This is a genomic window from Puniceicoccaceae bacterium (assembly GCA_040224245.1).
In the GTDB taxonomy this organism is placed as follows: Bacteria; Verrucomicrobiota; Verrucomicrobiia; order Opitutales; family JAFGAQ01; genus JAKSBQ01.
This window is the reverse complement of the sequence record JBEGIR010000023.1, coordinates 1-53717: the sequence shown is the minus strand read 5'-3', so window position 1 is coordinate 53717 and position 53717 is coordinate 1. Positions and strand designations below refer to the sequence as shown.

General features: G+C 56.9%; 65 protein-coding genes and 1 tRNA gene (1 of these 66 running past the window's edge). 10 read left to right on the top strand and 56 right to left on the bottom strand.

What is annotated here, in order from left to right; all coding sequences use genetic code 11:
- Positions 1–660: the 5' portion of a YggS family pyridoxal phosphate-dependent enzyme gene (locus ABQ298_03895; GenBank protein ID MEQ9823505.1), read on the bottom strand. The gene continues 42 nt to the left of window position 1, outside the view; 660 of the gene's 702 nt are visible here — the first part of the coding sequence; it begins with the start codon at positions 658–660; its stop codon lies off the left edge, out of view.
- Between the two features lie 84 nt (positions 661–744).
- Between ABQ298_03895 and ABQ298_03890 the strand changes: the two genes are divergently transcribed.
- Positions 745–1653 (top strand): LysR family transcriptional regulator, encoded by a 909-nt coding sequence (locus ABQ298_03890; protein ID MEQ9823504.1) that lies wholly within the window; start codon positions 745–747, stop codon positions 1651–1653.
- Positions 1654–1669: 16 nt separating this feature from the next.
- Entirely contained in the window at positions 1670–2374 is a 705-nt protein-coding gene (locus tag ABQ298_03885) for a hypothetical protein (GenBank protein MEQ9823503.1), read from the top strand.
- 71 nt (positions 2375–2445) lie between these two features.
- Here the strand turns inward: ABQ298_03885 and purU are convergent, their stop codons facing one another.
- Entirely contained in the window at positions 2446–3300 is an 855-nt protein-coding gene (gene purU, locus ABQ298_03880) for a formyltetrahydrofolate deformylase (GenBank protein MEQ9823502.1), read from the bottom strand.
- 163 nt (positions 3301–3463) lie between these two features.
- Between purU and ABQ298_03875 the strand changes: the two genes are divergently transcribed.
- Together ABQ298_03875 and ABQ298_03870 are read left to right on the top strand one after the other, a co-directional pair.
- A complete protein-coding gene (locus tag ABQ298_03875) occupies positions 3464–4945 on the top strand; it encodes a Do family serine endopeptidase (GenBank protein MEQ9823501.1) in 1482 nt (493 codons plus the stop codon).
- Between the two features lie 300 nt (positions 4946–5245).
- Entirely contained in the window at positions 5246–6127 is an 882-nt protein-coding gene (locus tag ABQ298_03870) for an HAD family hydrolase (GenBank protein ID MEQ9823500.1), read from the top strand.
- 20 nt (positions 6128–6147) lie between these two features.
- Here the strand turns inward: ABQ298_03870 and ABQ298_03865 are convergent, their stop codons facing one another.
- The 3 genes from ABQ298_03865 to ABQ298_03855 form a co-directional block, all read right to left on the bottom strand.
- Entirely contained in the window at positions 6148–6627 is a 480-nt protein-coding gene (locus ABQ298_03865; GenBank protein MEQ9823499.1) for a hypothetical protein, read from the bottom strand.
- Positions 6628–6886: 259 nt separating this feature from the next.
- Positions 6887–9361, bottom strand: coding sequence for a S8 family serine peptidase (locus ABQ298_03860; protein ID MEQ9823498.1), 2475 nt, complete (start codon positions 9359–9361; stop codon positions 6887–6889).
- Positions 9362–9516: 155 nt separating this feature from the next.
- The gene (locus tag ABQ298_03855; GenBank protein ID MEQ9823497.1) at positions 9517–10362 is read right to left on the bottom strand and encodes a prephenate dehydrogenase/arogenate dehydrogenase family protein; all 846 of its coding nucleotides are present in this window, start codon (positions 10360–10362) and stop codon (positions 9517–9519) included.
- Between the two features lie 273 nt (positions 10363–10635).
- Here ABQ298_03855 and ABQ298_03850 point away from each other — a divergent pair.
- Positions 10636–10712: transfer RNA gene (locus ABQ298_03850), tRNA-Pro, on the top strand.
- A 109-nt stretch (positions 10713–10821) separates the two neighbouring features.
- Positions 10822–12057, top strand: a complete 1236-nt coding sequence (locus tag ABQ298_03845; GenBank protein ID MEQ9823496.1) for a hypothetical protein — start codon at positions 10822–10824, stop codon at positions 12055–12057.
- Between the two features lie 2 nt (positions 12058–12059).
- Here the strand turns inward: ABQ298_03845 and ABQ298_03840 are convergent, their stop codons facing one another.
- The 26 genes from ABQ298_03840 to ABQ298_03715 form a co-directional block, all read right to left on the bottom strand.
- The gene (locus ABQ298_03840) at positions 12060–15500 is read right to left on the bottom strand and encodes a hypothetical protein (protein MEQ9823495.1); all 3441 of its coding nucleotides are present in this window, start codon (positions 15498–15500) and stop codon (positions 12060–12062) included.
- Entirely contained in the window at positions 15497–15928 is a 432-nt protein-coding gene (locus ABQ298_03835; GenBank protein MEQ9823494.1) for a hypothetical protein, read from the bottom strand. The genes ABQ298_03840 and ABQ298_03835 overlap by 4 nt, the downstream gene beginning before the upstream one ends.
- Positions 15929–15981: 53 nt before the next feature.
- A complete protein-coding gene (locus ABQ298_03830; protein MEQ9823493.1) occupies positions 15982–17772 on the bottom strand; it encodes a phage BR0599 family protein in 1791 nt (596 codons plus the stop codon).
- A 7-nt stretch (positions 17773–17779) separates the two neighbouring features.
- A complete protein-coding gene (locus ABQ298_03825) occupies positions 17780–18313 on the bottom strand; it encodes a hypothetical protein (protein MEQ9823492.1) in 534 nt (177 codons plus the stop codon).
- 26 nt (positions 18314–18339) lie between these two features.
- Positions 18340–20103 (bottom strand): hypothetical protein, encoded by a 1764-nt coding sequence (locus ABQ298_03820; protein MEQ9823491.1) that lies wholly within the window; start codon positions 20101–20103, stop codon positions 18340–18342.
- Between the two features lie 27 nt (positions 20104–20130).
- Positions 20131–20940, bottom strand: coding sequence for a hypothetical protein (locus ABQ298_03815; GenBank protein MEQ9823490.1), 810 nt, complete (start codon positions 20938–20940; stop codon positions 20131–20133).
- A 33-nt stretch (positions 20941–20973) separates the two neighbouring features.
- Complete coding sequence (locus ABQ298_03810; GenBank protein MEQ9823489.1) at positions 20974–21378, bottom strand: hypothetical protein; 405 nt, start codon at positions 21376–21378, stop codon at positions 20974–20976.
- A gap of 45 nt (positions 21379–21423) precedes the next feature.
- Positions 21424–22020: a hypothetical protein gene (locus ABQ298_03805; GenBank protein MEQ9823488.1), complete on the bottom strand. Its 597-nt coding sequence runs from the start codon at positions 22018–22020 to the stop codon at positions 21424–21426.
- Positions 22021–22022: 2 nt separating this feature from the next.
- On the bottom strand, positions 22023–24038 hold the full coding sequence (locus tag ABQ298_03800; protein MEQ9823487.1) for a hypothetical protein: 2016 nt from the start codon (positions 24036–24038) through the stop codon (positions 22023–22025).
- Between the two features lie 4 nt (positions 24039–24042).
- The gene (locus tag ABQ298_03795; GenBank protein ID MEQ9823486.1) at positions 24043–24231 is read right to left on the bottom strand and encodes a hypothetical protein; all 189 of its coding nucleotides are present in this window, start codon (positions 24229–24231) and stop codon (positions 24043–24045) included.
- On the bottom strand, positions 24228–24452 hold the full coding sequence (locus ABQ298_03790) for a hypothetical protein (protein MEQ9823485.1): 225 nt from the start codon (positions 24450–24452) through the stop codon (positions 24228–24230). The genes ABQ298_03795 and ABQ298_03790 overlap by 4 nt, the downstream gene beginning before the upstream one ends.
- Positions 24453–24499: 47 nt before the next feature.
- Positions 24500–25000, bottom strand: coding sequence for a hypothetical protein (locus ABQ298_03785; protein ID MEQ9823484.1), 501 nt, complete (start codon positions 24998–25000; stop codon positions 24500–24502).
- An 86-nt stretch (positions 25001–25086) separates the two neighbouring features.
- A complete protein-coding gene (locus ABQ298_03780; protein MEQ9823483.1) occupies positions 25087–25593 on the bottom strand; it encodes a hypothetical protein in 507 nt (168 codons plus the stop codon).
- A gap of 57 nt (positions 25594–25650) precedes the next feature.
- A complete protein-coding gene (locus ABQ298_03775; GenBank protein MEQ9823482.1) occupies positions 25651–25896 on the bottom strand; it encodes a hypothetical protein in 246 nt (81 codons plus the stop codon).
- Positions 25893–26405, bottom strand: coding sequence for a DUF1353 domain-containing protein (locus ABQ298_03770; GenBank protein ID MEQ9823481.1), 513 nt, complete (start codon positions 26403–26405; stop codon positions 25893–25895). The genes ABQ298_03775 and ABQ298_03770 overlap by 4 nt, the downstream gene beginning before the upstream one ends.
- Positions 26402–27631, bottom strand: a complete 1230-nt coding sequence (locus ABQ298_03765) for a hypothetical protein (protein MEQ9823480.1) — start codon at positions 27629–27631, stop codon at positions 26402–26404. The genes ABQ298_03770 and ABQ298_03765 overlap by 4 nt, the downstream gene beginning before the upstream one ends.
- Positions 27628–27951, bottom strand: a complete 324-nt coding sequence (locus ABQ298_03760; protein MEQ9823479.1) for a hypothetical protein — start codon at positions 27949–27951, stop codon at positions 27628–27630. The genes ABQ298_03765 and ABQ298_03760 overlap by 4 nt, the downstream gene beginning before the upstream one ends.
- On the bottom strand, positions 27948–28394 hold the full coding sequence (locus ABQ298_03755) for a hypothetical protein (GenBank protein MEQ9823478.1): 447 nt from the start codon (positions 28392–28394) through the stop codon (positions 27948–27950). The genes ABQ298_03760 and ABQ298_03755 overlap by 4 nt, the downstream gene beginning before the upstream one ends.
- A gap of 2 nt (positions 28395–28396) precedes the next feature.
- Positions 28397–29191, bottom strand: a complete 795-nt coding sequence (locus ABQ298_03750) for a hypothetical protein (protein MEQ9823477.1) — start codon at positions 29189–29191, stop codon at positions 28397–28399.
- Complete coding sequence (locus ABQ298_03745) at positions 29188–29625, bottom strand: hypothetical protein (GenBank protein MEQ9823476.1); 438 nt, start codon at positions 29623–29625, stop codon at positions 29188–29190. Before ABQ298_03745 ends, ABQ298_03750 begins: the two co-directional genes overlap by 4 nt.
- A gap of 81 nt (positions 29626–29706) precedes the next feature.
- Positions 29707–30132 carry a hypothetical protein gene (locus ABQ298_03740; protein ID MEQ9823475.1) on the bottom strand — a complete coding sequence of 142 codons (426 nt, stop codon included), beginning with the start codon at positions 30130–30132 and terminating at the stop codon, positions 29707–29709.
- A 37-nt stretch (positions 30133–30169) separates the two neighbouring features.
- The gene (locus ABQ298_03735; GenBank protein ID MEQ9823474.1) at positions 30170–31069 is read right to left on the bottom strand and encodes a major capsid protein; all 900 of its coding nucleotides are present in this window, start codon (positions 31067–31069) and stop codon (positions 30170–30172) included.
- Between the two features lie 49 nt (positions 31070–31118).
- A complete protein-coding gene (locus ABQ298_03730; GenBank protein ID MEQ9823473.1) occupies positions 31119–31610 on the bottom strand; it encodes a hypothetical protein in 492 nt (163 codons plus the stop codon).
- Positions 31611–31628: 18 nt separating this feature from the next.
- On the bottom strand, positions 31629–32465 hold the full coding sequence (locus ABQ298_03725; protein ID MEQ9823472.1) for a S49 family peptidase: 837 nt from the start codon (positions 32463–32465) through the stop codon (positions 31629–31631).
- Complete coding sequence (locus ABQ298_03720; GenBank protein ID MEQ9823471.1) at positions 32452–33978, bottom strand: phage portal protein; 1527 nt, start codon at positions 33976–33978, stop codon at positions 32452–32454. The genes ABQ298_03725 and ABQ298_03720 overlap by 14 nt, the downstream gene beginning before the upstream one ends.
- 4 nt (positions 33979–33982) lie before the next feature.
- A complete protein-coding gene (locus ABQ298_03715; GenBank protein ID MEQ9823470.1) occupies positions 33983–34261 on the bottom strand; it encodes a hypothetical protein in 279 nt (92 codons plus the stop codon).
- A gap of 160 nt (positions 34262–34421) precedes the next feature.
- Between ABQ298_03715 and ABQ298_03710 the strand changes: the two genes are divergently transcribed.
- Positions 34422–35840 carry a hypothetical protein gene (locus ABQ298_03710; protein MEQ9823469.1) on the top strand — a complete coding sequence of 473 codons (1419 nt, stop codon included), beginning with the start codon at positions 34422–34424 and terminating at the stop codon, positions 35838–35840.
- Between the two features lie 10 nt (positions 35841–35850).
- Positions 35851–36345, top strand: coding sequence for a hypothetical protein (locus ABQ298_03705; GenBank protein MEQ9823468.1), 495 nt, complete (start codon positions 35851–35853; stop codon positions 36343–36345).
- A gap of 141 nt (positions 36346–36486) precedes the next feature.
- Here ABQ298_03705 and ABQ298_03700 read toward each other — a convergent pair whose 3' ends face one another.
- The 24 genes from ABQ298_03700 to ABQ298_03585 form a co-directional block, all read right to left on the bottom strand.
- Entirely contained in the window at positions 36487–36786 is a 300-nt protein-coding gene (locus ABQ298_03700) for a hypothetical protein (protein ID MEQ9823467.1), read from the bottom strand.
- Positions 36787–36816: 30 nt separating this feature from the next.
- Entirely contained in the window at positions 36817–37215 is a 399-nt protein-coding gene (locus ABQ298_03695) for a hypothetical protein (protein MEQ9823466.1), read from the bottom strand.
- A 657-nt stretch (positions 37216–37872) separates the two neighbouring features.
- Positions 37873–38136: a hypothetical protein gene (locus ABQ298_03690; protein MEQ9823465.1), complete on the bottom strand. Its 264-nt coding sequence runs from the start codon at positions 38134–38136 to the stop codon at positions 37873–37875.
- Between the two features lie 954 nt (positions 38137–39090).
- On the bottom strand, positions 39091–39321 hold the full coding sequence (locus ABQ298_03685) for a hypothetical protein (GenBank protein MEQ9823464.1): 231 nt from the start codon (positions 39319–39321) through the stop codon (positions 39091–39093).
- The gene (locus ABQ298_03680; GenBank protein ID MEQ9823463.1) at positions 39318–40145 is read right to left on the bottom strand and encodes a DNA adenine methylase; all 828 of its coding nucleotides are present in this window, start codon (positions 40143–40145) and stop codon (positions 39318–39320) included. The genes ABQ298_03685 and ABQ298_03680 overlap by 4 nt, the downstream gene beginning before the upstream one ends.
- Positions 40142–40597: a hypothetical protein gene (locus ABQ298_03675; protein ID MEQ9823462.1), complete on the bottom strand. Its 456-nt coding sequence runs from the start codon at positions 40595–40597 to the stop codon at positions 40142–40144. Before ABQ298_03675 ends, ABQ298_03680 begins: the two co-directional genes overlap by 4 nt.
- Positions 40594–40920, bottom strand: a complete 327-nt coding sequence (locus ABQ298_03670; GenBank protein ID MEQ9823461.1) for a helix-turn-helix domain-containing protein — start codon at positions 40918–40920, stop codon at positions 40594–40596. The genes ABQ298_03675 and ABQ298_03670 overlap by 4 nt, the downstream gene beginning before the upstream one ends.
- The gene (locus ABQ298_03665; protein ID MEQ9823460.1) at positions 40917–41135 is read right to left on the bottom strand and encodes a hypothetical protein; all 219 of its coding nucleotides are present in this window, start codon (positions 41133–41135) and stop codon (positions 40917–40919) included. Before ABQ298_03665 ends, ABQ298_03670 begins: the two co-directional genes overlap by 4 nt.
- Complete coding sequence (locus ABQ298_03660; GenBank protein MEQ9823459.1) at positions 41132–41671, bottom strand: hypothetical protein; 540 nt, start codon at positions 41669–41671, stop codon at positions 41132–41134. The genes ABQ298_03665 and ABQ298_03660 overlap by 4 nt, the downstream gene beginning before the upstream one ends.
- Positions 41668–43587 (bottom strand): phage terminase large subunit family protein, encoded by a 1920-nt coding sequence (locus tag ABQ298_03655; GenBank protein ID MEQ9823458.1) that lies wholly within the window; start codon positions 43585–43587, stop codon positions 41668–41670. The genes ABQ298_03660 and ABQ298_03655 overlap by 4 nt, the downstream gene beginning before the upstream one ends.
- Positions 43547–44056, bottom strand: a complete 510-nt coding sequence (locus ABQ298_03650) for a hypothetical protein (protein MEQ9823457.1) — start codon at positions 44054–44056, stop codon at positions 43547–43549. Before ABQ298_03650 ends, ABQ298_03655 begins: the two co-directional genes overlap by 41 nt.
- A gap of 233 nt (positions 44057–44289) precedes the next feature.
- Entirely contained in the window at positions 44290–45252 is a 963-nt protein-coding gene (locus ABQ298_03645) for a phage Gp37/Gp68 family protein (GenBank protein ID MEQ9823456.1), read from the bottom strand.
- Between the two features lie 53 nt (positions 45253–45305).
- Positions 45306–46262, bottom strand: coding sequence for a hypothetical protein (locus ABQ298_03640; GenBank protein MEQ9823455.1), 957 nt, complete (start codon positions 46260–46262; stop codon positions 45306–45308).
- A gap of 267 nt (positions 46263–46529) precedes the next feature.
- Positions 46530–47579: a hypothetical protein gene (locus ABQ298_03635; GenBank protein ID MEQ9823454.1), complete on the bottom strand. Its 1050-nt coding sequence runs from the start codon at positions 47577–47579 to the stop codon at positions 46530–46532.
- Positions 47579–48037, bottom strand: a complete 459-nt coding sequence (locus ABQ298_03630; protein MEQ9823453.1) for a hypothetical protein — start codon at positions 48035–48037, stop codon at positions 47579–47581. Before ABQ298_03630 ends, ABQ298_03635 begins: the two co-directional genes overlap by 1 nt.
- 26 nt (positions 48038–48063) lie before the next feature.
- Complete coding sequence (locus ABQ298_03625; protein MEQ9823452.1) at positions 48064–49137, bottom strand: PD-(D/E)XK nuclease-like domain-containing protein; 1074 nt, start codon at positions 49135–49137, stop codon at positions 48064–48066.
- Positions 49137–49745 carry a hypothetical protein gene (locus ABQ298_03620; GenBank protein ID MEQ9823451.1) on the bottom strand — a complete coding sequence of 203 codons (609 nt, stop codon included), beginning with the start codon at positions 49743–49745 and terminating at the stop codon, positions 49137–49139. Before ABQ298_03620 ends, ABQ298_03625 begins: the two co-directional genes overlap by 1 nt.
- A gap of 7 nt (positions 49746–49752) precedes the next feature.
- Entirely contained in the window at positions 49753–50091 is a 339-nt protein-coding gene (locus ABQ298_03615; GenBank protein ID MEQ9823450.1) for a hypothetical protein, read from the bottom strand.
- A 206-nt stretch (positions 50092–50297) separates the two neighbouring features.
- Positions 50298–50804, bottom strand: coding sequence for a hypothetical protein (locus ABQ298_03610; GenBank protein ID MEQ9823449.1), 507 nt, complete (start codon positions 50802–50804; stop codon positions 50298–50300).
- A gap of 85 nt (positions 50805–50889) precedes the next feature.
- Positions 50890–51225, bottom strand: a complete 336-nt coding sequence (locus ABQ298_03605) for a hypothetical protein (protein MEQ9823448.1) — start codon at positions 51223–51225, stop codon at positions 50890–50892.
- Positions 51222–51362 carry a hypothetical protein gene (locus tag ABQ298_03600; GenBank protein ID MEQ9823447.1) on the bottom strand — a complete coding sequence of 47 codons (141 nt, stop codon included), beginning with the start codon at positions 51360–51362 and terminating at the stop codon, positions 51222–51224. The genes ABQ298_03605 and ABQ298_03600 overlap by 4 nt, the downstream gene beginning before the upstream one ends.
- A gap of 41 nt (positions 51363–51403) precedes the next feature.
- Positions 51404–51685 (bottom strand): hypothetical protein, encoded by a 282-nt coding sequence (locus tag ABQ298_03595; protein ID MEQ9823446.1) that lies wholly within the window; start codon positions 51683–51685, stop codon positions 51404–51406.
- The gene (locus tag ABQ298_03590) at positions 51682–51939 is read right to left on the bottom strand and encodes a helix-turn-helix domain-containing protein (GenBank protein MEQ9823445.1); all 258 of its coding nucleotides are present in this window, start codon (positions 51937–51939) and stop codon (positions 51682–51684) included. Before ABQ298_03590 ends, ABQ298_03595 begins: the two co-directional genes overlap by 4 nt.
- Positions 51939–52307 carry a hypothetical protein gene (locus ABQ298_03585; GenBank protein ID MEQ9823444.1) on the bottom strand — a complete coding sequence of 123 codons (369 nt, stop codon included), beginning with the start codon at positions 52305–52307 and terminating at the stop codon, positions 51939–51941. Before ABQ298_03585 ends, ABQ298_03590 begins: the two co-directional genes overlap by 1 nt.
- A gap of 177 nt (positions 52308–52484) precedes the next feature.
- Between ABQ298_03585 and ABQ298_03580 the strand changes: the two genes are divergently transcribed.
- A complete protein-coding gene (locus ABQ298_03580; protein MEQ9823443.1) occupies positions 52485–52763 on the top strand; it encodes a ribbon-helix-helix domain-containing protein in 279 nt (92 codons plus the stop codon).
- Here the strand turns inward: ABQ298_03580 and ABQ298_03575 are convergent.
- On the bottom strand, positions 52726–53007 hold the full coding sequence (locus tag ABQ298_03575; GenBank protein ID MEQ9823442.1) for a hypothetical protein: 282 nt from the start codon (positions 53005–53007) through the stop codon (positions 52726–52728). The two genes, ABQ298_03580 and ABQ298_03575, sit on opposite strands and share 38 nt — an antisense overlap.
- Positions 53008–53131: 124 nt before the next feature.
- Here ABQ298_03575 and ABQ298_03570 point away from each other — a divergent pair, with 124 nt between their 5' ends.
- Positions 53132–53299, top strand: coding sequence for a hypothetical protein (locus ABQ298_03570; GenBank protein ID MEQ9823441.1), 168 nt, complete (start codon positions 53132–53134; stop codon positions 53297–53299).
- Positions 53300–53717 lie beyond the last annotated feature (418 nt).

Below are 53717 nucleotides of genomic sequence, written 5' to 3'. Positions count from 1 at the left end.
CCGGATGCAGGTCGAACCCTCTTCAATGGCTATCTCGAGATCATCCGTCATACCCATCGAGAGTTCGCGCAGGGCAAGCCCAAACTCCCGGTTGGTGCGCTCGAGCAGACCCCGCAGATTCGCAAACGTGCGCCGTGCAACCGAATCGTCTGCAGAAAGCGGAGCGATGCTCATGAACCCCTTCAGGCGGAGGTGATCGCACTTCAACGCAAGCTCCACCGCAGCATCAACCAGATCCGGATCAATTCCAAACTTCGCGGGATCCCTGCCCGCGTTAATCTGCAGCAAAATATCCAACTTCTTTTCCTGGGATTGGCAGGCGCGCTGCAGTTTCTCAAGCAGTTTTGAGCTGTCGACCGATTGCACAACGTCAAAATGCTCGATTGCAGGCTTGACTTTGTTGGTCTGCAGATGCCCGATAAGCTCCCATTGTATCCGGTGTCGAAACTCCCCTTGTTTGCAAATGGTTTCCTGCACCCTGTTTTCACCCACCGCCATGAATCCGCTCTTCAAGCAATATTCAATGGCATCCGGCGGAAAATTTTTGGTAACGGGAAGAATGCGGATCTGCTCGATGGGTCGATCACTTCGCTGTGCCGCTTCGCGCACACGTTGGGTCAGGAATTCGACATTCTTCCGAAAAGTCTCATACTGGATCATGGACTATAAGTTTTTCTTAAAAGTTTTATTTACTTCGCGAAATATTTTAATTAGAAAATATTAGAAAACGTATTAATCCGAATAATGCATATTGAAAACTTCAAAATCTTTGCGGACCTCGTGCAAAGCAAAAGCTTCTCCCAAGCGGCGAAGATCAATGGCATCACCCAATCTGCGGTCAGTCAACAACTTCGTGCGATGGAGAATCATTTCAAAATTCTCATTGTGGATCGCAGTCAGAAGCAGTTCAAGCTGACCAATGAGGGCAAAAAACTCCACGAGGCAGCCAAGGAAATTCTCAACCTGTACGAACGTCTTGACTGCGAACTGCAGGAGATGAAGAAGGTGATCTCGGGCAACATCCGCGTATCGACCATCTACAGTGTTGGATTGCATGAGCTGCCGCCCTACATGAAGTTGTTCATTCAGCAGTTTCCAACAGTCAACGTTCACCTGGAATACCGGCGTTCAAACCTGGTCTATGATGATGTCCTGCACAACGTTGTTGATTTGGGCGTCATCGCCTATCCCGCCAAAAATCGCGAGCTGGAGTACATCCCCTTCCTTGAGGATGAGCTTGTTGTGATCTGCAGCCCCGAACATGACCTTGCCAAGCAGAAGTCCATCGATATTCAGGAGTTGGCCAAACACAACTACATCGGATTTGACAACGATATCCCAACGCGCAAAGCGACGGATCAAATTTTTCGCGACACAAAAATCAGCATCCTGCCTGTCATGGAGTTCGACAACATCGAAACCGTCAAGCGGGCCGTTGAAATCAATGCTGGAATTGCCATTGTTCCCAGGGGCACCGTCAGGCAGGAGGTGGACAAGGGGCTGTTGGTCTCAAAGGAATTCAAGAACAAGAAATTCAAGCGCCCGATTTACATCATCCACCGCAAAGGAAGGGTGTTGACACCCGCAATGGAAAAATTCATCAGTCTTCTTACGTCAAAAGATCCTGAAGCCGTTGAATCCCAAGCGACTTGATCGCGTCCAAATGCCCATGAAACCGAACTTCCTGTTCCCCAAGAGCATCGCTTCCCTGCTGATGTTCGCTCTGCTCTGTACGATAACCCCGGCAATACATGCTCAATCTTCTGGCAATCGGATCGTGCTCAAAAACGATTTGGGTGGCTACTCTGGAACACAGGATTTCTACACCTTCCAAATGGACGGTGGCGTCTTTAACAGCAAAACTGATCTCGATGATCAAACACTGCGCGTTGCGCCACTCGACGCCGATGCAAAGTCCGTCATTCGCTTTGACAACATCCCACTCAGTCGCACGTCCTATGGCAGCGTCAACCGCCTCGCGCTGGTTTTGACGTTCAAGGAACCCGCCCAGCCCGACACGTTGATGCTGCACAACCTCAACGCATCGGACATCTGGGATGAACGGCGCGCCAATTACAATTCCTTGAACGGCACTGCACCCTGGAGCGGAGCTGATGGCAAATTGATCGACGCCTGGATGAACACCGACGGTCTCACCGTCATCACGGGGAACGAGGATGTGCATTCCACACTTACCATTGAAATTCATCCACAGGACGCAGCAGCCCGAAAGGCAGTGCTGGACAGCTGGCTGGATGGAAGCAATCAGGGCATGGTCATTCGCGGGATCAGCGGAACAAATGAGTTCTACTCCTCCGACGCCTACAACATGGCCCATCGTCCCGAGCTGATCATCGAACTGAGCAGCTATTGAGTCGTTACTCATTCCCACATGCTCAAGACTGGGAACAGGAGCTGAAATTCCACTCAGCTTAGAATGCGTGCTCAGTCAAAAACCACGGTTTTGTTCCCGTAACACAGAATGCGCTGCTGCAAGTGAAAGCGCATAGCCTGAGAGAGCACCACTTTTTCCAGATCCCTCCCCTTCCGCACCAAATCTTCAACAGTGTGTCGGTGATTCACCGCAGTCACCGCTTGGGTGATGATGGGTCCCTCATCGAGATCTGCTGTGGCATAGTGTGCGGTTGCTCCGATCAACTTCACTCCACGACTGTGTGCCTGATGGTAGGGCTTGGCCCCGGCAAACGCAGGCAGGAAGGAATGATGCACGTTGATGACGGGGCGTTGCCAGCTTGCAAGAAAGCCTGACGACAACACCTGCATGTAGCGCGCCATGATGATCAGGTCAGCACCGTAGCGGGCCAACAGCTCAAGCTGCTCTGCTTCCGCTGCTTGCTTGTCAGCACGGGTAACCGGTACGCAGTGGAACGGAAGTCCATAGGCTTCTGCAGCCGAACGCAGGTGTTCATGATTCGAAATCACACAGCATATATCACCATTGAACTCTCCTGCCTTCCAGCGAAGGATGAGGTCATGAAAACAGTGGTCATACCGGGAAACCAGCATCGCAACCTTGCTGCGCTGCGAACTTGCCACCACGCGGGATTGCATTTGCAGCTCAGAGGCAAACTCGCGAAACTCCCGAATCTCTGCATCGAGCAGCGCAGTTCGAGGAATCCATTCCACTCTTTGAAAGAAAATCTCGAGCGAACTGTCCCGGTGCTGGTCAGCGTGCAGGATGTTGCCCTGTCGCTCCCAAATCCAGTTTGAAACCTTGGCGACCAATCCCGGCTGGTCGGGACCATGCAGCAGTGCAATGATAGAATCTTGAGAACCCATGGGGAATTAATTTGAATGATTCGCCAGCTGGCAAAGACTAAGCATCGAAACATTAACGACTGCAAGGCTTTCGATAACAAGAAAACCAGATTCCCTGAAATTGTAAGGGTTTGGCAATCGTTAGTTCAATCAATCAACATTTTGTGAATCCAAGCTTTTCGCAATGACGAAATCATCCTTAAAACGACTCATCCCTTCTACCTTGATCGGGCTGCTGGCAGTAACGCTGTCGATTGGAACCGCCACAGCGGATTCAGTCAACCTGACCCCGGATCACTTCCCGATCGACCCAACCGATATGGACCGGAGCCTGCAATCCCCGGTTACGTCCTACGCAGAGCCGCTCGAGCGGGTGCAGGAATCGGTAGTCGCGGTTTACACATTGAAGAAAGTCTCGGGTCGCCGATCCATTGATCCACGCGAAGAGATGCTGCGTCGGTTTTTTGGAGTTCCGCTCGATCCCAACAGCCCCGGCACACAGGAAGAGGAACAAACCCTGCCCGCCGGTCAGGGTTCTGGTGTTATCATTTCAACGGATGGATATATTCTCACCAACAATCACGTGATCTCAGACCGTTCTGGCAAAACTGTGGATGAAGTATGGGTCACGTTAAATGACGGCGAAGAATATCAGGCTGAAATCATCGGACACGACGAACGAACCGATGTTGCCGTGATCAAAATTGATGTCGAAAACCTGCCTGCCGCCGTGCTTGCCGACAGCGACAATTTGAAAATCGGGGATGTGGTCTTTGCCATTGGCAACCCCATGGGAGTTGGCAAAACGATCACCATGGGCATTGTTTCCGCAACTGGCCGCGATCTCGGCATCCTGGGCAACCAGGGTTACGAAAGCTTCATTCAAACCGATGCAGCGATCAACATGGGGAATTCCGGAGGTGCTCTCGTCGATGCATGGGGACGGCTCGTGGGAATCAACACTGCCATCATTTCACGCTCTGGGGGCAACATTGGCATCGGGTTTGCCGTACCGATCAAGATGGCTCGCAGCATTGCCATTTCCCTCGTTACGACGGGAGAGGTTCGCAGGGGTCTGCTCGGCATCAGCCCTGGGCGCATTGATTCGGCCCTGGCAGAATCCTTTGGACTCCCCACCACCGAAGGCGCTATTGTCAATCAGGTGACCGAAGATCTTCCCGCTTCCAAGGCTGGCGTTGAAGTGGGAGACATCATTCTCCAGATCAACGGCCAACGCATCAAGGATGCCGATCACTTGCGTTTGGTCGTTGCGGGTTACCAACCCGGAACAGAAGTCGAGCTATCCATCCTGCGCGATGGTGAAGCCATGACCCTGACGGTAACCCTGGCGGACTTTGACGATCCCTACGGAACTGGAATTTCAGGAGTATCCGAGATTCTACCCGGAGTTGACGCCGAGGTCTTGACTGGCGAAATCCGCAATGAATTCGGAATTCCCGACAACCTCACAGGAGTGCTGGTGAGCAATGTGCGTAACGACTCCCCTCACAGCCGGGTGCTGGCACGAGGTGTGGTCATCTTGCGCGTCAATGGTCAGGATGTCACGTCGGTGAACGATGTTCGCAGCGCGCTCAAACCTGGCATCAATCGCCTCTATGTTTTCCACCGGGGGAATTTTGGATTCATCGCCGTGAGACTCCAGTAACGAGTCTGGAGCGCCTTGCACCGCGAGTCGCAACAATGTATTCAAATCCGTCAACACCTGAGGTGTTGACGGATTTTTTTGCGGGAAATCCAGAGCTGGAGTCCATTCAATCCTGACGCAACTCTGCACAATGATACGATGCCAGATTGGGTGGATTCATTGAAAACCCAGGCATGCATTCAGCACGCTTTCGCCCAGAGCAACTCCACCAGTCACACCTCCTTTTGATCCCGAAGCCACTTTTCCACCTGCCGTTCCAGAGTTGAGTTTCCCCAAAGCATCCTCAATGTTTGACACCCCATGTCATCCCTGATCGAGCAAATCATCCATGCATCGACTCCACTGGAACCCGTGCACACGACACTCCAGCCTCAACTGCAACCGCTACCAACAATCCGCTGCATCCTCTTTGACGTTTATGGCACCCTGATGGTCTCCGGTGTTGGCGATATCAGTCACTCCGTAGATGAGGATCGCGACACTTCCATGCGGCAAACTGCCAAGGCACACCACATCCGTTGGAAGCACGCTTTGCCAGATCCCGGAAAACAATTCAAAGCTGTCATCCATGAACACCATCGTGCCCTGAGATCCAGGGGCATCCCTTTCCCCGAAGTGGACATTCGCGAGGTCTGGAGCGATTTTCTGAAGCGCCATGCACATCCTTCCTGCATTCTGAATGAATCGCAACTGGAACAGCTCTGTCTGGCCCATGAGCTTTCCGTCAATCCCACCTGGCCAATGCCAGGACTCTCACACACCCTCGAAGAACTCCGCCGTCGAAACCAGTATCTGGGCATTGTTTCCAATGCCCAATTCTTTACACCACTCCTGTTTCCCGCATATCTGGGCCGCACCCTTGAAGAGTTGGGGTTTTCAGATGCGTTGTGCCAGTGGTCTTACCAACTGCGGGAAGCAAAACCGGACACTCGACTCTACGAAGAGAATGTCAAAGCACTTCAACAACTGCACATTCAACCTTCAGAGGTAATCTACGTCGGCAATGACATGCTCAATGACATGCTTCCCGCCACACAGGTTGGCTTCAAAACCGCACTCTTCGCAGGAGATCAACGCTCCCTGCGCCTGCGCAAAGAGGACACCCGCATCGCCAGCATCCAACCCGATTTGATCCTCACTCAACTCGAGCAACTTCTCGAGTGTGTGCCAGCTGCCACGTGATTGATCCGTGCGATGCAGACTCAACCCAACAACGCACCCACCTCTCCCGAAAACGCGAGATCCACCAGCGAGGGAAGGTTCAGGCCAGGGCGAAGTGATGCCAGCTGGCGAATGTTCTCCAGATGATGCAACTGGGATACTGTTTGCTCAACAGCAGAATTCGCGGGGACCACCCACTCGCGTCCCGATGTACCCGACAAGACAAACTGTTCACCGCGCTGCTCGATCATAAAATCGGCAGAACGCCCCCCGTTCTGGGCAACAAACTGCGTCATCGAAGGATCGCTAAGTAAACGATCCTGCAGTTTTTGACTCAGAAACTCCACACCCTCGATGGAATCAACCGACTGTTGAGTCAGATACGCCTTGAAGGCAGCCTTTTCCGGATTGACCGCATGATCGAGGCGCTGCTCAAAACGCTGCAGCTGCTCCAGACGCGTGCTCGCTGTAGCCCCTTGCCCATCGGAGAGCGATTGCCATAGCTGCTTTCCAACTCCCATGATCACATTTGAAATCAATCCATTCATTTCGACCTCCAGTTCTGATGAGTGATTAAGGGTGACCCCATGCTTCCCTCTTTCACACTCCGGTGAAGTTCGGTGTAAATGACTCTAAGGAATCCTGATTTAAATGAGTGCAGTTGCATGGCTCTGGTCACTGGCGGTAGGAAAAAGCTGCATTTTCATGCGGAAAATCCGCACCACATTCCCTACCAAGCAATACCTGGGCCAAATTGGGAAGAGTTGAGGCAAACCCCACTCAGGGTTCACGCACGATCATGCGAAACAACTCCCATCCCCCCATCTCGGATCGGTTGGCAATGAGTGGACCTGTTCCCTCATTTTCGGAGGCGACAAAAGCACCATTGGCCTTGCAGCGCAGTGCGAGGATCCCCTTGCTGTGCGCGATGCCCACGAATTTCTCCCATTCCCCGACGCGGGTAGCTGTGGCCCGAAGGGGCAGGGTTCCCTCCGTTTTTGCCGATACATAGCGTCCATTTGCAAGCGAACGAAGGGTCACAAAACCATCCAGACTCAGTCCAACCTCAAACCAGTTCGAGTCTCCGGGTTGAGTCTCAAAGGGAATCAACACTCCTTCAGGACTCAGCGACACATAGCGCGCACTCGGTGTCGACTGCAATGCGATCTGCTTGCCAACAGGCAACAGGTGCAAGGGTTCGATCTCAAACATCTCCCAGTCACCCACCTGCTCCCGATTTGCGATCAAAGGGGAATTCCCGCTGTTTTCAGCACTGACAAGCAGTCCATTTGCTTTGCAGCGAAACGCGAAATTTCCATCCCCGAGCTTGACCGGATAGAATAGCTCCCAATCACTGACCACATCACGGGTTGCGGAGAGTGGCTCAAGCCCACCCGCTTCAAAGCTCACATATTTGTCATTGAACATGGATTTGAGTGCATAGGTGCTCGCTCCCATTTCCACCACTTCAAAGGTTTGCTGGCGTGCCCCTTCCAGCCCGTCAGCGATCAGGCGCGCATGCGATTCCCTTGATGGATTGACATAACGACCGTTGGCAAGGGATCGGATGCGGATGTGCAGCCCATTTGGAAAAAAGGTGTTCTCCAGTGCTTTCAACACTGCTGCATGGGCATCGACGCGCCCGCCTGAAACGGTCTTGCCCGCAGCAGAATCAATCGGCTTCACTGTGCTCAGAATGGCGTCTTTGATCATGTGAGCGTCCCAATCCGTGCGAACCGACTTCACAAGCGCAGCCACACCAGCCACGACTGGAGTTGCCATCGATGTACCACTGTAAGCTTCATAGCCATTGGGTGAAATTGTACTGAAAATTTCCGACCCCGGAGCAAGCACGTCCACACTGGTCGGTCCCCAAGTCGAGTAGTTCTCCATCTCATCAAACCAGTTGCTCGCACCCACATTCAGAATATTCGCATGGGGATAGGCGCCAGGATAACTTTCCACCACATCCGAATTTTCACCGGAATTGCCCGATGAAGTGACCATCAGGATTCCATGTCGTTGAAGCAAATCAATCATCGCCACCTCCGCATCGCTGCGATCTTCTCCACCGAGAGAGGCGTTGATGATACTCGCTCCCATTTTGCGTGCATAGTCCATTCCACGAATGAAATCTGAGGTAAAACCGCCCTCCTCATTGAAAATCTTGATGGGCAGGATGGTGACGCCCGGACTCACCCCGCTGCCACCAATCCCATTGTTCGCACTGGCAGCAATGATTCCCGCTACGTGGGTTCCATGGCTGTCCTTCGTGTCTGACACATCAGGACTACCCTGATGAGCGTCGAAAAAATTCCAACCGTTCACATCATCGATCTGTCCGTTGCCATCATTGTCTTTTCCATCCATGGTTTCACGCAGGTTGACATAGATGCGTCCAATCAGATCGGGATGATCCACCTGCACACCAGAATCAATCACCGCCACAACGACATTCGCATCCCCCATCGTGATCTGCCAGGCTTCCGGAGCATTGATATCCACATCAAATACGCCAGAACCGCTGCCCAAATTGTTCAATGCCCATTGGCGATGAAATTGCGGATCGTTCGGTAGTGCGGTCGCCAGTCGAAAATAATTGGGTTCGACATAAGCGAGGGCCACATGCAGCCGCAAACGGGAAGCAGCATCTTCCAAATCGTCCGGCTCACCTGCACGGAAGCGAATCAGAAAATGATTCCCATCCCGGATCGTCTGCACCAATTCGGCATCCGCTTCTGCAAGAAGGTCACGAAGCGCCTGGAGGTCCTGCCCCTCTTTCAATCCGACAAGCAACTGATCCGAAACCCAGGCAGAACCTCCTACGGCCACCCACTCCTGTGTCTGTTCATCTTTATCAAAGTGAATTTCCCGCGTGATGAGCGGATATTTGAGATCGGTCAGTAGCTGCTCGGTTCGAATCATGCTGCCGTCGTCCTGCAACTGCTCACGCATATTGACAACACTTGCATCTTCAAATGCCGCCAGCAATCGAAGCGCATCCAGGTTCGCGCGAACCGAACGCTGACCATGTGCCCGCTGCTCGACAGCATCTTCTGCTACTGTCATCGCAGAGTCTGAATCATCCGAAGCGTCGGAAGGTTGTCCATGGGGAGCTGCATCGGCACTCACAACCTCAAGATCAGCGACATGCTGCTCCCGATAGCGGCGATCCGTGTAGACCATGACCGACAGCAGGGAAAGCATCATCACCCCAACCATCAATCGATACAGCATACTCGGATTTTCTCTCATGTCTTTCCTCCCCAAAATAAACGAAAAGCACAGGTAATGGATTTCGTCAAAGGAGACAAATTTAGCCTCAAGCATTAGAACATGGCAAATGGGAATCGTTCAAAGCCAAAATTACGAAAATATCGGCTTCACCAGATTCCCCGCAAATCCTTCACTCAATCGAGACTTTCTCGAAATTGCTTGCCGGATTCCAGCACCTGTTCCACCGCTTCAAATCGACCCTGCTCGAGATGAATTCGCACATGTTCGAGTCCCTCGATTATGCCGCGCAACATGGGTAGGATTTCCTCGCGGTTGTGCTGCAGTATGTCCATCCACATGGGCGTACTGCCCGCAGCGACCCGCGTGGTATCCATCAACCCCGAACCGACATATTCGCGCCAGCCCACACCCCCCATTTCCGCCACTTTGCTTGCAAGGGTGGCGGCCACAACATGGGGAAGATGACTGATGCAGGCTACAATGCGGTCGTGCTCACGTGCATCAATGCGCGTGACGCGCATGCCCAGCCCTTCCCAGAATTTCTCGATGCGCTTCACTGCCCGCTCGTCGCAGCCTTGCGATGGGGTCACAAAACATGGCTTGCCTGCATACAGGTTCACATCCGCATTCGACAAACCACTCCGCTCCGATCCCGCCATAGGGTGCGACCCCACAAAAACTGCACGCCCTTCAAGCGCACGCTCACACTCCATCACCAACCGTTCCTTCGTGCTCCCAACGTCCGAGACGATTGCATCAGGTTTAAGGTGCGGAGCTGCCATCGCAACCAGACGGGAAATCGCGCCAACCGGAGCGCAGACCCACACCAGGTCCGCACCGCTTACAGCTCCCTCAATCGTGGAAGAACAGCTGTCACACCACGCCTGCTCGGCGCACTGCCTGCGGGTTTCCTCCCGACGCGCCCATACCTGCACCCGTTCACAGAGTCCAGACGCTTTCGAAGCTGCTGCAAGAGAGGCCCCCAGCAACCCGGGAGCGAGGATGGCAATCGTAGTCATTTGCGGTCAAATTCAAGCGGTTCACATCCCATCGACAACGTCCCATAATGGGTGCAGATGCGTCTGGAGTGTCTCGTCCATGTTCCGTGCCTAGTGCATGCAACTCTTTGCATCAAGTCTCTTCGCAACACTTTCCCACACGAATGCAGATTCCCAAGTCCTGCCCAGTCACAGGATTCCACCGCAAAGCCACGAAAACCCTGAAAATTGTGCTTGATGTAAACGTGTGTTTCATTTCTTCTGAAACTTTGCGGTTCCAAGGAATCGCAGCGTCGGGACGTAGCACAGCCTGGTAGTGTACTTGCATGGGGTGCAAGGGGTCGCTGGTTCGAATCCAGTCGTCCCGACCATTTTTCCCGCTTGGTAAAGCGGTTTACGGGTCGGAAGCAGGAAGCCGAATCAACACGCGCAGACGGATATTGTTGATTTTGTTGGAATAAACCCCTAAATAAACCCTAAATGAGCCGCGGGTTAGGACTGGCGAAATCTCATTTCCGAGAGGGGTTGAAGCGTCCCTGGGAAGCGAGATGGTATGAGAACGGGAAGCAGAAATCGAAATTCTTCGATTCTGAGGAGCTTCGCGACAAGTACATCACGGCCCACAATCGAAAGAAAAAGCAGTTTGGTTCGCGCTACAGTGCGGAGATGCTCGCCCGAGTCGACCGGCTGTTGGAGGCATCCCGGCTTGTCCCCGAAGCGGATCCGATGGACGTCTATCGGTTTTACCGCGACCGATACCTGGTGCAGAAATTCGGAACAGATCTGCGGGAACTGGTTGCCGAATACCTCGCGGCCAAAAAGGCAACGGTGAGCGAAGGGCATTTCAAGACGATCTCTTTTTTCCTTGGTCAGATGGTGGACGGCATCGGAGTCGAAAAGGCTGAGTTGATCGATCTCAAACATGCGCAACGATACGTCGATGCTCTGCAAACACGCTTGGCTTTGGAATCGGTATGGAACCACCGCAAAGACATCCGCGCGTTCTTCAACTGGTGTGTGCGCCTGGATAGGTTGGAAGCGAACCCATTCGCCAACGTGCAGCTGCCAGAGGTGGTGAGGGACGAGCCGGGAATCCTATCGCTCGAGGATGCGCGGGAGTGGTTTGCATGGGTGGTGGAAGTTGATCCGGTAATGGCTGCGCTCATGGGGGCGACAGCATTCGGAGGCCTGCGGCAGTCGGCAGTACTACGGCTGAAACCTGAAGATCTGGATCCGGATGGAATTCTCCAGCCTGCACGGAAGACCAAGATCAAGCGCCGCCACTACATCACCGGGTTGCCTGGAAACGTTTTCCCATGGCTCGACCTGCTCACGGATGAGGCCTACGAACTCACACCCAATGCCTTTAAGCTACGGCGATCTCGATTGATCACGCGCTACCGAAAGCACGTCAGCGACCGGCACTGGTCCATTCCCAAGAATGCCATGCGCCACTCGTTTGCTTCCCACCATTTGGCGGCCTTTGAAAATCCAGCGTTGACGGCCAAACTCATCTCCCACCGGGGCGACATGGACACCCTATGGGATCACTACGCCGGCTCCCGTGACAATCGGGGCCAACTGATCACCAAAGAGCGCGGACTCGCGTGGTTTGAGATCGTTCCACCGCCCTCTGAGGATGATCAGCAGGATGCGGATCTGGATGACATCACCGTCCCTTTCCCGGCAGCAGATCGCAAAGCCGCATCGAAATAGGACTACCGTCCATCGGCATTGTGCACAAGGACCTCAGCCTTGCCACCGACGCCCGAGCCATCCGTCGGCATAAACGCGAGCGCGAAGTTGTTCCCGATTTCCCATGCTGGGTTTCCGTTGTGGCTGACGGCCCGATAGATGGCAGCAGTTGCGAAATCCAGGACTGCTCGATATCGCTTTCCGCCCACCTTCAGAATCAGTTGGTCAACCTCGATTTCGAAGGTGGAACGTTTCTGAGTACTGTCAGAGAGCAACGTCAAGCTGCCGAAAGTGCCATTCGCATCAGTCGTCACACCCCAGATCGCTTTCACCTGCCCATCGGGACCCAGGAACGCGGTGGACAACGTTTGCACTTTAGCGCTGTTTTGAGCGTCGGAGATTTGCAGATTGTGGATGTCGGTCGCCCATCCGGTGAGCGTGCCGTTGATGTTCCGCAGGGTGGTTTCGGTGTTCCGGATAGCGGTCGCATTGGCCTCGGTCTCATCCTCGAGATCTTTGATATCGGATTTCAGCACAGTGAAATTCTGGGCCATCGTCGCGATGCCGCCCTCGACTTCCTGCACATCGGTCTTGAGCCCGTTCACGGTTGACGACAACCCGCTCAGAGAGTTCTCAGCGCTGTTGAGACGTGAGACCAGCGTGTTGAACTGTTGGGTCAGTGCCTGCACCGCAGACACGCGGGCGGTTTGCTCCTGGACGATTGCGGCCGCATTGGTGTTGGACCGCGCACCGATCTGCTGCACTACCTGCGACAGTGCTCCCAGCTCGTTGTTGAGCTGATTCTTTACCTGGTTTATCTGTGTGCCAAACCCCGTCTCTGTAAGCTCAATCTGTGCGGCAAAATCGAGAGCTTGCTCTACCAGCTGGTCCGCCTGAGCCTCGACTCTTGCGAGCGTCTGGTTGGCGAGATCCCACAGCATGGCCTTGTCTGCGTCGAATGCATCGAGGTCGTCTTTGATCGTCTTGTTGGTGAGGTCCTCACCGGAGACGATAAAATACCCTTGCACTGGCCAGCGGGCCGTTGATACACCGGGCCGGCTGGTGTCGTAGTCCTGCGCAGAAAGCACGAAGTAAACCTCCTGCGGACTCAACACAGTGATGGGAACTGAAAACACGACTCGTCCGGTCGGCACGATGGACGCTCCTCCGACGATTGTTTGTTCGCCCGTCGCACCATTCACCATCATGAGCGACCAGGATACAATGTCCTCATTGGGATCGAAGATCTGCCCACTTATCTTGAACGACTCTCCGGTCTCGGCCTTTACGGGGTTGTCCGGATAGAAATGGATATCGGGCAACGTGCTCTCGCGCTCGAGAAAATCGTAGGTCAACAACAGTGCTTCATCGAGCGGCTGCGTCGAACCGATGCGCCGGGACTGCAGTTTGAAATAACGACGATCCCCTGTCACAAAGCCCCTGTGACTCATCTGGAACCGCTGCAGCGACTCTGCCTCAATGATCCAGCACTCCGCCCCAGTGGCGTGAGCGAGGCCTCGGCTCGACTCCCGCGCACGAAAAGCGTCCACTCGATATTGGCCGCTCCCTTCAGCAGTCACGTTGCCGACCGAGAACCATTCCCCATCGATGATGAGCAGCAACTCATTGTTGAGCTGTGCCTGGGCAGACTTGGGTTGCAGCAGCACGAGATCGGGACCGCTCGCAGAGATGCGCAGTGTGATCGGCACCGGTTCGCGCTCCTCAAATCCTACCCGCTGTGACACCTTGTCCTCTGCGTGTTCCGGGCTGGTTTCCGGCATATCTGCGACCCCCTGCAGGAGAGTGGCCCGCAACGCCCAGCTCGTTTGGTAGCGCATGAGGTCGTAGCTTGCCCCGGAATCACTGTACCAGACATTGAACCCTTCGACATCCGGAGCGGGTCGCTCCGCCAGCACCACAATCGCGGTACGCAAGTTGTCGATAAACTCCGGCGTCAGCTCGAGAATGCGCGCATGCTCGATGCCCGCCACCGGCGCCGCGACCAACGGCGTCCGGATGACGGGGGAGCTATACTCCATGGCAAAGAGCCCCGCTTCCTGTCGAAACTCCAGCGTGCAGGTGCCGTCGCGGTAGTGGTCGGTGCGTTTGGTGCAACGCACGATGATGTCTTGCGAGAAGTGAGCGTCATCGAGCTGCAGACGGTCGCCTGGCAACATATCGGACCCGTCGAGGTTCACGGCACGTTCCGCCCTGCAGACGACCCGACCGGTGGTGATGGGAAAGCTCGCGGTCTGCACGTATTCCTCAGCATAGCGCATAGCCTGTTCACCAGTGACAAAGAACTTCCGGTCGAGCGTTTCGCTCATCACCTCACCGGTCACGCCCTGGTTGAACTGGCTCTGAGCCTTCTGGCTGGTTTCCTTGAGGTAGCGGGTGACATCGCGATAGACGACAAACACCTCGTTCACGGTGTCATCATAGCTGCTCGGGTCGTAGGTGGGCAGCTCTGTCATGTCGGCATGTGATAGCTCTCGGACCTGTGGGTAGACGCCATCGTGCGGGTAGAAGTCGATCTGGATCTTGCCCTCCTTGTACCGAAAGAATCCATCGATGTGGACCAGGATCAGCCCGATCAACTGCTTGGCGCTCACCTTGCGCGAGGAAAACGGACTCATGTAGTACACGTGCGCGAGGTCCCGGATGCGATTGGCAGCATTGCGGAAGCTGGTGACATCGAGCGCTGAGCTGTCGAGCCCGAGTCCAAAGCGCGGATCGAGCAATAGCTCCTCGACGCAGGTTATTGGATTGACCCCCTGTGCGGTGATGTCGGTAGGCAGCCCGATCCGGGAAACCGGAGCCGACTCGACCTCCACTTCCACATTGGGAGCGCTGGTGCGGTTCGCTCCAAAGAACAGCTTCCGGATCGAGACATACGCGATCCCCTTGTAGGCGGGGTGCAGGTTGGTGCTTGCGGCTTCAGCGATTGCCGCCGGCAGCTCATCGGGATCGTTCGGGTCCACCCCGGCGAACTCCTGTGGGTTCAGAATGGGATCCCACGAGTAGGTGGAAGCGCTCTCAAGGTTCAGCACTCGCGAGTCAGGAGATTGTGAATCGGTTCCAAAGTAATGAAAGAAGTCGCCGTATTGAGCCACCTGCAGCAGCTCGGGGCCCGCACCGTCGAGCGTGATGCTGCCCTCCCACACCAAATTGTTGTCGATGATCAACCGCTTGAACGCGCTGACCGGCCCCACCTGCACAAAGCCCGCGAGGTCCCCGTAGTAATTGAACCCGGTGACCTGGTCGCCACCCTTGCCCATGTCCTGTTTGATGTCGGTAGTGGTGCGTCGCAGAGCAGGAGTGATCCACTTGAGCGCCCAGCGTTGGTGACCGCGCCCGTATGGGATCGGGATCGCCTCCTGATTCGTGCTCAGTTGATTGCTGTCGAGGTTGAGCAGCTTTGGCTCGCTCGACGTCGCAGCGGGGGCCTGTGTGGAAAAACTCATAGCTCGAGGGGACGGAAGATGGTTTCGACGGCACCCATGCGCGTGACCACCGCGATCGGAATCCGTTCCACGCGTCGACCCACCATCACATGGGCGAAGCTGCGCGGGGTCAGTGCAATGCCGAGGTGCCACATAGCGGAGCCCAGACGCATGCCAAGCACATCACCTGGACGCAGATAGGCGGGATCGGGGGGAATCTCCTCCACCCGCAGACTGACCCCCGTCATGTCGATGAACTGCCGGATCAGGGATTGACGGGTATGATTGCCGCCATCGATGGGATAGTGCCACGTAATCGGCTGCACCCACCACCCAGCATCCACCAGGAGCGCACGCACGAGCTGCACGCAATCGACGCCGCCCTGGGAACCGGGTGCGCAGCTCCGTGGGAAAAACGGAGTGCCTTCCCACTTAGTAAACGACTTCATAAGCGCGTCCACACGAGCATCAGAGTAGAAGAATGGGGGAGCCTTCATCGTGATTACTTCTTGCGGGTGTTGGTTTCGGTGGTGATGGCTTGCACCGTGGGGTTTTGATCGGGCACCCATGGAGCGCCCCCAAAATTGTTGTAGTTCGCAAACTTCACTTCACAGGTTGACGGCAGCCCATCGCAGCCGGGAATCATCCGAACAGCGTCGCCGACCTTGGCTTTGCGCAGCGGCTTCACGATTCCGAACCGATTCCCGTTTTGGCTGACGACCGGACGCGACTCGAAGTTGATGCCATCTCCCACCCACAGCATGCCGCCATTGAAGTAACCAGCTGCAGCACTGACGCCGGCCAGAGTGACGGATGCACCATCGAGCCCGGTGATGGTGGCGGTGCGGGTGTATTGGGATCGGCTGAGTCCGCAGTTTCGGTCAAAGACGTTGTAGTTGCAATGGGGCTGGATCACCATGCGGGGGATCCTCCGATCCAAGAGACCCCGGAACACCTGGCACTGTGCGGTGAGGGCCTTGCCGCTGCTGGTGACTCGGGAGACCCGACCGGAGAACACAAGCTTTTGGGTGGCTGCCACATTTGCGGGATCCACACGATAGATCATAACCTGCAACGTAGCGTTGACCTCGAACGGGATGAACAGCATCAACGGTGAGCCTTCGAATGCATAGGACCTCAGCTCGAACTCTCCATGGATTCCAAGTTCGAAGGTCCCTTCCTCTATTTCGAATGGCGCAGGTGTGTATGTGCCATTGGTGGTGACAATATCGCGCTCCCAATCTGTAAACCTCCAGTTCACCACATTCGCCGCGTTGTCAGGAGTCACGTATCGAAACCGATACAGGAACGCCACTGCCGGCTGTTCGGGCTGCTCTCCGGGGATGGCTACGGTTTCATGCGCACGCTGCCACAGTTTCAATGTGGTGGTGGCGAGCGTAGGAGTCTGAAAGTCGAGCGTGATCTCATCATCGGCGAAACCCGCCCGCATACTGTGCGGCGTGGTGGGGCGGTCTGCTCCTGGACGAAACCACACGGGCATGCTGAAGCTGCGCCACTGACCCATGCGACCGAGAAAGAAGGTGAGCAGCTGTCGCACTTCCTCTGCACTCTCTGCGGGATCCTCAAGCAGCTGTAGGTGCATTTCCTGACCCCATTCGGGCGGAGCATCCTCTCCGTCAAACACCGACTCGCGCATGGACCCAAAGTCTTCGTATTCGAGCCGGTCACGCGACTCCCAGCGCACCGGTTCGCTGTAGTCGGGGCGCAGCGTATCGGGCCACACATCCCGCTGAGCCTGTGGGGTGGCATGCACCCTCACTCGAAGGTCAAACGGGGAATCCTCGAGAAACACCAGCTGACACGTGGCAACCGTTCCGCCCGTGATGTCTTCCATGCTCGGACGCTTCGAGAGCCGACCAAACGCTAGCGGCACCAGGAAGGGGTGCTTGTAGGCGGTTGGTAGCGCATCCGAGCGTAGTACCTCCTGCCCATCCGGACCGAAGTTCATCAGATACGCCGTCTCGTAGATGCGCGTGGTGAAGAACGCCTCGTTCTCGCGCATGCTCGCCCACAGGGGCAACGCTACCCGCTGCGGCAAATCCTGATCGCCGAGCAGCTGGTTGAGCTCATCGGCTTCAAAAGCATCGGGCAAATAGTCCAGCGTCACGCGCACCCGCATCGATTCGATGAACGGACGGCGCGATTGGATACCGGTGAGTCCTTCCGCAACGACCGTGCGCAACCGATGCGTGATCCGTATCCCCGCAGCCCAATCGGGCATGTGATGGATGAGTCGGTATTCCTTTCCGCTGGCCTGGAAGGTTTCGAGCATCGGTCGACTACAGTTGCGCGGCGGCGATGAAGATGGCGTCGATCTCGGCGGGAGTGAGGGAGAGAGAGGCACCCATAGAGACAACGAGCGGGTGGTCGCGGTGAAAAGACAGGGCCTCGTCGAACTCGATGCGCTGAGCTTCAGTGGTGAGACTGGCGCGCAGGGTCTCGCGGGTGAGGGATAGCTCGCTGTCGAGCACGAGGAAAAGCTGCCGGCGGGTCACCTCGTAGGGGACCGGTGGTGAAGGTGGGTTGGCCTCTTTGTGGGCGAGATAGGCGAGGATCGAGGCGTAGGGAGAGAGCACAGTGGGACTCTCGGTGTCGGCCCCGGTGATGCCTCGGGGGATGGTGACCGGGGAGCCGAGGTGTTGGGTGCCGTCGTGCCAGCGGAAGGTGATAGTAGTCTCGGTCGCAGCGGTGATGTCGACGTGGGTGATGGTCGCGTTTTGGTAGTGCGGCTCAGGCAATGCGGTGGGCGCAGCAGCCGCCAGCGCGGCGGCGAGAGTGCCCACGAAAAAAATAATAGCGTTGAGTGGTTTCATGAGTTGAGTGTTTCAGTGCTTAGGATTTAGTCGACAAAAGCGGGACGGAAGCCGAGGCTGCCGACGCGAATGCCACGGGTGCCGTAGCCGTCGAGCGCAGACACCCCGGCGCCGGAGCTGCTGACCCAAGCGCCGCCACGACGCGGGATCCGTTCTCCAAGGTTGCGCATGTAAACGCGCCCTCGTGCAGGGCTGTCGATGGTGAGCGGGTACAGCGCGAGGGATTTAAGCACTGCTGGCGCGGTGATGCCAACGGCGGAGGTGATAGCGTTAAATTGCGTGCTCGACGACGTGGAGCCATCGGACTGATTTGTGACAGCATCGTCGAGGATAAGGTTGCCCGATCCATCAACATTAGATGCATCCCAATGCAAATTGCCGGGCGTGCCTGGGGCGGTAAGTGAGCCATCGGCGGCAGCGATACCGCGCCAGTCGGAGGATGCGACACCAAAATCAGCGGTTGATAGGACGGCGTCATTGTCAGGAATCACCTGGATTTCACCATCCACGAATCGCACCCCTACGACCCACTCGAAAACGTTGCCATTCAGATCCCACACTCCCCATTGCGTATTGTCGTGAGACCACGCGACGTAGGGAGCACCACTGAGCACATGAATATCGGTAGCATCGTAGCCGTCAACCACAAGTGTGCCTGTCTCGGTAGTCTCTATGTAGTCAGTGCCGCTGTCGTTATTCCCACGCACCTCGTGGTCGAGCGTGAGGGAGCGCAAGGCGAGGTAGGCCCACTGTGCATTGGTGATACTATGGTATCCTGCTCCATTTTGTCGGGTGACGGTGATGGTCTCGTCAAATGTGATGTCGGCGGCGGGGTCGACACGCTTCAGTGATGCGACGCGGAGGTTAGCGGAGGTTTTCGCAGAGGCGTTCGAAACAACAGTGCCCGTGGTGACGTCGATCAGAGTTCCCTCGTACTTCCCAACCCAAAAATGATCGATGGGCGCGCCATCCACGGTAAATGCCGGGTGCTCGTCGCTGGTGGTGTAGCCGAGTTCAGTGAGTATGTCGGCGTGGAGGGTATCGACATCTGGGTCGATTTTGACATAGATGCCCGGCACGCCACCGGCTGAGAACAGCACGGTATTGCGGCCTCCGGAAAGGGTTTCGATGGTGGTGGCGATGGCGGTCTGCACCTCCGAGTCAGTGATCTGGTAGCCGACGCTGGCGGCGTAGAGGGTGAGGGTCTCCTCATTGGTCACGTAGGTGGGCGGCGGATTGTCCACATACTCAATGTCCACCGTGATCGAGCCGGTGTGGGTGTCGCTGGGGGTGACGGTGATGTCGCCGTCGCTCCAGTCCCATGTGATGTTGGTCATCGTGGCGACGGTCGGGACGCTGGCCGTGGTGACAACATCGTCGGCGTAGAAGTTGAGCACGCTGCGATTGCCGAGGTCGAAGGTGCCCGCATTCGCGTGGCGGATAGTGAGGCTCTTGATGACGCGACCGTGGCGCATGAAGCCGGTGGCGAGGGTGAGGGTGTCGGAGGTACCCGCCCAGGTGAGGGTGTGGGAGGAGCGCCGAAAATCAAGGCCACCGTTTTCGGCAGCTGGGTTGACCTGCGCGTAATTTGCCAGGCGCGCAAGATCCACCTTGCGGGATCCTGGGTCCTCGGATACGAGCGCCCAGATCGGGTCGGTGGTGGAGTAGTCGGCGATCTCGTCGTATTCGGTTATTTTCTTGGCACCGAAGGCGGTGATCGGAGCGATCAGCAGTGGAAGCGTGAAAAGCGCAAGGGCTGCGAAGTAGCGTGAAATGGTGCGGTGTTTCATGGTGTGATCTTTGGTTGAAAGCGTTGTTTATTCGGGGTCGGACTGGATGAGGTTGCCTTCGTCGTCGGTGAGCGGGACGGTATCGTCGTCGCCCACAAGGAAACCCTGGTCGTTGACAAAGACATGGGTGAAGCTCTCGGCCTCGATGGCAACGGGTGGGTTGCTGATGCGGTTGACTGATGCGCTCATGGATGCGGTGGCCTCGATGGCAACGGAGACGTGGCGCACCCGGTTGAGCGCTGCCTCGATGACGGACGCGGCTTCGATCTCGGGAGCAACCTGGTGAATCACCTGCAGCACCGCCTCGATGACGGACTCCGCTTCGATGTCGCCATCGATCAAACGAATGCGGTTGGCGATGGCCTGCAGGACCGTCTGCGCCTCGATGTGACCCGAGATGACCCTGACCTTGTTGAGCCCGGCAACGATCAACGCGGTCGCCTGCACGCGCAGGCGCGGTTGCCGCAGCTGGTTGAGTGCTGCCTCAATGACGGACGCGGCTTCGATCTCGGGAGTGATGTTCGCGATGCGGTTCACGCGACCGGGATCCGGGTCGTAGGTGAGCGGTATGCCGTCCTCATCGATGAGAACCTGCCCATCGTCGGTGACAAACAACCGGTTTGCGATGGTCAGTCGGGCGTTCTTGATGCACTGCACCTTGGCGCTTGTGCCAGTCGTGCCCACCGCTTCCAACACCCCCGCGTCCTTGATGACGTTGAGCTGCACACTGCAGGATGATGCCGCCGCGAAATCCACTGCCACGTTTCCCCGGAAAGGGTCGACCACTTGGGTCAACTCAAACGAGAGATCGCGGACTGGCAGCAGTTCGAACTTCATGACGGCATCATCCTAAGTGACTTAGTAAGCAGGTCAAACAATAGAGATCGACAACTGGCCGGCGAGGATGCGCAGGGTGTTGGTGTTGTTGATCGTCTCGGGCGTATCGAGCACGTCGAACGCCAGCAGGTTGCCCCCGGTCGGTGCGTCGTAGAATGCGATTGCGACGATCTGACCCCAGTTCGCGGTTGCCTGATCCCACTCGATGTTGGCGCCGTTGGTCTTGGCTCCGCTCGCTGCTGCAGGGAAGTTGGTGAGGTTCGACGAAACCGCTTTGCGTGCGTATCCGCCACCGCTGACTTCGGTGCCACCGCCAGCTTTGTTCGGAGCGGCGGTCAGCGCGGCTGCGTAGATGGTGCTCGTGGGCGTGTAGGACTGGTTCCCGAACTGGTGATCCAGGAGTTCGTTGGCAAGGAAGGTTGAAAATGATCCGGCCATGATATTGATCCTTGGGTTTGGTGTGGTTGGTAAGTGTGGTAAAAATCAGAAAGCCTTGGTGACTTGTGGGCGAAGCAGGGATACCTTCCCGAAAAACTCGGTCTTGATCTTCCCGGTGGTCGTGCGGCGCTGCAGGTCGTAGAAGTAGTTTTGGCCAAGCTGGATGCCATAGCCCTCAGCGATCCCAGTGGCAGCAGGATCAAACCGGAACAACACGACTCCATCCGCGATCTGGGTTTCCCCCTGGATCCACGGGTAAAACTGCGCACCGGTGGCCTCGGTCAAAACGGAACCATTCGTCCAGACGGTGGGAGTGGTGGCGATGCAGACAAAAGAATCCCCTGGGGATGGATCCGCATCGGAGCCGACATTTTCGAAGTCATCCCCGGCGACGACGGTCGCGAACGTGTAGCGGCGGCCGATGCGGAGCGGACCAGCGGTGACGTTGCGCACCGTGGCGCCGTTGACCAAGGTCAGCTGGAGCACGGCGGAAGAGTCGGGCTGCGCTGCATCGGTCATGATCGTCAGCCAAAAGTCGTTACCGGCGAGCGACTCGACGATTCCGGTGTCGGTGTTGCGCCCGACGATGCGAAACTCCTCATCGTCGCCCTGGTAGAATTGAAGGTTTTTTTCGATGGCCATGGTCAAGATGCGTTGGCGGATATTTCCCAGAAGTGCTTGCGTGCGATATCGATGATGTGCTGCTCTCCGGACTTGGATTTGAGATAGGACCGCGCATCCTGGCGCGAATCGAAAGAGGCAACGTAGATGGGACGCTGTGAGCCGGCTGCACCTCCCGCAGCAGATGCACCGCCGCTCATGCCAATCGGTGCCATCGCACCAGGACGACCGGAGCGAATGCCAGCGACCGCAGAGTTCAGCGCACCGACTCCCAGACGGCTGGTGACATCGGCAGGGAGCACAAACTCCCCGCGATGCACGAGTCCAGCGACTGCACTCGGATCCCCGTCGCCCGTATAACCTCCCGACTTAAACCCGCCAAATGCAGCGAGCCCACCAATTACAGCAGCGAGCCCAATGGCGCTGGCGGCACCGAAACTCGAAATGGATGCAGCGATCGCGGAAGGGATCCACGCCACAAGCGACTTGGCGGCAGAAGCCATGGACATCACGAGCGACTTGGCCGCGAAAGCTTTGTCGATGGCGAACATAGTGGCCTTGCTCACGAGGTATTCCGCGATCATGCGCGAGAACGCGCTGACCATGCTACCGACAAAGCCCGTCCAGATGCTGCCAAGTGCCTCGCGCCAGGTCATCGTGCGGTTGATGAGTCCCTCGATGCCGGAAGATAGCGATGTGATCGCACCCGATACCACCGTGCCGAAGGCGTTGGTCATGCTCAGCTCGAGTGTGGCGAAGCCCTCAGTCATGTTGTCGAGCGCCTCCTGCAAGCGCTCAATAAACGAGATTGCGGTGCTGTCGAGATTGGCGGTCATGCGCGTGGTTTCCTCGTTCACGCGGGTGTTGATCGCCTCGATCTCCTGAACGGCCGCAAGGATCGCAGCAAAGCGTTTCTCCTCATCGGGTCGCAGTCCTGCAAAGTTATCCGTGCCAAAGGTAGCGTCGGCTGCTTCAGCACCGATCGCAAGCGGAGACAGCTTGGTGTTGGCGATGCGCTGTTGCAATGCCTCGATGGCCTGCCCTCCGCCGCTGGTGTCGAGCATACCTAAACGCAGACCAGGCAAACGGTTCGCGACTGCGTTCACCCGGTTGAGTCCCTCCATCATGCCTAGCGTGAATTTCATCTGCACGAGCTGGATGGAATCGTCGAACCACGAGAGCGTGGAGCTGATCGACTTCTTGAACAGTTCCGGGAAGAAGGAAATCGAATCGTGAATCGCCTCGAGCAGATCCACACCAAAGGTCTGCGCCGCATGACTGAACTGCATGACGATGGCGGCCCGCGTTTTGTCGTTGGTGAGCACGGCAATGATCCTGCCGGTCTCGACACTGATGCGGTGCCGCAGACGGGTGATGCCATCGGCCACGCTGTCGAGCTGTTCTAACTCCCATGAGTCGAACGCAAGGCCGGCGGCAAGTGCCCACTTGGTGACCGGTTGGAGACCGTCCTTGTTCACACGCTGCAGGATCTCCAGCATCTTGGGACCCGCTTCCTCACCGATGATGCGCGAGACGGCGGCGTAGGCCTTTTGCTGGTTGCCAGCATTGGCAAACGCCACGGCCATCGCTTCCATTTTTCCCGCTGTGTCGAGCCGGGCAAACTTGGCCAGATCGATGTTGAGCTGCGCGAACGCTCGCAAATAGGACTGGGTCCCCTGCTGAGCCTCGACCGTGCGCGTATTCACGTGCCGCACACCGCGGGCTACGATATCGAGGGAGATCCCCGCATCGAGTGCCAGGGCGTTGAGTCCCTGCAACGCACGGGGATCGATCTGCAGTTGGAACGATTCGTCACTGAGCTTCGATGCCAAGTCGATGCTGCGGGTGAGCTGTGCGTTGAGCGCCCCCACCGACAGCGACGCCCCCACGAACGCAGCCGCGAACCCAAACCCCTTGCGTATGGTCGACTGGAGACCAGTCGCCGCTTGCCGGGTCTTTTTCAGCTCGGTTTGCCCCTTTTCCAGTCCGCGCAGGTCGGACCGGATCTTGAGCAGCATGTCGAGGGTTGCGTCAGCCATAGTGTCAGCCCTTCGGTGGCGTGGGAGTTTCGCTCAACTGGTGCAGCGTGCGCAGGTCATCGAGGATATCCCGGATGTTCTTCTGCTCCGCCCGCGACACGTATTTATAAAACGCGTCGGACGTGTTGCGCTCGACTGCCTCCTCGGTGACGAGGCGGCGCTCCCATTTCGTGATGAGTGTTTGGATGGTCATGATGGTGACGGTGTGGGTGTGGAGGCGGGAAGGATGCCCCGCTGACGGGCATAAGCGATGCCTTGGCGGCGGCGCTCCTCGCGGCTCTGCTCGTCCTCGACGCCATCGAGCAAGCGACGCTGGAACTTCCGAAACGCTGCACCGCCCTCACCGTCCACCATGACGCCCGCGACGGCGACGTGGACCCCTTGGGTTTCGAGCAGGATGCGGTTGGTCTCCATGTAGTCGTATTCTTCGATGACGGCGCGGATCTCAGAGATGCGCCAGTTCAGGACTTGGCTTGGGCGGATGCCTGGGCAGATGATGGCGACTCGGGCGCAGGTGCGTCGGATGGCTTCTGCTGCTCGATGTCGTCGGCTACCTGGAGATTGAGTTCGCGCATGCGGCTCATCGCGGCGAGGTTGCGCTCGGCTGTCGCCAGCAGGCGTTCGTTCTTCTCCGCCGTGCGCTCCAGGTAGCCAGCAATAAAATTTTGGTTGAGCTGGTCTCCGATACTGAGGATTTCGAGATAAGTTTGGTGCGTGATGTGATCGGCCCATCCTTCGGTCTGGCCAGCGTAGTATTCGACAAGCGCAGGCTCATCGACTGCGCGCTCCGCAAGCGTGGGGATCTGTCGGGCGGAGACCTCCGACACGATGACGGACTTCGGGTCGGCGTCGCCAGGCGTGTAACCTTTCCGGTATGCCACTGCGACATCTGCGGCGCCCACGGCGATTTCGATGTCGGTGAGGGTGCGGGTGGGTCGTTGGGTTGTGTTGTTTTTTGCCATGGTGATTTGTGGTTTGAAAAAGTGAAGTGGCGGGGATATGCCGTCCCCGCCACCGGGAACCTCAGAACTTAGCGATAGAAAAGAGATCAAGCCGGGTCGGTGACTCCCACAGTGCCGAGATCAGCCGAAGCGCCACCGAGGGGAGTGATGCGCAGCTGTGCTTCGGAGAACGTCTCGCGGTCCGCGCTCATGCTGCCTTCGGGCTGCACGACACATTTGAACCCGGAGATATCGATCGAACCGCCATCACCGGCGTCCACGAGCTTGAGCGTTGCGGTGCCCTTCCAGAGTTTCTGGCCGGGTGCGCCACCAGCGGTCGCCGTGCGGAAGAGCAGCTGCACCACCTTGGCGTTGCGCGGCTCGTCGATGGTGCCGATGAAGCTGTGGCCGCCCTTGGTGCCGACGACGCGGTCCTTCCACAGCATGCCGCCGTAGGGAGCGTAGCGCGTGGCAACTTCGGACTCGAAATCGATCGATACGTTTTTGAGCCGTAGCTTGATGTTGTCTGCGCCTTCGGTGCCGCCAGCGGGCAGGAAGTCGAGGTGGCCGTCTCCAATAAAGGTTTCGCCCGGAACGGGATCATAGTCTGCCATAAAATATCCTTGGTTGGTGTGATTGGTGGGTGTTGAAAATCGTGGTTCAGATCGGGATCATGGAACGACGGAGACGTCGGTTTGCAGGTCGGTGGTACCGCCTCCACTGGCCGTCCCTTCTTTGTTGCCTTCCTCACCGTTCTGGCTGCGTGTGGTCGCGGCCTGGATGTTGGAGAGCGGAGAAATATCGGTGTGGAACGTCACGGTGGATTCGCCGGACGCTACGACGATGCAACCGGGTAGCGTGAGCAGCGCGATGGCTGCGAAGGTGAGCAGTGCGATGGCGCGGGTGATGGGTTTCATGATTCGGTGTCTCCTTGGTTGAACGTGGGTCCGCCGAACTGCACGGCGGTGGTGACGACTGCGATTTTCCAGGTGTCAGACTCGCAGCAGCACATGGCCTCAAGCATGATGATGCTGGCCTCGTGCGAGCTGTGGCGCTTTGGGTTAGCGTCGCATTCGGCATCGTGGACCACAAAGGCCGGTCGGCTGGGTCCAAAGGGTGAAATGACCCTCCAGAAAAAGCGGGGCACGCTGCCGAAGTCGGTGCGGTTCCCCTCTTCGGCCGTCACCACCTCGCCGTTTGGGCGGATGAAGTAAAAATCGGACAGGAGCAGGAAAGGTTTGTCCACCAGGTCGCCACCAAGGTCGCGCAAGTCCAGATGCACCGGAAATGCCTCACCAAGCCTGCGTTTGCCGATATGGGAGCGGGCTAGCCGGTAGTTGGTCCACAGCGCCTTAGCGATGGGCCATGCTTTCTTCACGTAGGGGCTCGCTGCCCGCAGCGTCGAAATGAGTGATGCGGCAGTCATGGATTCACCTCCTTGATTGGGAAAGCACCATTCCATGCACCGGCAGCGCCGGCACGGATGGCAGCGGTGCCGATGGCGCGAGCCTCATCAGTTTCGCCGCTCATGTGATATTCTGCTGCAATGATGGGCAGAGATGGGAAATCGTTGCGAAGCTCGCGGATCTGCTGCGCTACCTGTTCCGGTGAGAATTCAAATCCGGACTGCCAGGCAACCATGTCCATCCATGGTTCCCCGATCAGACGCCGATCCCCTCCGAGCGTGTGCCAAATCAGCTTGGTGTTGGCCGGCAGCGCATCACGCAACCATTGCCCATGTGAGCGAGCAACCTCTGGGGTCCAATACTCCAGAGCTTCGAGGGCCATGACGACGTAGCGAATGCCGGCAGGGCGCACCACCTTGTCAATGGCCAGTTGCCAACGTTGGCGAACTTGTTCCGGATCGTTGCGATTGAACCACCGGAAGCCGTCATCCGACATGAACCACAGCACGACGATGAGATCGTGAGCCTCCGCCCGGTCGATCCAGTAGAGCACCCGTTCGACTTCATCCGCGGTGAAGTTGTAGCGGTGGACGCCGTTGTAGTCGCCGTCGAGCCAAAGATACCAGTGGATGGTGTTGTAGCCCATCGCCTGGTGCCATGCGAGCTCGGCCTCACGGCTCTCATCGCTCACACTGTGCGCAAGAAAGAAATGGGTGCTGTATGCCGCTTCGTGTTTCAGGAAAGTGGCGAGCAGCGGAGCTGGCTCCGGATCAGGATCAGGAATGACCACGGTGCCATCGTCATCGATCAGCGGTGAGCTTGGCTGCGGAAATGGGTTGTAGTCCGAACGGCCCACGAGAGACCCCTGCACCGCCACCCGGCGGTAGGTGCCTGCAAGGAAGTCCTCGCGGTGCTGCTCCATTTCCTCGCGGGTGGGCACGCGCTGCAGCATGGATTGATACATGCCAAGCAGAGCCCGCGACTCTGCGGGCCAGAACTCGCGCTCGAGCAAGCTTCGGGTGGCGGCTGCGTTGGTATCAATTGCTACCTTGATCGCATCGAGATCGCTTTGCAGGGTGTCGAGGCGGGCAGAGAGGTCCGTGGCAAATTCGGTCGCGGTTGTTTTGAGTTCCGCTAGCTCACTCAGGAGCGCATCGGACGAGTCAACCGTCTGCCCCGACACCGCAAAGGGCATCAGAACCATCCATACGAAGTAACTTACTAAGCCTGTGTAGAATCGTGTCATGGTTTCCATCCGTCGAGCTGCTTCTTGATGTATTCTACGTCGCGCGAGATCAGCTCGAACTTGGTTTCGACCCGGTCGATGAACTCGGTGCGGAGCTCGGCCTTGAGTTCGCTCGCCTGCTGGCGGGTGTAAAGGTGTGGGGTGATGCTGTCTTTCCAGGCGCGCAGCTCCGCGCGTTCATCCTTTGCCGTTTCCAACTGAGCCGTATGAGTGGCCGCAGTCTGCGCCTGGTTATAGACTTGGCTCAATGCCCAACCCGATAAGCCCAGGCAGATCGTGATCAGGATACCCATGATGATATTGTAAGTGCGGTCTTTCATGTGGAAGCGGTAAGGATCGATTTGTGGCGCAGCACGATGAGGCGATAGATTTCCCCTGAGTTCTGGTCGCGAACGGGGCGCGGGCCCTCGGCGATCTCGATCCAGTTGGAGCGGTTGCGCTGTGCGGTCGTGATCGCGCGCATGAGTTCGGTCATGGTCTGGTCGGGCGTTTTGTCGAGGATGCCGGAACGGCGGCGAACGGATTCCGCAGACTGGTAAACCAACCCTATTCGGGTGGCGACGAGTGCACGCCCGGTGACGAATGTCTCGGGGTCGGGCTGCGGTTCGAGCGCGAGCAAGCACGCCCCAAGGTTATCCATGATCTCGGCCACCTGATCGTTGTAGTCGCGGTCTTCCACGCTCACGATCGGCAGGGCGGCGAAGTAGGCATGTGCGCCGAGAATGGTGCGGATCTCCGCGAGTGCTGTGCTGGCGTCGCTCATGTTCACTTCATCGAGGCCTGAATGGAGGCTCGGTTCATCTTGATTGCGGTGAGGGTGAAATTGGCCTGGTGTGCCTTGATCAGCTTGTTTGCCATGTCCTTCGAACGCATACGAAGCACCTTGCGCACGACGCGCTTTGCATCCGGATGGTTGCGCGCCCAAGCAGTCGCGTTGCTGATGCGGATGGATTTCGGGTCTTTGGTTGCCTGGTCGTCCACGGCGCCGCTGCCGGCGCGAATGTTGCGGCGGATCCAACCGGGAACGCTGCCACCGTAGTGGAGCACCGCCACACCAAAGCCCGCTTTGGCACTTCCTACGCGGGCCTGCACTTCTTTAAGGTAGCGCTCGAAGACATCGAACGTGGTGAGGATGCCCGGTTCCTTGGCACTGCCGGTGGTGCGTCCTTTGCGGTTGCGGCGGCTTAGATGGTAGGCGGCCAGCTCATCCATGGACAGGGTCGCGGTGGTGTAGGCGATGGTGTAGGGCTCGCCAGTGCGCGAGGTGCCCGTGATGTTGACATCCGTGAAGCCCCACTGACTGGTGGCGTATTCGTAGCCTTCGGGCGTCATGAGGGTGACGATCTTGGTGAGGTCGCCGAGCACGGCATTTTCTCCCTGCCCTTTGTTCTTGGGCGGGGTGAACGGGGAGCCTCCGGAGCGCATTGCATTCTGAGATGCCAAGCGCGCCTGGTCCCGGAGTTCGGTGACTTGGTCACGGTTCGACACCTTGATCGTTTCTTCGATCAGACCGCCGAAGATTGCGAGTTCCTTCGTGTTGATGGAGCCTGAATCGGTCATGCGACGGTCACGGTGGTTTGCAGGTTGGTGGTGGCGCGCACCGACGCGCGGATAGAGCGCAGCGGCACAGAACGAGCGATGGTGAAAACGATGAAGGGGTCTTGGGGATGCGGATCGACGCGGCCGATGGTGTAGCTCCACATGCCGTCGGCGCTGGTGACGACGTGTTGTTCCTGCGGCAGCATGCGGGGCCCTGGCAGGTAATCGGAAAGGGACGACCCAAAATACCACTTGAGCGTGAGCAGCTTCACTTCGGGAGTGCGCTCTGGGTGTGGATCGTGCTGCACGGCATTGTTGGTCAGCGGGTAAATCTCAGCCCAGAATGTGACCACGCGCGATACATCGGCAGTATCCTCGTATCGGAATGCCTTGCCGTTGCGTCGTAGGTGCTTGTGTGTGTCGCGCACCAGGAGTTTCACGCGGTCCAATGCCATAGGTTGGGCGGGGAAATGCCCCCGGCGGAAGCGAAGCGCCGGGGGCTGGGTCAGGAGTGTGAGTGCTAGGAAAAGCTCAGGTCAGCGATTGCAGATGACTCCAAACTCGTAGGACAGTGCGGTCAGATCACCGCCAGCGGCCTCGATCGCCATGCTCAGGCGAGCGTAACGCTCACAGTCGAGCGGAACGGGCCAGTAGACGATGGTTTCGGCATTGCCGTTGCCGCTGACACCGGTGATGGCTTTGTTTGCCAGCTCGGCGACGGCCGCAAAGCTGTCGCTGTCCCCGTCGTCGTTCGATGACTGCACGGTGGCAGTGGCCTTTTTGGTGGCCACCAGCGTGGTGCTGGCTGGAAACTTGACGAAAAACTCAGCGCCTTTGGGCACCTCTCCTCCGGCGAGCACGCCGAGGTCGATCGATGCGGTCACACTGGATGCACCCGCTGCCGGGTATGCTTTGGACACGACGAGCAGTTCGTCGCGGGCTCCACGTTGAATTTCAGACATAGTGATAATCCTTTCGGGTTAAAGGTGGTGGTTGGCCTTACTCAGCGTTGCTGATGTGGGGCGTGATGACGAAGGGGATGTTCATGAACTCGATTGGCATCTTGATCACCTTACCGTCCGCATCCACGCCGAACAGGTTCCAATACTGCTCCGCAGTGCGCGGGTTCATGAAGATGTGAGTGGGGTTCATCCCCAGATCCAAACACTTGCGATAAGCGGTCTTCATGTCCTGGTAGGTGAGTCCTTCACCTTCACCATCGCCGATGGAGTGAATGCGCACCACGCAATCGCGATTCGCGACCCGCAGTCCCATACCTCCGCGCACGTAGTTGTAGAGTACCTCGTAGGGGTTGCCCTTGGAGTCGGTGGATTCGCCTTCCTTCCAGTCCGGGTAGAAGTCGACCGTCTTTCCGTTGGCGGTGACCAGCTCGACCTTTTCCTCGCCGAGCTCGATGAAATAGACCGAAGTCTTGTTCGTGGAGTCGCCGGCATTGACCTGGTGGGCGTCGTCGGCCTTGTACTGGGCGACGATACCGGGGAAGCCCTTCTTGTCGCCTTTGGTGGTGCCTTCCCAGATCTGCTTGCACACGCGGACCATTTGGCCGGTGTAAACGGCAGATGCGTTGGCCATGAGCGTGCGCTGCACGGTGGCGGGTTTCTTGTTCTCCACGAGCGCCTTGTCGACCGAAATCTTCTTGTCGAGCGGGAACGCGGTGAAGGTGCGGTTCTCGAAGGTTCCCTTACCTTCGGTCACGCCCTCGTTGTATGCGCGGAACGATCCGTCAGGGATGCCGGTTTGCACCGTGAGGGTCATGACGTCGCCGTCCATCGGATAGACGGGAAAGACGGCCAACTCGGGAGTCTTGGGCATGTTCTCAACAATGATGTCGTGACCGATGCCTTCTTCCTGTTTCTTGAAATCAAGCAGTGTAAGCATGATGAAATCCTTGGTTGTGTGGTAGTGGTTGTTGGTGGAAATGAGTGGCTCAGCTGCCCACAGTCACGTTGGCCCACGCCTCGCGAGCACTGCGCGACTTTGGAGTGTTCTGCTCGGTGGCCCCAGCGTCGGACTGGCCGGGTGTTTCGTTGAGCGGGGCAATGCCAGATGCGGCGAGCTGCTCGTTGGTCTTCACCAGAGCGCGGCGGGCTGCGTCCTTCTCAGCTGCCATGACGGCTTCGATCGTCTTGGCGGTGTCGTCTGCCGCCTCAAGCCCGTAGGACTTTGCCAGCTCAGCGAACTTCGCGTGGTGCGTGGCGATGGTGTCGTCCTTGGCCTTGATCGTGTCGTCCTTGGCTTTCAGGTCGTTGGTCTGCTGCTCAATAGTGGCCTGTGCGGAATTGAGGTCCTGCGCGGATTTATCGAGCTGGGCCTTCAGGTCGTTGACCTGGGCCGTGAAGTCTGCCACTTCGGCAGCATGGTCCGTCTGTGCCTTTTGAAGATCGGCGCGGGCGGCTTTGAGTTGTTCGGCAAGTGTCATGGTGTTTGATCCTTGGGTTCAAATGTTGGTGATTGTGCGAAATTCGCTGATGGCGTCTTCGAGGTTCATCGCGATGCCATCAAGGAATCCACGTTCGAGGGCCTGATGGCCGGAAAACACCTGTCCTTCCATGTCGCTGCGTTCGACGTCACTGCGGCGGAACTCCACGTAGCTGCGGAACTCCTCCCCGTTGGCGTCGATCTCCTCCTGGAGCATGGCGAGCTGTTCTTCGGTGATGCGATCGAGGCCCACTCCTTTGAGTTTGCCGGAGCGCACGACGATGGACTTGATGCCAAACTCAGCCTCGAGTCCGGACCAGTCGACCAGGTAAAGGTAGGTGCCAATACTCCCGACCATGCTCGACTGCATGCCCATGAGTAGCGGACACGCGCTGCCGATCCAATACGCCAGCGACGCCATGATGCCGCTGCAGAACCCGGCCACGGGTTTGCTGTCCGAGAGTTCCGCGATGGCTTCTGCGGCATCCATCCCGCCGATGGTCACTCCACCGGGACTGTGGATATCGATCATGACACCTCGCACCATCGGGTCGACGACCGTGCGTTTGACGGCTGTGATGAAATCGCGGGTGTCGGTGTAGCCGTAATACTCTCCCATCGGTCCGAGCCCAATGGAGCAGATGCCATGGAGCGGGATGATAGCGATGCCATCTTCCACGCGTGGACGGGCGATGGTGTTGCCGTAGTAATCGTGCTCAAGTTTATCGCTGGCAGAAAAGTCAGGAATTTTTGCACTGGCCACCTGCATGGAACCAGCAATCGTCAGCTCGGCGCGCTCGAGGATCGCTAGCGGTGTGCGAAGCAGAGTGGCAAACAATGGATCAATCGGTTTCATCGTCGGTGGGGGTTGCCTTTTGGTTTGGGAAACGGGATCCAAACTCTTCGAGCGGGATGCTGTGCTTTTTGGCGTAGGCATTGCGGATATTCCACCATCGCACAACCTCGAGGCAATGGGCGTCCTCGTCTCGTCCCTGCGCGCGAATCTCTTCGATCATGGTGAGCGATCCGTTGCGCAGTGCGGTATCGATGGCCTTGGCGTCGCGTCCGTTGTCGATCGACATGCGGCGCGGGAGCTGCGGGGCCCAGTTCCATTTGTCCAGCGGCGGGGCTACTGGCTTGCCAGCCTCATCAAGGATCCATCCTTCAATGTCGGCCACGGCGGTGGCATACTGGATCTGGATCGTCCAGGGACGACGAATGACAGACTGCCAATGTTCGATTGCTTTCTCGCACTTCGCGATGTCGCGGCGCTCGCCGGTGCCGCTCAACCCACTGCCGTCGATGGCGGCTTCATACGTCCAACCGATACCGATCAGCGCACCGCGGATGACCGACGCAACAAACTCGCGGGTGTTGAGCGTGGGAGTCTCGGCCCCTTTGAAGGCCTCAACGCGTTCATTGTATTTCAGAAAGCGGAACATGCCGCGTTTGACCACGGTGACGAAGTCGCGCTTCTGCTGGCCCTCAGCGTTTTCGCTGGTGCTACCGGCATCGCGGAAGCGGCTCTGCGTCTTGTTCGCCTCTCCGCTTTCGTTGGTTTCGAGGATCGAAATCGCAGCGGCGATGCGCTGGCGGATCTTTTCGGAATCGCGGATCTCCTTTACGTCGAGCCAATCGAAAATGCCATACAGCAGCGGTGAGATGCCGCGCCCCTGGCTGAACCACTCGGGATCATACACGTGGAGTATGTGCTTGGCGTCGATCCATGTGTCAAAAGCCGGGTCATCAGACAAAAAGTGGTAGGCCAACGGGCGACCGGCAGCGTTGTAGGCAATGCCGTTGCGCAGCTGGGCTCCATCGTATCGCCCACCCATGACCGTGCCGTCGAGCGTCGCGCGGGGATTGCCGATGCGGTGAGCTTCGAGGTATTGGAATGCGGGATATTGGACCGCATCAGAGTCAATGCGCTCGCGCCAGGTGTGAGTGGTCTTCAGAATGAAAGCCTCGCCATCGCGCAGCAGGGTGATCACCAGCAGCAGGGTGTCGGTCTGCATGCAAAAGGGTGCCCCGCGAACGTTGCTGATCTTCATGAACTGCCTCAGCCATGACTCAGCAGCGATGCGATAACGCTCGTCGGTTCCGTTGTATTGCGGAAGCCAGTTCGTCCCGACCGTGTAGATGGCGATCTGCCGGATCGTGCCGCGCACCAGGGCAAAGTTTTTGTAGATCGAGCGGGAAGCGCTTAGCAGCTTGCGGTGATCGTAGCCTGATAGCAGATCCTTGAAGTCCGCCAAGCCACCAGTGGGCATGTCATAGAACTCCTGTGGCACTGCCGCCTGGATCTGATGATCCCCTCCGCTTCGGGTGAGGCGTCGGATAAATGTCGGAATGGGCAGAGTGAGAGCCATGCGGTCAGCAGCCTTGCAGCGAGGCGGAAGCGTGAGACGGTAAATCGGATAGCGATCCGTAGTTGTCGGGGTCGAGGATCGAGAGCGCTTCGGCGAGATCGGCGATGGAGCGCTCAAGTTCGCGCTTGCGGATGGTGAGCGACTCGCGGGTGTCGCTGTTTTGCCCACTCGACCAGCTCGAAATCTCATGCTCGAGCGCGAGGAACTCCTCCGCCAACTCATTGCGGCGTTCGAGCAGCTGCTCGACTGTCAAGCCCAGTCGGATGTAGGTTTCGGCGCTCATGCAATCATGGTTATCTTACTGGCATCTCGGTTACTTCTGGTGATCTCTCAACGGCGAAGAATCCTAAGCAACTTAATAAGTTGGCGCAATACACCATCTTTTGGTTAAATTTGTCTGTTTTTGCCTCGGGCAATGTGGTAGCGTCCGGGGCATGAAAGCGATGATCCTCCTCCTTGCCCTCGTTGCTCTCGCGACAGAGTGCCTCAGTTCCACTCCATTGATCGTTGGCGGACAGGCTCCAGCCGGCGATGCCAATGCCTGGGTAGCGCAGATGGAATCCCGGCGATTCCCACAATCGAATTCGGATTTCTACCACAACAAGGTGCTTGCGGTGCCATCTGCACTGGACCGCGGCGGATCTTTCCCGACGTGCGCGGCGATGATCCTCCTATACCACAACAAGGATCTCCATTTCTTCCCGGAACACATCCAAAACTTCCTCACGCCAGAAGCCCAAAACCTGATCGCATCCGCCGAGTATTTCGCAGACTACTACTACCCGGACGATTCCAACACGGTTACCACCCGCACCGACAAGAGCGGTCCGCTCGGCCAGCGTTCCACGCATTGGGCATTTCGTGAGAACAACAGCGTTGCGGACTACTGTCAAACGTCGCAGAGCTATATCGGACTGCGTGCCGGCTGGACGCTTGCGACCTATTGGGAAAACTATTCCCTTTCTGGGAACTTCAACGGCATGCGGGTGGAGATCTGTAGCCCTTCCGCCGGGGGCGCATTGTTCGCGCTTGAAGACGAGGTTTTGCGACGCATCCCCTACCCCAGCGGTATTCGCAATTTCCGGATCTTCACTCGCCCGGATGACTTGTCAGACGATGACAAATGGAGCCTGATCAAGCAGTATATCGATGAAGGGTTCCCCATCATCGGATTGATCGGTGACTTCGAGTTCAGCCCGGTGAGAGCAACAGGTGCGGCCGTGGCGATCGTGGGATATGCTGAGCATGGGGATACCCGAGTTTACGCAGCATACAACACCGCTTCCCACGATGTGCAGTGGTACCGGTTGAACTCACGGCTTTCCAAACTGGTGGAGGTGCATTTCCACCGGAACAGCCCTGCGGCGCTTGCGGAAAACGCGGTGCACCGCTTCTTCAACCCGTCCACCGGAGCCTACTTCTTTACCGCCTTCAACGCTGAGGCTCAGAACGTGATTGATAATCTGCCAGCCTGGCAATACCAGGGACCCGTCTTCCGCGTGGAATACGGTGACACCGCAGAGAATATCCCGGTCTATCGCTTCTACAACAACCGGGCCGGCGCGCACTTCTACACTGCCAATGAACAGGAAAAGGAAAACGTGATCGCCAACCTCGCGCACCAATACGCCTACGAGGGCATCGCGTTCTTCGTGCGCGCCTACGCCCAACCGTTCAACAATGCGGATCCAAGCGCTCCGACCTACTACCCGATCTACCGCTGTTACCTACCGCAGACCTCCTCTCACTACTTCACCGCAAGCAAGTCGGAGGTGGATCACATCCAAGCCAACGTAGATCCCTCACTGATTCGCTACGAGGGCATTGCCTGGTATTCGGACTACATCTGGGACGTTCGATAAGTGTTTTCTCATGAAGCCAACAATTCTTCTCCTCACTATCGCGGCGCTCCTGAGCGGCTGCGCCACATCGGTCACAAGCCCCGAACAGGTTACCAGGAACACGCGAAGCACGTTCGACGCTTACACCCAAACCGAAACCATTGATGGAATGGTGGTGGACCAGGGTGGGTTCCCCAATATCACCCGCGCCAAGCTGGTAGCAACACGAGATAGCGCTGGCACACAATACTTCCTCCACGTGCACCACTGGTCGCAGACTGGATGGAAATTTCTCGAAAATGCCGCAGACATCAACGGGAATCGGTTGGAAGCTTTTCGACTCGACACGGACGTGACTTATACGGGCAACGTAGAGGAAACCCTTTCCATTCCCCTCACGCTTGAGTATCTCCAGGAACGAACTCTGGACGGACTCAACGTGAAGCTTTGGGGCCAACGCGGTGAGGTCGTCGTAGAACTCCCGTCACCCTATGTGGTGGGGTTTTTAGAAAAAGTAGGTATCTAACTTCAATATACGACAAGTAGGACCTTTCCGTCCGATGCGAGTAATGTTTTCTCCAAATCACATCTCTCGTTTTCTGCAAGTATCGCTCCTTCAGTGTTTTCATGGTTTTGATATACGAACTATTATCCAGCCGTTGGTCTGCTAATCAGTGTTCGCTACAATGGAGTTTAGCATGTCTATCGCTGACTGGTTCACTCCATCCAACGTTTCTGATGGCTTGTAAAACCTGACTTCACAAATCACGCGCGGCTTTTTTTCGATACACGCAAGCCTATTGAACAAAGCAATGGTTTTTTGACATCCCTTAATGTCATCATGTGGGCCGTCTGCATTTTTCCAATCAAACATCCCATATTTATCCAAGTCGCAAACCCACCACTGCGAACAAATCGGCGTAGGCAACTCAGCCCCTTCGCGTTTTGAATCTGTTTCTTCATTCATAGATCTTTAGGTTTCTATTTGTGTCCTCGGTCAGGCTTCGTGCCTAGCCTCTGCGTTCGCCGAGTAATCATCCATAGCGGTATCAATGCACCTGCGGATGCTGACCAACGGCCCGTATTTGATGCGCGTCCCGTCCTGCATGGTCATCAACCACGCTTCACCAGGGGCGCGATGTTTCTCCAGCCAGTCAATCCGGTCTGTATCTAAGAGATTTTGCGCTGTAGCCGCGAGGATCTGCGTCATCCCCATCAGATCTTCCATCGGCACGGAAACGAAACCCTTACGTGCATGAAAGGGCTGGTTGATCCTTTCCAGATTGCGGACAAACAGTTCGTGGGCGTAATCCACCAACGGCGAACACGTCGATTCAGACAATGAGCACCCTGCGGCGTCACTGGCAAAATCGAAAGCTGTCTGAGAGGTGCTCATGTCTGATCTTCGGCGTTATGCTAAATAAGAACAGCCTCTTTTGTGTATGGCGTATTCCTTCGAAGTCTTCGTGCAGTCACAGAGTTATCCCATTCAGGCTTTCTCTTACATCGCACATCCGTAAAGCTAGCTACATATCCAGCTTCCTTTGCGGCCTCTATGGTTGCACTCTTGGCCTTGCCAGCACTTGTTGCGAACACGTAGCTTGTTATGCCACACAGGAGCGTTTCAAAGCATAACAAGTCAGGTATAGGAACGCCGCTTTGCGCCGTTCCGTTTTGATTTTGTGCATCTGTCTTCATAAAGCGTCGTCCCATCCTTTCAGGTTCTGCATAAAGGAATGGAGTTCCCTTCGGTGCTTTTCGATATTCGCGGAAACCTGGTCGGAAACCAACAGAATGAGCTGGATCTCCATCGATCCCGCGCCGGTCTTATTTTGCATCTTCTTGATGTCCGACTCGAGTGGCCAGTCATCCGTTTGGGCGAGACAGCATCGATCGCATATCCAGCCCCCATCTGAGATCCATCGTGTTTTTGTGTCCGTCCGGCAGTGGCGGCACTCCGGGGCAGAACAATTCGCGTCAGCCAACGAGGCCAGCGGGAGGGTTGCTTGAGTAGTCATAGTCTTAGGCGCTGTCCTCGCGGCTGCGCTCTGCGTTATGTGGCTTTAACGATTTCGACACGGATGACCGATGCCGCGCCTTTGTCGGCCCATTCCATCCATTCCCGAATTTCTTTAATCGTGGTTTCATCGTTCAGCCTTTTTACTAGGGTCTCGCTTCCCGGATCAACTGGCACGAAGCGGTTCAGCACCGCCACATAACCAGCCGCATCAGGCAACGAGCTTTCGCCCTCGCAGTGTCGGCACTTTTCAATGGGATCTTTATCATTCCCGCATTCTTTGCATTGTTCTCTATTCATCGCTCGTTCCTGTGCTCAGTCGTTCTGCTTCAAAAATTCACGTCCCACGTATTCCGTATATGCGGGCGGGATTCCTAGCGAGAGCTCGCCAAGCGTTAGATCCCAATCGACCTGCATGTGCTCCTTCTGCACCGCGAGCGGCACGCGATACTCGCCCACGTTACACACTGTCCGACCGTTGGGGCGGTTGGTCGATCCGGGAAATATTCGGTCGGTGAATCGCTTGTGATCGCACGGCACTGGATCAATCGGGAAGTTAGCCTCAAAAAGTCGATGTCGCCTCACCCTGATTCCGAACGATGTCCCGCATAGCCGAACGGGATCTCTCAGCGGAGCTCCCGGAACATTTTCTATCACCCACGGCTTCCCGCTCGCGATTAGAGCCTCCCTTGTTTCGTCGATCATGTCAGGCCATTTCGGCTTGTGCCCCGGTCGGCAATTCCGATAGACAGTGAATGTCTGACAAGGCGGACTTGCGTGGATAATGTCATATTTGTGCCCGTGAGCTCGCAAGTATTCCAGCGCATCGCCCTGAATGAATGTGTGCGGGTTGTTTGGCTGCGGGTTGATGTCCACGCCGACCACATCGAAGCCCGCTCGCCGGTATCCCTCGCCCGCGCATCCTGCACCACAGAACAAGTCCAGCAGAACAAAACGTCGCAGACCAACGCCAGACCCTCTTGAGTCGGACTCTATATCCTGTTCAATCGTCTCCATTGCAATCGGTGGTTGGCTCTCGTCTGGCGTGGCTGGACTCAGCGTTGGCAGAAAATTTAGTGGAATAAGTCACAGTCACATTCCGGTGGGCAACGAACTCCTCACCACAGGCGTGGCACTCCGTTACACAAGTGCCCTCCAAGTTAGATCCGAAATCCCACTCCCACGCTCCATCATGCTCCCACCCGCAATGCGGGCACACCGGGAAATCCCGGTGATCCGTATCGATTTGTTCACTCATACATTGAGCCCTCCCAACTTCGCCACAGCGATCTTCACATCGATCGGGTCACTGCCATCTCTAAGGGTTTCGCGCACGTCCCGCACCGAGTGCCGCAAGTGCTCGTACCGCTCAAGCGAGGTCGCAGCAGCCCGCATCACCAACGCAGCATACCGCGTCTCAAGGTGCTTCTGCAGCTCTTCATCCATCTTCCTCAGTTCGCGGATAATCGGGTATGTATCACTCATATTAACTCCATTTGTTTGATTGGAAAATTCGGACTCAGCCACAGCGTTTCCGTGCGTGCCGTTCCGCGATCGGTCTGGGTGGTCTTGTGACTCACCGCCCAGCCCGCGAACAACTCTCGATACAGCGGGCAGTCATACCCGCTCACCATCACCCAGGCACTGCGGAGACGGTGGAGATGCTCAGCCATTTCACAGTGATCGGTATCGGAAAACTCATGGGTGTAGCGTCCCCCACCCGAGCGGGTATTCATCACATAAGGCGGGTCACAATAAATCACCGTACCATCGAGATCCCACTTCGGTAGGATCTCCCGGTAATCGCGGTTTTCGATCACCACCCCGCGCAGCCGATCCACGACCGCAGGGATGGCATCCGGGAGGTTGCGCCAATCCACACCGGAGGAATGCCGGTTGTTGTAAGCACTGTGGCGAAATCCTGTCTTGCGACCGCGTGAGCTGGAGCTGCTTCCAAAGCCCATCTGATTGCGGATCAGAAAATGCGCGGCGCGCTCGAACGGATCCTCCACATTTTTCGCCGCAAACGATTTCTCGAACGCATCACGCGAAAACGGGGTGAGCTCCAAGTATCTCCGAAACGCCGCGCCCTGGTCACGCAGCACGCGGAACAGGTTCACTACCTCCCCATCGAGATCATTGTACAGCTCAGAGTGAGCACGGGCCTTGCGCAGCAACACCCCAGCACCCCCACCAAACGGCTCTACCCACCCACGATGCGCAGGCACATGCTGCAGGATCCACGGCGCAATCCGGAACTTCCCCCCGAAGTATCGCACCGGCGGACGCGTGACCGGCGCTGCGATCATCGCTCCACCTCCGCTTTCGATCCCAACACCTCCACAATCTGCGCCTCGATGGACTCAATTCGTGGTAAATACTCACTGCCCTTGGTTAGGGTTTTGCGGGCTAGCGATTGCTTGCGCAGTCGCTGCGCTCGGCTCCACCTCCTGACCAAGTGGGTCAGTCGGTAAGACTTCGGAGAGCCAAACAACACTCCCCTCCCATCCCAAGGCAGCCAATCCCACCCAAATAGGTGTTGCCTGTATCTCGCCGGATTTGGGGCCAGCCGAAAATCGATTCCCCACCAACGTCCGACGGTGTCCAAACCCCGATACCCGAGCACCCGATAACATCCGGGACCCTCCACCTGGGCGATCTCTCCACGCTTCGGGAGCTCCGGAGAAAAGCGGGACCTTCCCGGTCCCACCATCATCACGATTCCAGTTGGGCGAAAATCAAATTGCGGTTGGGTAGTCATGCTTCTCCCTTGCTGGATCGGTAGGTGGCCAACTTGCGCAGGACGAGCGCGATCTCCCGACGAGTGCGATGATCCGTACGGGTGTGATCGCGGACCGTCCTAAGCGCGTGAAGGGCGGTGGTGTGATGGTTCCGGCAAAATGCCAGTGCAGCATCCTTGGAGTGCCATCCAAACTGATCCTGCAACAGGGCCATACCGATCTGGCGTGGCCATGCGATCTCCCGCACGCGGGTGCGAGCCTGGAGCTGGTCTGCGCGAAAGCCGAAGATATCTCGCAGTGTGCAGGTGACCGCCAAGAACTCGTTGTGTGGATGGTCGTTCATGACTTTTTCGCCCAGGCGTTTTTGGTGTTGAAGTCGGGGTGAGCCATCAGCCATTCCCGCGCCTCGCTGAAGGTGGCACGGTTGCCAGGCATGCGGAACCCCGCCTTGCGCATCGAATACACGTAGTGAACGTGCACACCCATCTTGTCGGCGATTTCCTTGACGCAGAGCACGGGTTCATCGTGGTGCGGGTTTTGTGTATCAGAAGTGGTCATGCACTGTGGGCGGTTGAGGTTGCAGTGTTGGCGGCGATGTGTGATTTGGGCCGGTGCCAGCACACCCGCATGCCATACACAGTGGTGAGTCGGTGAATCGCTTGGTGCACGAGGGTGCTTTCGATGGCCCATCGTTCGGCGCTGCGGTTGCCAATGGCTTCGCCGCGGAAGTCTTCAACACCATGCAGATCCACTCCGAAGAGGTGCACAAGGTCCACATGAATGAATGCCGCAAAGTAGAGCGCCGCCTCGATCGAAAAACGAAAAGGCTGGTGTGCCAGGTGTTCGAATTCTCTCCAGTCATAGACAAGCGTGTGTGCCACTTCGAGTCCGGTAACGCAGATCCCATCGAACAAGTGATGGCCTCGCTCGTACATGGAACGGTCGCCAAACACCCAGTACATGGCCGGCAAGGGTGCAAAGATTGCGGTATTGACGGCGATGTGAATGTTGGCCGCAGGTGGGCCAGATCGCACAAGCGTTTGCAGGGACGGCCCGCTGGCGTAGATGGCGGCCGTAGTGAGTGGTTGGTTCATGTTTCGCTTCTTTGGTTGATGGTTGCTTTGTGAGTGAGCCCATCCGGGCGCTCAGTGATTTGCAGGTCGCCTCCAAGCAGTCCGACCACGTCGGCCTGTAGCACCTGGTACGCTTCGCAGACAAAGAGGTCATTGCGCCGGCGCATCTGCACCCACACCTTTACATATTGACCGGTGCGGGGGAGTTGCGTCTCGCGGAGCACTTCCGCGTCGTTGTGGAGCTTGTAGTCTTCGCTTACGTCCTCGGGGATCTCGTAGCGGATGCCTGGTGCGCTGCGCACCCATGCCAAACGGTCTCGGATGGACTGTTTACTGTAGAGGATGAGCGGGCAGTAAACACGCCCCTGGTCTGCAGTGCCTTCATACACGTCGATGTCGATGGGCTCCGAGTAGATCTCGCGCGTCTTGCGTTTCTTGGTCTGCCTTCCGTCACGATACGTGATGATGTGGTGGTAGTAGTTCGTATCCTCCCCTTTGATCGCGGTGTAGCCAAAGCGGGCACACATGCGGTAAACCTCGTTCGCACGATAACCAGAGTCCACCCACACGAGCTGCGGTAACACGTCAAACTCCTCACGCAAGGCTTCGACGTCGTTCTCGGAGGATACCCTACCTTCGAACACCAGGCGCGTGTGCAACCACTGGGAGGGATCGTCCGTCAGGCGCTTCCAGTCGCGGATGATCACCCAGAAGTGATCCTTCTGCTTGTCCACATCCATCAGCGTGAAGTCCGCCCCCTCCAGGCGCTGACCCTTCCGGACTCCGCCGGTCATCGCTATCTGATTCTCGACCGGGCGGTCACGACGGTCGAAGAATACGACCTTGCGCTTCTGACAAAAGTCCTCAAGCAACTGCAAGCGCCCTACCCTAGCATCCATGACAGCGGCATAGTGCTCCTTCACCAAATCGATAAACGGGATCCACGGCACCGTGAGCGCGTTGTAGCGGTACGAAAGGTTTCCGGGCACCGGTCCCATGTTGGTCTGACGATACCTGCCAGCATGGGCAAGGGCGGCGCGGACCGAAGGCGTGTCTTCGTGCTCGTGACCGCAGTGCGCGCACTGCCACCGAATCGTGGATGCCAGCTTGGGCCAATCAAATCGCCCTGAAGCCAAGCGCACCGCATCCGAACTATCCCACAGCATCCCGCCTGCGTTGCCTTTGTCGTCCCGGTCAAACTCCATCCACTGGTATTCCCCGCACTTCAGGCATGGCACTTCCCATTCCTCACAGGTGCCTTCGTGGTAAAGCATGAACAACTCATCACCGGTCCCGCTTTCCTTGTCCCAATACGACGCCGGAGAGATGTTGATGACCAGCGCATTCCATGCCGCGGTCACACGCTTGATGACGTCGGTCAATGCTCCGGGGTCCCAATCCTTCACCTCCTCGTTGATGCAGTAGCGCACGGATGACGATTGCCGAGACTTCACGGCCTTGATCCCCTGCATCCGGAACCAGAACCCATCCTTCCACACGATCGAAAGCTTCTTCAGTTTCTCGTCCTGGTAGTGCGGACGGAACACCCGGTTTGCGCGGATCAGCGGATCGATGCGCTCATCCCAAGTCTGCTGTGCTTTGCCGTGGTCCTCCCAGTTGTAGAGGATGTTTCCTGGATCCTTATCGCGAATGTATCCGATGGTTGCCTCTCCCAAAGTAGATTTCGCTCCCTGCACTGGCCCCAGCAAGGTCACGCGCTTCACTCCATCCGCAAACAAACGCTCCAACGGGCGATTGAGCCAGGGCGTCATCTCTGGTCGGAAGGTGCTCGACCGCAGCGATGCCGGCAGGCGATACCCAACCGACTCCGCCCAATGGTTGACCGGTTCGCGATCGGACCACCGCAACGCCTCGCGCACGGTGTCGACGCAGTGCTCACGAAAGTGAACGGGTTCTGGTGAAGCGATCGATATCATCTTTAACAGCGTTTATGAGTTTCTTCCCTTCGCGGGCGTTGATGGCTCGGATCTTATCTGCCGGAAGTCCTTGGGTGAGCGGTGGCAACTCGTTCTCAAGCAGCCGTTGAAAGGCATTGCACAGACTGACACCGACAATCCGGGTGAGGACCTCATCGACCACATCCACCGGCATGAGTCGCTTCTCATCCTCCGCAAGGCGTTTTTCTTCCCGTAATGCTTTCGCACGGTGCAGTCGAAAACTCCACTCATCCGGATCGTTGGCATCAGACTTGCCAATGCTCGCGAGCAACCACTTTTCCAACCCTTCAATCTCGACCGAACCATTTGCACGGAACGCCGGACAGCCTTTTGCTTTGGCCGATTTGACGACCTTGCGTTCGACTCCCAACACCTTAGCTGCCGCCGACTGATTCGGGGCGATCCGAGGGCGCTCTCGCTGCGCTGCCGTGTGTGATTCATTTTTCACCGTTCATCGAGAGAGAAACCGCCTTGACGGGAAACCCGCGCTCATTCGCCGGTCTAGGAGACTCCTTGCCGGGGGTGGGTAGGTTTTGCCTAGTGGGGAGCGCTGTGGGTTGGTTCCGGTCATGGTATGATTCAAAGTAGGGTTGACTGAACAAATACAATCCCGATGCAGTTTGGTGATCCGGTAGGGACCGGTGCCGTAGTTCGTCCGGATGATCATGCCTACTTCCAGTCTCATCCCTGCACCTCCGGAAACTGGCGGATCTGCAATCCCTCCGGAATCTCCGGCAACGGCTTTCTCCGACCCCCCATTTGCTTCATGAAAAAAGAAATGCTAGCTGCCTCGCACTGATCGCGCAGCGACTCCGCCCATTCCGTTTCCATGGGTCGTGCCTTCGGGCCGCTCTCACCGCCGCAGATAACCCAGTGAATTTCGGAATGATAACTATCCGCCGTCCTCCACTTGGGAGCCCCTAAGTCCAAATCTACCTGGCCCAACAAAGGTTCACAGCTGAGAAAACGCACTCTCGCCGGTATCCGCATCAGCTCCGAAATGCGCTTCGCTGCCCGCGTCTGATCCTCTACCGACGTGCCTATCCACACGTTTTCCGGAGGCGGCCCAACAAGCCAACCCATTGCTACTGCGACCCCGGTTGTAGTAAACCGCCCCGGATGCTTCCGAAGACGAGTTACCGCACTAAGACGCTCTCTCCACAAATGCGGCCGCTTTGTAAGCAACAAAAAATCCAGGTGCTCACACTTTCGAATCAACCCCAACAGATCCGCGAGCCACTCTGCCGGAATCTCATCATCGAGCCAATCCGCAAGGCTGGCCACAAAAACACGGGGACGGACGCGGAATGTCTCAGTCTCCGGGAGCGACAAACAATGCTCTGTCGTGCAACATGCCAGCCCACCAGGAGGGATAGCCCCATGCCATTTTCGAAACTCCCGCCGACCACACACCGAGCACTCCACAAAGCGACCACGCTTTGCAAGATCGTCCCACCGCTCCACCTTCGCCCAGTTTGCCGCGCTCGTGCGCTTTCGAGGGTTTCCCCTGCCCCACTCCACCTGTCCAAGGCGGTGATCCATCAGCTGCTCCGCGTAGCAATGCGCACACCCTGGACTTACCTTCGTGCACCCGATCCACGGATTGAAAGTGCTGTCACACCACTCGATTCTTGATTTCTCCATATCTCCGCTTCCTCTCGATTATTAAGTTGCTTACTAAGTCAACACAAGGGTTTTCATCCCGCTCTCCGCCCACGCTGCTCCATCGCCTGGATGACAGCACGCTGGACCTTCTCATGCCCTTCCCGCGCGATTCGGCCCCAATCGTCAAAGAATCGTGGATCGGCTGTCGGGTAAAGCATGCGCAAAACCTCTGCCCAATCCCCTGCGGGCTCCGGCAGTCCTTTCTTTGGACGCATCCGAGGGTCCTCGTCTTCGATGTTCTCCACCACAAACTTCCCAGCTCTCAAGCTGGCTGTCCATTCATCCGGGGTATTCTCCCAACGCTGCTTGTTCAACCAAGTCGCAAGGTGGGGCACGAACTTCCAACCTTCAGATCGAGCGGTCAAAGCCTCACGCCTCACGCATGCGGCATACTGCTGCACCTTTCGAATCAGCTGATCAGCATCGATGATCTGCAGTGCCTTACGGATCGCTCGTTCCTCATCCGGTTTAGACGGAGTGCGGGGATAGGCCTTACGGATCGCATCCACCGCCTGCTGTACTGCTATCTCTTTCTCCTTATCCTTATCTTTGTCTTTATCTTGTACTTTATCTTTAGGGGCATGGGTGACCCCATTTTGATCTCTTTTTGAACTCTCGATGACCTCTTTTAGACCTCTAATTGAGTCCAAATTGACCCCAGAACGCTCCAAACACTGACAGATGCTGTCATGCACCCGATTGCGTCGGTTGAGGATCTCACCATACTGAAACACAATGAAATCCTCGATAAACCACCGATCCGGCGCTAGCACCCGGATCCGGTCCTTGTCCATGTTGAACAGCTCAAGAGCCCTATCATGGCTCACTTTGACCCCACGTAGAAGGCAAAATGACCTCAAATTGACCTTAAACACGCCAGCATGGTCGCACTTGGAGAGCACGTAATACCAAAGCAAGAGATACTCGTTCGGTAGGTCCAGCACCCAATCTTTTTCCCAGATATCGCAGTCGGTGAATCGTTTTTTCATCTCGCCACACCTCACTCTACAGAAAAAGAACCTCCACGTCCCGTATTTCGATCCGGGTTCGAGCGTATGACCCGTCTGGGTAGAAGTCAGTCACCCTGACCCGCGTCCATTGCCAATGGCAACTAGGACACCGGAACGTGTTGGGTGGCAGTTCTTCACCAAGGCCGGACCGATTAAAGCGCTCCCAATGTTCCGTGTGCCCGCACCGGCAGGTCACAGTCGGGATGATCGGCGGCAAGGGTTTCGGCACGGAAGTCATCGAAACCATTATGCGACCCTCCCTTCGTCATCGGCGGTATTGCTCCTGCGCAGCGTCCCTGCGATGGTGCAACCATCGAGCTTTGGAGTCGTGGCACCTTTGCGGATTGCCAGAGGCAGCGAATCAGCACCGCGTCGGATGTTCCAACACTTCACCAGGAGGGCGATCTTGACGGTTTTGTGCATGGGGTGTCCCTCCATCTTTGCTGCCGTCACACGCTCACGATACATCAGAATTGGGTCGTTCGCCTGGAGGCCGACGCCGTCCCGCAACGAGTCGAAAAACAAGTCACGCTCCACAGGGTCGATCCGACCCATCAGATAGTGCAGCACCGACAGCGGACCAAGCGGCATCATCGGCTTGTATTTGGCCCCGTAGCGCACGAGTGCGGTCAGAGATTCCAGGAGGCCTGGGTGATGGTTTTCGAGCAGATCCACAGCTTGCCTGTGGGTCATGTAGGTCACGCTGGTGCGCAGACCATGCTGGGTAAACCCGTTAGGGTTGTGCAGGTACCCCCAGAGCAACCGCAAGCCGCTCCCGAGATCGCACAGGTTTTTATACCCACGGATCTGCAATGCATGGTTGAGACTGCGAACCTCTCCGGTGTCCATGGTCGACTGGCTTTGCTCCTCAAGGTTGAGCACAACCTCCATCTCCACGGTCTCTTGGCACAACACGACCGCCCGCAAGCGACTCTGTCCATCAAGCAGCCGCCCCAACTTTGAAAACTTGATGGTTTCCCCATTCCCGCCATTCCACTCACCATCGCGCATCATGGCCGCGTATCGTTCTATTTTGGCCTTGCTGGGTTTGCGGTTGCCTTCGTTGCGCGACAGCCACTGGGTTGCCAGAGCAGGGGTCACGCGCACCACAGGGTTGATCATGTAGCGCACCGGCTCGGCGGCGAACCACTGCGGCACCGGTGAAGCCTTCGCAAGCACCCCACCTGTCTTCGGAACACTCGGATCCTTGCCTTCGACAAGCGAGCGCCCACCATCAGCGAGCACAGCCCGCACCCGGTCGGGCGTCAATCCAATCGGTAACACACTCGACTCCATCACTCGACTCCTTCCTGTGCCATCGGCACGACGTTGTCGGTGGTTACCACAAGCACGGGCTCCTTGGTTTTCACCCAGAGATTGTGCTCCTTGTGGAATTTGGCCGATACGACCTCGCAGCATTCCGCGTGAGTCTTGACCGGATAACGACGACCTTTTGGAGTCACATTGAAGTCGTAGGCGGCGCGGTTGAGGCGCTCGGTTACAACATAGGGGCTGTCCTCCTCCGGGATCTGGAGCACCCAACCGGTCAGATCCTTGCCGGAAAACTCAATCACGCCTTCGGGATCACTCACGAGGATCACAAACTGCTTTGGCACTGAGGGTGGGCGTTCCTCCTCCTCTTTGAGAATCCGCAATTCCTCCTCGAGTTCGTTCACGATGGATGCCACTTGGCGTCCATCAAGTTCGCGGCGCTGCAGCACCATTTTCACGAGGTCGATATCTACTTTTGCCATATTCGCTTCTTGGTTGGTTGTTCTGTTCAGCCCACGCCGATCTGGGGGGCCATGATGTCAAAATCAAGACGGCTCTCCTGCCACTCCGCCTTACGCGTCCATTCGATGCTCTCCGCACCCTCTGTGTCGTAGGCTGGCCATGCGTTGCGGCGGTAGCTCTCGGCAAGGGCGGGCAAGTGTAGCTTGATCGCCTTTTCGGCGGTCATCAGGTGCCTGTCGGTCGGGTAGAAAACCACGCACTGCACCGGCTCCTTTTTCTGCACGACAATGAAAAAAAACTCAGCGGGCGGCTTCCCAGTCACCTCCTCCACAATCGGGCTGTAGAAGCCTGGCTGCAGGTAGTATTTCGCATCAAAGAGGCTCTGCCACGAGGTGTAGTCATTTGGGTTGAGCGACTCCACAAACTTGAGATCCACGATGAAGCTATCCCCGCGAGAGATCCTGCGCCCATACTGCCGGTCATAGACCCGCGTCTTCCTGGAGTGACCGCAATAGGCGTCCGTGCGGCACTGCAGGTAGACCCCGAGCGGCTCCATGTATTCGCGCCAAGTGAGTTCGCGCTGGGTGGCCTGCTCCAGCAACCACACCGCCATCGGGTTGGCCTGGATGGCATCCAGACACTTGCCCATGTGCGCCCAGGTTTCGAGGCCAACGGTGAGCTTTCCGCTCTGCTCGATGTCCTGCCACAGCTCCAGGGCCTCGCTGGTGCGCTGATACGCCTCAGTCTGGGCCTTTGTGGGGTTCGGAAGGCTTGGATATCGCTCGTAGGCGTCCAGCTGCGCCTTGGTGGGTTTCTTCGGTGTCTCCGCCGTAATGAAGGTGTAGCGCTCATGCAGTGCGTGAGGTTCCAGAACGGCCACGTGTCCGAGCGTCCCGAAGTCCATGGCATCACTGCGCCGCTGCGGAAGGGAGCGGGTGACATGCCGCGCCTGATAGCTGAGCTTGTCCTCGATCCAGTCCTGCAACTTGCTGGCGCTGATCGCATCGGTGGCGTGGTAGTCCTCATTGCTGACGTTACGGAGTTTCCCGGTCGGGAGGGTGGCCTGCGGTTTATCCCACCCAGCGGCCTTGCTCTTGCGTATGGTGCGTTGCCGTGCCATCAGTCGAGGATGAGGTGATAGATCTGGAGGTCCTCCAACTGCACCTTGCCGGCGCGAAGGTCCTCAAGGGTGCCCACAAACCATTCCTGCCCGGTCTGGGGCTCATAAAGGTACCCGCCAGCCTCCGTCAGATAAAAGTTTTGCTGGTGGTAGGTGCCATCTGGCATGCGGCGATTGACCTTCCCAATGATCGGTCGAGCGTCAGCCCCAGCATGCGAGAGCCGACTCGCGGCGACGTAAAGGCTCGCGTAGTCGTCGCAGTCCTGCACGTCTTTGCGGTAGGTCAGCCGGCCACGTGCCTCGAGGCGCGCACGCGCCCCCCAAACGTATCGATTGAAATCCACCACCCACTGGCGCGAGGGCAGGATGTAGCGATCGTCAACAAGGGTCACATCGGATCCCCTCACGATTCCCCGCATCCAGCCGGCCAGCTCCACCCGACCGATGCTCTGCACTCCATGTGCGGCCTGAAACGTTGGAGGAAGTTCCGGAGCTCCGGTTTCCGGTCGCTCAACCGTAACACACCCGCCGCTGAGCAGCAGGGCCAGAACAAACAGGATCAACGCCAAAACCAAGGCGATGAGTTTCGGGATATCTCTTTTGCTCATAAGTCACTTAGTAAGTCAGTTCAGAAAAGTAAGATTCGTGTGCGACCGTCACCACCCCGTTCTTCAGAACGACAACCCAGTAACCGACACCATCTTTGGCGGGTCGCAACAGATCCACCTTGCCAACGCCTTCACACCAAAGATGCTGACCTGGCTGGTAGCCGGTCGGCTGCGAGTCGGCCTGTATTAGCACCAGGTCCAGTTCATTGGCACAACTCCGCAGTATCTCCTTTTCGGCTTCGGAACCAAACGATCCCAATGCATAGGCTTTCTTGCGCCAGGCGCAGACCAGATCCCGCAGCGACTGCGGATCGATCATTTTCGTTTCTGTTGCAGTCTCACTCATGATTTCGCTTCTTGTTTTTGGTTTTGAAAAATTGGCCCGGCGACGGGCGTACCCCTACCCCCATTTGCCGCCGGGCTCTACGTTACTGTTAACCCCAGAACAAATCTATCAGGTCTCACCCATGGGGCGGCAGGCCTCCATTCCTGCCGCCCGTAGGTTGTCCTCTCTATCTTCTCTCTCATCCGAAGAAACTCGTATATCGGAAATCATGCCGCACCCCCATTCCCTGCAGCGCCGACCATGCCTGCCATACCGCCGGAACGACGGCGCCCTTGTGCCTTCACCCGAATGGTCGGTCCAATCGATTGGATGTCAGGACGAAAACCCGGAACCAGGTGCAACGTGATCGTTTCCCCAACCCAATCGGCAAATCGGGCCTTGCCCGTCATATACATGATCGTGCGAGCATTGGTCTTGTTCACAATCCACGGCTTCTTGGCCCCCCGGAAGTGCAACACCACTTTGTCGATGACGCGCCCGTCCTCACACTTGATCGTGTTGGGCTCATCGACTTTCTCGATCGTTACCGCCACCTCTCCCTTGCCCATAAGGTCAGCCGCCTCGAGGTAATTTCCCTTGTATGCTTCGCTGTAGTTCATCGCCGTTCCCTCCTGGTCGTGGGTTGGACCATCTGCGGCAGCATCCGCCGCAATGCATAGTCCAAATGCACTCTTACCGCCTGATTGTGTCGGTCGCTCGCCGCTTCGATCCATTGCCCATCGATCGACACCACCACCAGACGTTCCGGTGGCGGTGAGCCTTCGCCAACTCGATCCAACAAAACTGTGCCAGCTGTGATCATGCGACCTTCTCTGCCAGGTTGTGACGCTGGCGGGCTTTGCGAGCCTCCTGTATCCGGCGCATCATCTTCTTGATCTGGCTCATCCAGCGGGCTTCGAACTCAACGCTCTCTTGATACGTTGCAGCTGCGTGCAGCTTGTATCCGAGGTTTCCGCTGATGATTTCTCCGTCGCTGTGCTCCGCCATATAGCGGTATTTGCGACGTTCACCCTCCGTGCGCACACCGAGTTCCCTCATCGTGTGCCAACGTCCATCCGACAGCATTGCCTTGAACATTTCCAATTCGTCCTGCGTGAAAGCGAGGTCTGGTTGCCATGCGTATGAGTCTTTCATTGACGTTCCTCCTGGTGGTTTCGGGGCCAAATCGTCGATGCAAACAGCATCGACACAAATCCAAGAATCCACAGCTGCCACATCGTCGGCTGATAGATCGCGGCGATCCATAGCAGGATGCCGAAAAGAAAAATCATGGTGCCGCAAAGAATGCGGATGATGCGCTCGCTACTGGTGATCATACAGGGACCTCCTCCGCTCCGAGAGGGATCTCGGTCTGGTTCAGGACCACACGCACGCTTCGTGCCACCTTACGGACTGCAGAGTATTGCAGACTTACCTGACACAATGGATTCGGCTCTCGGGTCACCGCCACATCAACCACAAGGTTGACGACTTCCGGAGAATCATGCCTGCGCACTTCATCGCGCAGAATGTTCGGCATCTCATCGTTGATGAGGTCTTCGAGCAGCCTCGCAATCTCGCGCGCCGTCTTCTTTCTTTCTTCGCATTCGGTCATTTGATTCTGGGGTTCTTTTTGGAAAGTTCAGTTTCAGAAATCAGAATCTTGGGTTCGAGCTGAGCTGCATTGATGTCGCCATCCTGCAACCACTGGTACACCGTGTGACGACTCACTCCTAACCGCTTCGCAAACTGCGCCACCGTCAGGTTTTTGTAGGCCTGCTCACCTCTCGGATGCATCAGCCCCGCGAGATAGACGGCAGTCTTTTTCGCTAGGTCGTCGATCTGCTTTGGATCCAATGCAATCTGCATCACACGCCCTCCTGTTCCCGCCCACGCATAACGCGGACGATTCGCACACCAGCAGCTCCGCCGACGCGACGGCTCGCCACCCACTGAGAAAAATCCAGAGTGGACAACCCAAGCAGCAGGAACGCCACCACGATCAAAGGCTTCTGTGCGATCTGCCGCAGCGTTGCGTTGATCTCGCGACTACCCTTGGCCAACAGGTCTCTGGCATTGTCCATGCCATCAAATTCCAAATGCACCAATGCGATCTTCAGAAGATTTCCCACACTCATATTCGCACGGGTTGCCATGCGGCCCAACCTGCGTGCGTATCCTGCCGGAAGGTTCAGACTCGTGTTGATCGAATCAGGGCTGATGGGGTTCGTTGACATATTAAGTTACTTACTAAGTTTCCTTCAGGACAACCCTGATGGCGTTCATCTGATGAGGTGGATTCTTATTAAGTTACTTACGAAGTCAACAAGAAATGTTGATTTTGTTGATTTTCTCGGTTTCTTTGACAAACAAGAGGACTTAGGAAGCCACTTAATAAAACGAAGCGACACCCAATGGCCACCAGAGACATCCCAGAGGGGACCAAAAACGTCACCGTCAATCTACCGCTCGACCTTATCGATGACATCATGGAGCAGGCGCGTGAAAACCACGTGAACCGCTCTGAGTACATCCGGGCCGCCATCCTTGCAGCTCTCGAGCGTGGGCTCAAAGTGAGTGTAGATCGATCAAAGGATCTTTCCTGGGTAACTGAGGACGGCAGCCAATACGATTCCGGAGCCGTGCGAAAATCCCTCAACTCGCGCCAGAAGCCCCGCGCGGCGCAGAAGTGACACAGTATCGGTCGTGGAAATACAGCAGGTATCCGCGCAACAGTTCGCGATCCTGCTGACGCGATACCCACGCCTCCCAGGCGGCAGGTGAGAGGTTTTCGGGGGAAGGAAGTGCCCAAACATCTGTCGATTCCAACGCGACAACATTGTCAGGTGCACACTCCAGCGGACGAGCCGATAGCTTTTGCATGAGGAGATGATAAGGATAGCCCTCAAGCATCCAGTGAAGGTGTTTTGAACTCAAGAAAATCCGTCACGCGTCGATCTCTCAAGACTACCGGAATTCCGGTATTCAACACTATCTGGCACAATTCTTGTCTTACGCCCACCCAACGAGCGCATGCCTCCAGTAAGACATACCCCGTTTCATGGACCCATTCACCGTTCGACTCAGCGAGGAACAACTCAAGGAAATCCGCGACTTTGCAAAACGCTATCACTTCACCGACACAAGCGCCGCAATTCGCTTCCTCTGCGCCTGGGCAATTCAGCACATCGAAACCCCTTCCACCAAAAAAACCCTAAATAAACCCTAAATCCAGCGCTGTATTCCATCATACTTCCCCTTCTTCTTCTTGCCCATGTCTTTACATCCTTCTCGAATTGCATGGGGTGCAAGGGGTCGCTGGTTCGAATCCAGTCGTCCCGACCATTTTTGTTTACAAGAAGATCTGTAACTTGAAGGAGTTGCGGATTTTTTTGTAAACAAAAATGGTCGAGTGTCGGGGATGGTAAGTCGAACTAACTTTGAACTGAATTGCATCGTTGGCTTGCCCGGTAGCCGCTGGCGCGGGGAGGCTTTCGCCGTCGAACTGAAGTGGTCCCGGAAAACTGGACAGGTGGACAAGCTATGAATAAACTACCAAAAAGGAGGAAAAAGCATGTCCAAGAAACGCCGCTCATTCAGTGCCGAGTTCAAATCCAGGGTTGCCCTGGAAGCGATCAAGGAGACCG

What these genes read in the sequence shown, in the direction of transcription:
- ABQ298_03890 (MEQ9823504.1), top strand. Translation starts at nt 745, where the DNA reads ATGCATATTGAAAACTTCAAAATCTTTGCGGACCTCGTGCAAAGCAAA.
- ABQ298_03885 (MEQ9823503.1), top strand. Translation starts at nt 1,670, where the DNA reads ATGAAACCGAACTTCCTGTTCCCCAAGAGCATCGCTTCCCTGCTGATG.
- purU (MEQ9823502.1), bottom strand. Translation starts at nt 3,300, where the DNA reads ATGGGTTCTCAAGATTCTATCATTGCACTGCTGCATGGTCCCGACCAG.
- ABQ298_03875 (MEQ9823501.1), top strand. Translation starts at nt 3,464, where the DNA reads ATGACGAAATCATCCTTAAAACGACTCATCCCTTCTACCTTGATCGGG.
- ABQ298_03870 (MEQ9823500.1), top strand. Translation starts at nt 5,246, where the DNA reads ATGTCATCCCTGATCGAGCAAATCATCCATGCATCGACTCCACTGGAA.
- ABQ298_03865 (MEQ9823499.1), bottom strand. Translation starts at nt 6,627, where the DNA reads ATGGGAGTTGGAAAGCAGCTATGGCAATCGCTCTCCGATGGGCAAGGG.
- ABQ298_03860 (MEQ9823498.1), bottom strand. Translation starts at nt 9,361, where the DNA reads ATGAGAGAAAATCCGAGTATGCTGTATCGATTGATGGTTGGGGTGATG.
- ABQ298_03855 (MEQ9823497.1), bottom strand. Translation starts at nt 10,362, where the DNA reads ATGACTACGATTGCCATCCTCGCTCCCGGGTTGCTGGGGGCCTCTCTT.
- ABQ298_03845 (MEQ9823496.1), top strand. Translation starts at nt 10,822, where the DNA reads ATGAGCCGCGGGTTAGGACTGGCGAAATCTCATTTCCGAGAGGGGTTG.
- ABQ298_03840 (MEQ9823495.1), bottom strand. Translation starts at nt 15,500, where the DNA reads ATGAGTTTTTCCACACAGGCCCCCGCTGCGACGTCGAGCGAGCCAAAG.
- ABQ298_03835 (MEQ9823494.1), bottom strand. Translation starts at nt 15,928, where the DNA reads ATGAAGTCGTTTACTAAGTGGGAAGGCACTCCGTTTTTCCCACGGAGC.
- ABQ298_03830 (MEQ9823493.1), bottom strand. Translation starts at nt 17,772, where the DNA reads ATGCTCGAAACCTTCCAGGCCAGCGGAAAGGAATACCGACTCATCCAT.
- ABQ298_03825 (MEQ9823492.1), bottom strand. Translation starts at nt 18,313, where the DNA reads ATGAAACCACTCAACGCTATTATTTTTTTCGTGGGCACTCTCGCCGCC.
- ABQ298_03820 (MEQ9823491.1), bottom strand. Translation starts at nt 20,103, where the DNA reads ATGAAACACCGCACCATTTCACGCTACTTCGCAGCCCTTGCGCTTTTC.
- ABQ298_03815 (MEQ9823490.1), bottom strand. Translation starts at nt 20,940, where the DNA reads ATGAAGTTCGAACTGCTGCCAGTCCGCGATCTCTCGTTTGAGTTGACC.
- ABQ298_03810 (MEQ9823489.1), bottom strand. Translation starts at nt 21,378, where the DNA reads ATGGCCGGATCATTTTCAACCTTCCTTGCCAACGAACTCCTGGATCAC.
- ABQ298_03805 (MEQ9823488.1), bottom strand. Translation starts at nt 22,020, where the DNA reads ATGGCCATCGAAAAAAACCTTCAATTCTACCAGGGCGACGATGAGGAG.
- ABQ298_03800 (MEQ9823487.1), bottom strand. Translation starts at nt 24,038, where the DNA reads ATGGCTGACGCAACCCTCGACATGCTGCTCAAGATCCGGTCCGACCTG.
- ABQ298_03795 (MEQ9823486.1), bottom strand. Translation starts at nt 24,231, where the DNA reads ATGACCATCCAAACACTCATCACGAAATGGGAGCGCCGCCTCGTCACC.
- ABQ298_03790 (MEQ9823485.1), bottom strand. Translation starts at nt 24,452, where the DNA reads ATGGAGACCAACCGCATCCTGCTCGAAACCCAAGGGGTCCACGTCGCC.
- ABQ298_03785 (MEQ9823484.1), bottom strand. Translation starts at nt 25,000, where the DNA reads ATGGCAAAAAACAACACAACCCAACGACCCACCCGCACCCTCACCGAC.
- ABQ298_03780 (MEQ9823483.1), bottom strand. Translation starts at nt 25,593, where the DNA reads ATGGCAGACTATGATCCCGTTCCGGGCGAAACCTTTATTGGAGACGGC.
- ABQ298_03775 (MEQ9823482.1), bottom strand. Translation starts at nt 25,896, where the DNA reads ATGAAACCCATCACCCGCGCCATCGCACTGCTCACCTTCGCAGCCATC.
- ABQ298_03770 (MEQ9823481.1), bottom strand. Translation starts at nt 26,405, where the DNA reads ATGACTGCCGCATCACTCATTTCGACGCTGCGGGCAGCGAGCCCCTAC.
- ABQ298_03765 (MEQ9823480.1), bottom strand. Translation starts at nt 27,631, where the DNA reads ATGACACGATTCTACACAGGCTTAGTAAGTTACTTCGTATGGATGGTT.
- ABQ298_03760 (MEQ9823479.1), bottom strand. Translation starts at nt 27,951, where the DNA reads ATGAAAGACCGCACTTACAATATCATCATGGGTATCCTGATCACGATC.
- ABQ298_03755 (MEQ9823478.1), bottom strand. Translation starts at nt 28,394, where the DNA reads ATGAGCGACGCCAGCACAGCACTCGCGGAGATCCGCACCATTCTCGGC.
- ABQ298_03750 (MEQ9823477.1), bottom strand. Translation starts at nt 29,191, where the DNA reads ATGACCGATTCAGGCTCCATCAACACGAAGGAACTCGCAATCTTCGGC.
- ABQ298_03745 (MEQ9823476.1), bottom strand. Translation starts at nt 29,625, where the DNA reads ATGGCATTGGACCGCGTGAAACTCCTGGTGCGCGACACACACAAGCAC.
- ABQ298_03740 (MEQ9823475.1), bottom strand. Translation starts at nt 30,132, where the DNA reads ATGTCTGAAATTCAACGTGGAGCCCGCGACGAACTGCTCGTCGTGTCC.
- ABQ298_03735 (MEQ9823474.1), bottom strand. Translation starts at nt 31,069, where the DNA reads ATGCTTACACTGCTTGATTTCAAGAAACAGGAAGAAGGCATCGGTCAC.
- ABQ298_03730 (MEQ9823473.1), bottom strand. Translation starts at nt 31,610, where the DNA reads ATGACACTTGCCGAACAACTCAAAGCCGCCCGCGCCGATCTTCAAAAG.
- ABQ298_03725 (MEQ9823472.1), bottom strand. Translation starts at nt 32,465, where the DNA reads ATGAAACCGATTGATCCATTGTTTGCCACTCTGCTTCGCACACCGCTA.
- ABQ298_03720 (MEQ9823471.1), bottom strand. Translation starts at nt 33,978, where the DNA reads ATGGCTCTCACTCTGCCCATTCCGACATTTATCCGACGCCTCACCCGA.
- ABQ298_03715 (MEQ9823470.1), bottom strand. Translation starts at nt 34,261, where the DNA reads ATGAGCGCCGAAACCTACATCCGACTGGGCTTGACAGTCGAGCAGCTG.
- ABQ298_03710 (MEQ9823469.1), top strand. Translation starts at nt 34,422, where the DNA reads ATGATCCTCCTCCTTGCCCTCGTTGCTCTCGCGACAGAGTGCCTCAGT.
- ABQ298_03705 (MEQ9823468.1), top strand. Translation starts at nt 35,851, where the DNA reads ATGAAGCCAACAATTCTTCTCCTCACTATCGCGGCGCTCCTGAGCGGC.
- ABQ298_03700 (MEQ9823467.1), bottom strand. Translation starts at nt 36,786, where the DNA reads ATGAATGAAGAAACAGATTCAAAACGCGAAGGGGCTGAGTTGCCTACG.
- ABQ298_03695 (MEQ9823466.1), bottom strand. Translation starts at nt 37,215, where the DNA reads ATGAGCACCTCTCAGACAGCTTTCGATTTTGCCAGTGACGCCGCAGGG.
- ABQ298_03690 (MEQ9823465.1), bottom strand. Translation starts at nt 38,136, where the DNA reads ATGAATAGAGAACAATGCAAAGAATGCGGGAATGATAAAGATCCCATT.
- ABQ298_03685 (MEQ9823464.1), bottom strand. Translation starts at nt 39,321, where the DNA reads ATGAGTGATACATACCCGATTATCCGCGAACTGAGGAAGATGGATGAA.
- ABQ298_03680 (MEQ9823463.1), bottom strand. Translation starts at nt 40,145, where the DNA reads ATGATCGCAGCGCCGGTCACGCGTCCGCCGGTGCGATACTTCGGGGGG.
- ABQ298_03675 (MEQ9823462.1), bottom strand. Translation starts at nt 40,597, where the DNA reads ATGACTACCCAACCGCAATTTGATTTTCGCCCAACTGGAATCGTGATG.
- ABQ298_03670 (MEQ9823461.1), bottom strand. Translation starts at nt 40,920, where the DNA reads ATGAACGACCATCCACACAACGAGTTCTTGGCGGTCACCTGCACACTG.
- ABQ298_03665 (MEQ9823460.1), bottom strand. Translation starts at nt 41,135, where the DNA reads ATGACCACTTCTGATACACAAAACCCGCACCACGATGAACCCGTGCTC.
- ABQ298_03660 (MEQ9823459.1), bottom strand. Translation starts at nt 41,671, where the DNA reads ATGAACCAACCACTCACTACGGCCGCCATCTACGCCAGCGGGCCGTCC.
- ABQ298_03655 (MEQ9823458.1), bottom strand. Translation starts at nt 43,587, where the DNA reads ATGATATCGATCGCTTCACCAGAACCCGTTCACTTTCGTGAGCACTGC.
- ABQ298_03645 (MEQ9823456.1), bottom strand. Translation starts at nt 45,252, where the DNA reads ATGGAGAAATCAAGAATCGAGTGGTGTGACAGCACTTTCAATCCGTGG.
- ABQ298_03640 (MEQ9823455.1), bottom strand. Translation starts at nt 46,262, where the DNA reads ATGAAAAAACGATTCACCGACTGCGATATCTGGGAAAAAGATTGGGTG.
- ABQ298_03635 (MEQ9823454.1), bottom strand. Translation starts at nt 47,579, where the DNA reads ATGGAGTCGAGTGTGTTACCGATTGGATTGACGCCCGACCGGGTGCGG.
- ABQ298_03630 (MEQ9823453.1), bottom strand. Translation starts at nt 48,037, where the DNA reads ATGGCAAAAGTAGATATCGACCTCGTGAAAATGGTGCTGCAGCGCCGC.
- ABQ298_03625 (MEQ9823452.1), bottom strand. Translation starts at nt 49,137, where the DNA reads ATGGCACGGCAACGCACCATACGCAAGAGCAAGGCCGCTGGGTGGGAT.
- ABQ298_03620 (MEQ9823451.1), bottom strand. Translation starts at nt 49,745, where the DNA reads ATGAGCAAAAGAGATATCCCGAAACTCATCGCCTTGGTTTTGGCGTTG.
- ABQ298_03615 (MEQ9823450.1), bottom strand. Translation starts at nt 50,091, where the DNA reads ATGAGTGAGACTGCAACAGAAACGAAAATGATCGATCCGCAGTCGCTG.
- ABQ298_03610 (MEQ9823449.1), bottom strand. Translation starts at nt 50,804, where the DNA reads ATGGATCGAAGCGGCGAGCGACCGACACAATCAGGCGGTAAGAGTGCA.
- ABQ298_03605 (MEQ9823448.1), bottom strand. Translation starts at nt 51,225, where the DNA reads ATGAAAGACTCATACGCATGGCAACCAGACCTCGCTTTCACGCAGGAC.
- ABQ298_03600 (MEQ9823447.1), bottom strand. Translation starts at nt 51,362, where the DNA reads ATGATTTTTCTTTTCGGCATCCTGCTATGGATCGCCGCGATCTATCAG.
- ABQ298_03595 (MEQ9823446.1), bottom strand. Translation starts at nt 51,685, where the DNA reads ATGACCGAATGCGAAGAAAGAAAGAAGACGGCGCGCGAGATTGCGAGG.
- ABQ298_03590 (MEQ9823445.1), bottom strand. Translation starts at nt 51,939, where the DNA reads ATGCAGATTGCATTGGATCCAAAGCAGATCGACGACCTAGCGAAAAAG.
- ABQ298_03585 (MEQ9823444.1), bottom strand. Translation starts at nt 52,307, where the DNA reads ATGTCAACGAACCCCATCAGCCCTGATTCGATCAACACGAGTCTGAAC.
- ABQ298_03580 (MEQ9823443.1), top strand. Translation starts at nt 52,485, where the DNA reads ATGGCCACCAGAGACATCCCAGAGGGGACCAAAAACGTCACCGTCAAT.
- ABQ298_03570 (MEQ9823441.1), top strand. Translation starts at nt 53,132, where the DNA reads ATGGACCCATTCACCGTTCGACTCAGCGAGGAACAACTCAAGGAAATC.